Here is a 56,618-nt window from a genome sequence, read left to right on the forward strand (position 1 = left end):
CCGGGAACCCCTCCGGAGGCCGCAGGCCGTGCTCCACGAGCCGCTCGACGTCCGCCAGCAGGCGCCGCGCGGCGCCCGCCCGGTCGCGCCACCACCCGTGCTCGGCGCGCGCGCCGACGATGTTGGCGGCGTCCAGCACCACCACCGAGGGCGGCAGCGACGGCCTGATCACCGGCCAGGTCTCGGCGAACCCGGGGTGCAGCGTCTCACCGCCCACCTCGTCGGCGGGCAGCCACCGCATGTCGGTGCTCTCGTCGTTGGCCGGGACGGCGGGCAGCAGCGCGTCCGCCTCGGCGATCACCGTCTGGAACGCCCAGCCGCCGTGGTCGTCGATGTGGACGCCGAGGACGCGCAGGCTCTCGCCGCTCAGCGCGGCCTCCTCCAGGGCCTCGCGCAGGGCGCCGGTGACGGCGTCCTCATGGCTGTCGAGCGCGCCTCCGGGCAGCCCCCACGTGCCGCCGTGATGGCTCCACCACGAGCGCTTCTGCATCAGGACGTGCGGCGTGCCCCCGGCGTCGAAATGGACGGCCAGCAGCCCTGAGGCGCCGTGCAGCCCCCAGTGCCGGTGGCCGCGCTCGCACAGCGCCCAGCCGTCGCCGTCCTTCGCCGCCATGTCTCCATCCTGCCTTACGGCGCCATGCCCGAATCGCACCGTTCGTCGGCCTTCGGACCGCTAGCATCCAACGGCGATGGACGGTTCACTCTCTCCGGTCCGACTGCCCTACGACACCTTCCGTCTCGCGGGGCGCCTCTTCCTGCCCCTGGCCTTCTACTACACCCTGGGCCGGCTCGTCCACCAAGGCGTGCTGCTGGCCGCCGTGCGCGTCGCCGAGCCCACGGGATGGCGGGCCTACCTGGCCTTCGGCGTGCTGAGCCTCGGCGTCCTGGTGACGCTGACGGCCTACATCGCGATGCTGAACATCGCCGGTCGCGCGCTCGGCGCGCGGCCGGTGCAGGCCCGCACGGCCGACGAGCGCGAACGCGACCTGGTCGACGCGATCGCCCACACCCTCCTGCCCTTCCTGATCTTCTACAGCGCGTGGGGCCTGTTCACCGACGACCTCAGCGCCTTCCAGCGGCTGCTGAACGAGCTCCACCCGACGATCGACCTCAGCTACATCGGCCTGTTGAACGACCTGTTCAACGTCAACGTCCTGATCATGGTCATCACCGCCGTGATCTTCGCGGTCAAGGTGGCGTTCGAGCGCCTCTACGGCGCTACGGGAAGGCGCGTCTTCGGCGTGGCCAACAGCACGTTCGAATGCATGTGGATGTACTTCGGCATCATCTCGCTGGGCAACTGGACCGGCGACGGCGTCGACTGGCTGACCGGCCGGGTCGTCTGGGCGGACTTCACGGGCCTGTTCCAACGCGTCCCCTTGCTGCAGACGCTCCGGCAGCTCGGCGAGTACGCGGCCCCGTACCTGCCCGAGTTCAAGGACGGCCTGGTCCAGCCGCTGGTCTGGCTCGCCATGGCGGCCGTCGTCTACAGCTCCTCGATCACCGAGGAGGCCAAGGTCATCGAGGGCACCCGGGTCGAGCCGCACGTCTCACGGCTCTGGCAGCGGCTGCCGACCCCTGTCCAGGCCGTTGCGGAGTTCTTCTCCCGAGGAATCCGCGACAAGTACGTCCCGCTGGTGAACGGCTTTCGATTCGTCCTCAGCGGCGGGGTGCTGTTCTACCTGACGTTCTGCCTGATCTACGTGGCGCTCGAAGCGCTCGCGGCGGTGGGCTTCATCGGCGTGACCAGGCTCATCGGGGCGCACGAGATCCTGTGGTGGCAGATGTGGGAGGGCGCGGCCGTCTTCCCGGTCGACCTGCTCCACGAGGTGCTGCGCATCTGCCTGCTCGCCGTCGCCTTCGACCTGGCGCTGCGCCGTTCGGCTGCCCGCTCGGTGGTCCGTTCGGCCGTCCCCGCGGCCGGGCCTGACGCGCCGCCCGCGCCTACGGGAGCAGCCGTACCGTTCCCGGCTCCGGGGCCACCCGCACCTCGACCCGCAGGGTCCTGAACGCGTCGGCGGGCACGACGTACACCGTCTGGACGGTCAGTTCCCGACCGACGGGCAGGGGGGCGAGCTTGAAGTCGGCGTCCATGTTGAAGCACGAGGGCGACAGCCCCGACTTGGGCGCCAGGTCGCCGCGGATCGACGGCCCCCACGTGCGCCCCGCCGCGTCGGTGACCCTGATCTTGCAGGTGCCGCCCATCGCACCGAACCACTTGCTCGCCTGCTCGGTCAGCGGTCTGAGACCGACGACGACGATCGCGACCTTCGTGCGAGGCGGCAGCGGCCGGGCCGTGGGGTCCTGCGGCCGGCCCTCGGTGATGCTCTTCAGACGCCACTCGATGCCGTTGAACCGGGCCGCCTGCCCGTGCGCGGCGACCGCCTCCCGCCCGCCCTTGCCGGCGAGGGTCTCGTACCGCTCCCGCCAGGGCAGCACCTGCGCGGCGAGCGCGGCGGGGACCAGAGCCAGCAGGCCGAGGCCATACCAGAGGTCGCGTTTCCAGTTCACGGCTCGTCCCGCCTCACAGATCGCGCACCGGCCCGACGGTCAGGGACGCCGGCGCCTGCTCGATGAGCGCTTTGGTGTACGGGCCCGACAGCCGCAGGTCGACGGCGGCCGCGGGACCGAGGTGGTCCAGGCTCTTGACGCTGTGGACGGTGACCTCCAGGGCCGCGCCGGCCAGTCTGCCGGGGGGCACCTCGAACAGGATGGGCCCGTAGGAGGGCATGCCCGGGGCGAGGGCGGTCTTGTCGAGCGTGCCCGACACCGAACTGGCCAGGTACTCCGCGCCGTCGGCCGTGCGCAGTCGTGCGCCCTGCACCGTCACCTCCTCGGTGGTGGCGGCGACGGTGGCCCAGACGACCACCCAGACGCCCGCGGTGCTCTTCGGCTGCCCGAGCAGGCCGTAGGCGTCCTCCAGGCGCACCGACCGGGCGAGCTGGACGCGGTCCACGCGGAGCTGGAAGGCGGCGGTGTTCACCTGCTCGCCCATCTCGCCCACCGACGCGATCGGCGCGTACTTCGCGTCGGCGTCCGGAGTGGCGCGGCGCACCGCCACGATGCCCGCGAGCAGCAGCGCCGCGGTGAGCACTCCGGTGATCGCGCGCCTCACCTGGACACCTCGAGGTCGTAGATCGCCAGCGTCCCGCCGGGAAGCCAGTCGGACAGCTCCGAGGTGAACCACGGCCCGTAGTCCTCGTCCCGGAAGGCGGCGGTGAGGCTCGTCGGGTCGGGTGTCCCCGCCGGGACGGTGTAGACGAACTTCACGCGCTCGACCAGGCCGGGCTGGAGCTGGGTGCGGTCGAAGCCGGCGTCGCGGATGACGAAGCCGGCCGTCTTGTCCTTGAACCGGTCGAGCACCACGCTGCCCGGGGAGATCTTCAGGTAGGTGACGGCGGACAGGTCGTCGACGGTCGCGGTCTGGTCGCTGACGTTCTCGACCTCGAGCTCGATCGCCAGGAAGCGGCCGTCCTTGGGGTCGCCCAAGCCCGGCGCGGGGTCCTTGGTCACGTACGCCACCTTGTACGGCTTCACCGCGAAACGGTGGCCCGCGCTGGTCTCACCGAGTCGGCGGTGCGGGATCTCCGGCTTGGCCTCCTGCAGGCCGCCCGCCGGCCAGGACAGCGCGAGCACCGTGGCCAGCGCGAACACAACGGCGGTGAGGGCGATCCACGGCCGCAGCGGTCCCCGGCGTGACTCCGTCGGTCCGGGGTCGGGCACCGGAGTCGTCACGGCCAGCGATCTTATCCGGCAAAACCCGGCGAGGGCCGCGAATGTCACGATTCCTCCGCCGTTGCCGTTCTTCGCGCGAAGATCGGCCCGCGTGACGGCCCGCGTGACGGCCCGCGTGACGGCCTGCGTGGCGGTCCGCGGCCTCGGCGGGGATCAGCCGCCGCCCTTGCTGAAGTGCTGATAGTCCTTGGCGCCGTTGAAGTAGCCGCCCCACTGCCAGCCGTGCTGCTCGAACAGCCGCACCACGCGGTCGTCCGGGTTGATGACACCCGGCCTGCGCAGCGGCCGGTCGGCGAACCGCCGCGCGTTGTCGTGCGCGACCGAGCCGTCGGGTTCGACCCATGGGTTCTCCCGGGGGTCGAGGTCGATGGCGTTGCCGTACGAGTGCTTGGACCAGCTGCTCGCCCCGGTCGTCCTGCGGCAGTTGAAGGCCGAGGTGTTGTCGGCCTCGATGGAGTCGAAGTCGCTGCCCTTGTAGACGTCGACGGGCTCCATGCGGGCGATCGGGTAGCGCCACCGGTAGAGCTGCCCGAAGATCGCCACCACGTCGTCGGTGACCGAGCGGTTCACGATCAGCTCGCCGGTGTGGGCCTTGTCGTCGAAGCCCCAGTACGTCATCGTCACCTTCCGCAGGCCGCTCGGGGAGACCGGGCAGCCTGGCCGCCAGGAATGGCGGAGCTGGGCCGCCGTGACGGCCGTGACCTTCGCCGCGAAGCGCGGCGGCCCGGTGGGCGAGGGCGAGGGCGACGGCGTGGCGGACGGCGGCGCGGGGCTGGCCGACGGGCCGGCCGTAGGACTCTCCGGGGAGGCCGACGGCGGCGCGGCCACGGACGGAGGCGCGGGCTCGGCGACGACGCCGGAACCGGAGCCGCCGCACGCGGTCAGGGTGGCGGATGCGCACGCCAGGACCGCGAGGCCCAGGTGGCGGTGCGTGGCTGTGTGGCGCATACGCCAGAGTAAGGCCATCCTGACGCCGCTCGTGACGCAATTGTGATGTCCGGGGTCCGGACCCGCCGGGCGAGGCCCTGTCGGAGGTGTGCCGCGCGTTTTACCCGGAAGTGCTCGCGCACATGTTCGAGGAGGCGCTACAGTCTTCGGCATCGGATCGAACACGGGTTCGGTCCGGCAGGGTCCACGCGAAGGGTGGTGTGAGGTGGCGTTGCTCTCGCCCCCCGTCCGGCAGGCGTCCGGGCGGCCCTCCGCCTCCCGTCGATCGGCGACACGCCGTAGCGCTTTCTACGGAAATCTAGGACGGCCTCTATATCCGGTCATAAAGTCCGAGAGCGTGGACCCCGTGCGCAATCCCTACGCCCCCGGTGCGGGGCAGCGCCCTCCGGAGCTCGCCGGGCGTGATCGTGAGCTGCAACAGTTCGAGGTCGTGCTCGAGCGGGTGGCCCGTGGCCGTCCCGAGCGCAGCATGGTCCTCACCGGGCTGCGCGGCGTCGGCAAGACCGTGCTGCTCAACACCTTCAAGTCCATGGCCATGCAGCGGCTCTGGGGCACCGGCAAGATCGAGGCCCGTCCCGAGCAGTCCATCCGCCGTCCGGTCGCCGCCGCGCTGCACATGGCGATCCGCGAGCTGGCCCCCCGCCACCGCGCCCCCGAGCGCATCGAGGAGTTCCTCGGCGTGCTCAAGGCGTTCGCCATGCGCGATCCCGGCGCGGCGAAGGGCACCTCGCACTGGTCGCCCGCCATCGACGTCCCGGCCGGCCGCGGCCGGGCCGACTCGGGCGATCTCGAGATCGACCTCACCGAGCTGTTCGTCGACGCCGCCTCCGTCGCCACCGACCTCGGTGTCGGGGTCGCCCTGTTCATCGACGAGATGCAGGACGTCCAGCCGGCCGACATCTCGGCCCTGTGCGCCGCCTGTCATGAGCTGTCGCAGAGCGGCGGGCCGCTGATCGTCGTCGGCGCCGGCCTGCCCCACCTGCCGGGCGTCCTCAGCGCCAGCAAGAGCTACTCCGAGCGCCTGTTCCGCTACGCGCGCATCGACCGGCTCGACCGCGATGCCGCCGACCTGGCACTCATCGCCCCCGCCGCGCGTGAGGAGGTCGAGTTCACCCCCGAGGCGCTCGACGCCCTCTACGAGGCCGCCGACGGCTACCCGTACTTCGTCCAGGCCTACGGCAAGGTCGCCTGGGATCTCGCCCCGCGCAGCCCCATCACCGCCGACGACATCAGGGTGGCCGCCCCCGAGGCCGAGGAGGAGCTCGCGGTGGGCTTCTTCGGCAGCCGCTACGAGCGCGCCACCCCCGCCGAACGCGACTACATGCACGCGATGGCCTCGGTCGGCGACGAGCCCGTGCCGACGGCCGACGTCGCCGAGCTGCTCGGGCGCAAGCCGTCGAGCCTCTCGCCGGCCCGTGACAGCCTCATCAAGAAAGGACTCATCTTCAGCGCCGAGCGCGGCCTCATCGCCTTCACCGTGCCGCACTTCGGCAGGTTCCTCCGGGCGCAGCCGCTGTAGGCCGCGCCCGCACCCCGAGACAGGGCGCAGCGTCCCTGCGCCCCCATTGACCTCTCTACGGCTTTCTAGAGGGGAAGCTAGAGAGCCGTAGAGAGTTGAATTCGCGGTGTGCGGCCGCGTGGTGGCCGGTCGGCGTGGCCGGTCACCACGCGCCGCCGTGCGTCTCACATCGGGGCATCGACAAGCATTCAGGGCTGTTTTACCGTGACCATGGAACGCGGTGATGATCCGGAGTCGACTACGCGACCGCACGGGGTGATGGGCCGTATGAAGCGCATGATCGGCGTGAGAGGCGGCCTCCGCGCGGCCGCCGTCGTCGTCCTCCTCGGCTCGCTGGTGGGGCCGGCCGGCTCCACCGCGGCGCGGGCCGCCACGACGTTCAAGGTTCTGCAGGTCAACCTCTGCAACAGCGGGTACGCGGGCTGCTACGAGGGCGGCGCCGCCGTGCCCGAGGCCCAGTCGCTCATCGGCCGGGTGAGGCCGGACGTCCTCACCGCCAACGAGATCTGCGAGGGCGACGTCGCCCCGCTCCGTTCCGCCATGGGCAACGGCGACTACGAGTTCCGGCAGGTGCAGGACGAGCGCGTCGCCGCCGCCATCCAGTGCACCGGCGGCCGCGGCGCGTACGGGGTGGCCGTCTTCAGCGTCCCCCGCTACGGCAAGACCGCGAGCGCCGGCGGGTGGTACTCCACCCAGGACTCCGGCAGCGAACGACGTGCGTGGGGGTGCGGCCGGTTCGGCGGGTTCTGGGCGTGCACCACCCACCTGTCGGCCGCCGACGAGCCGGTCGCGCTGCAGCAGTGCAAGCAGTTGATGAACGAGTACATCCCGCAGTCGCACGCCCAATACGGCGCCCTGCCCACCGTCGTGGGCGGCGACCTGAACCTCGAGTACGACAAGTCCGACCCGGAGAACGCCCAGAACTGCGTGCCGGCCGGCTACTTCCGCAAGGGCGACGGCGACGTCCAGCACGTCATCGCGTCCACCTCGTTCGCCTTCGTCCGCACCGACAAGTACGGCATGTCGCACACCGACCACGCCGCCTTCATGGTCACCCTCACCGCCCCCTGGTGAACGGGCGGCGTTTCTCCAGCCCGTTCTCCGGCACGTCCAGGTCGGTTCGCGGCCCCCGTCCGCCGGTTCGCCCGTCCGCCGGTTCGGCCGGTTCACCCGTTCGCCGGTTCGCCGGTTCGTCTCCGGTCGTCTAGGGCTTTCTAGCCTCCGACCGATACACCGCTAGATTCTCGGAGAAGGTCCGCCCCGGCCGGGTTCTCCGCGCCCACGACGGCGACTCGCACCGGCGGCCGGCGCCCGCTGAGGTACACCGCGAAGACCACCTCGGCCCGCGCCCCGACGGCCGTGCGCCCGGGGTAGACGAAGAAGCGCCAGCACAGCTCGCGCCAGGAGTCCGACGGCTCGTCGGTCACCAGCAGCGGCGCGTACGAGCGCCACTCGGCGCTCGCCCGCAGGCGCGCGACGGCCCGCGCCGCCGGGACGGCACGCTGCTCGCAGGGCGCGCGGTGCCTGAGCCGGGCGATCGCCTCGCCCCACTCGGGCGACAGGGCCACCAGCAGCGCCAGGCCGGCTCCGAGCGCCGACGTCAGGTTCCAGGAGGCTCGCATCAGCAGGTCCGCGCCCGACACCGGGACCAGCGCGACCAGCACCGCCATCGCGGCAAGGACGGCGGCGCGGCCGATCGAGCGCAGCCCCACCGGGGAGCTGCTCGCCTCGCCGAAACAGCCGCAGCCTACGTCCGGGCGCCGTCGGCGCAGCTCCCACAGGACATAGGTGGACACCGAGAAGAAGGTGACCGTCCCCCAGCGGGGCAGAGGATGGCGGGTGAAGATCAGCCCCGCGGCCAGCAGGATCTCAACGGCGGCACAGAAGATCATGAACTGCCCGCGCCACCGCTCGGGCACCAGCACACCGGGCCCGAGGCGGGACAGCCCGCCCGGATCGGCGTCACTCCCGGCGGTCGCGAGCTTCGCCCCGCCGCCGAGCACCAGGAGCAGCGCGAGCAGCGCGAGCGCGGCGGCGGCGATTGTCACGGTGTCCACGGTCACCCCAATCCGACCCGGGCGTTGAAGCATCCGTTGGTGAGCTCCCCCCCGAGCTCGACGTACGACAGTGGCGACAGCTCGGCGATGCGGCCCCGCGGTGAGGTGCCGCACTCCACGCACCGGTCGCAGAACCGCCCGGCCATGCATCCGCAGGCGACGATCGGCAGCACCGACGAGCGGCTCTCGCACACGTTCCCGACGTACAGCATGGAGCCGAGCGCGAGGTAGGGAAGGCCGGTGCAGGACACGCCCGCGTCCTCGCACTCGGAATCGGCACGTTCCAGCATCGGGTACGCCACCCCGGCCTCGCCGTCGTCGAAGGCGTCCGACCAGGCGGCCGCCCCGGAGATCTTCGACTGGACCGCCCGGTAGGCGTGCGGGGGCTCCGGCACGGAGGCGGCGCGGTAGGTGGGCTGCGAGGTCGCCGGCAGCCGCGCGTGGGTCACCCCGTCGCGCCGCGTGCCGATCGCGTCGAACAGGTATCCCGGTTCGAGCTGGGGATGGCGCACCCGGATGCGTCCCGACGCGCCGTAGGGGACGACGATCACCCGCCGGCCCCGGTGCGGGCCGCCGTCGAGCTCGATGGTCAGGTCCCTGCCGTCCTTGCCCAGGGTGCGGACGATGCCGGTGACGCGGGTGATGTCGCCCCACAGGCGCTCGGCCACCCGGCCGGACTGGCGGGCGCGGATCATCACGCGGGTGCCGGCGGGCAGATCCACGGGGTTCACGGGGCTGCCGTGCCAGGCGGTCGCCCAAGGCGCGATGACCAGCCGCTCCTCCACGCCGTCCGGGTTCTCCAGAATCACCAGGTGGGGGCTGATGTCGATGATCTGACCCGCGACGCCGGTGAGCGGGGCGGGCTCCTCGGCCTCGGCCCTCACGGGGACGGTGGTCCTGCCGAGTGCGGCCGACGCCAGCGCATGGCGACGCTCAACTCCCATCGGCCCCTCCCCGGTCGCCGCCGCGAGTCTCCTCGTCGTCCCCTAGGGTCACACAGATCGTCGCCGCCGCCGCTCATTTCGGGACGAGGATTTTTCCTCCGCGACGACCTGCGTAGCAAATTTCCCACTCCGGGAGGAACTCGTCGACGCCCCAGCATGCCATGACCCTGTGGTGATCTTTGCCGTCGCCGGGACGAAACCTGGATGACGGATCAGCCGTATCAGGGCGTCCGGCTGCGATTCTGACGTCGAGATCGTTTCATCATGGCCTTCGTCACGGCACCGGTGATCGCATGAGCGGTAAAGACGAGGAGTTCCGCGAGTACGTGGCTGCCCGCGGTCCGGCACTGTTGCGCATGGCCTACCAGCTCACCGGCCAGCCCGCGGACGCCGAGGACCTCCTCCAGGCGGCCCTGACCAAGACCTACCTGGCGTGGGAGCGGATCAACGACCGGGCCTCGCTGGACGGGTACGTCCGCCGGGCGATGGTCAACATCAACATCTCCTGGTGGCGGCGCAGGAGGCTGGAGGAGTACCCCTCGGAGGAACTGCCGGAGACGCCGTCCAGGGACGGGCCGACGCCCGGGGAGATCCACGAACTGCTGGAAGAGGCGATCAACCGGCTCCCGGTCCGGCAGCGCACGGCGATCGTGCTGCGCTACTACGAGGACATGACCGAGCCGGAGATCGCCAGAGTTCTCGGCATCAGCATCGGCACGGTGAAGAGCACGGTGTCCCGCGCGATGGCGAAACTGCGCGGTGACCTCGTCGTCGTCGAGCCCTGCCGCCCTGACGCCCGGCCGCACGTGTCCATGGGGCGCGAGCCCGTCTGAACCAGTCGCCCTCCGCGGCGGGTGGAGGTGAACGAGTCGCCCCCTCGGAGGGAGGAGGCGAACAAGTGGCTCTGTGGCGCGGGCCGGCGTGAACGAGCGCTTGTCTGAGACGCGGGAGCGGACGAGACTCGGAGCCGGACGACAATCACGAACCGGCGCCCAGGCCGGGGCTCGCCAGCGGAGGTCCGTCAGATGCGCAGCACCATGCCCGACCATCCGCTCACCATCAGCTCTATCATGCGGCACGGCACCGGACTGTTCGCCGACCACGAGGTCGTGACGTACACCGGCGACGGCTACCGCCGCATGTCCTACGGGGAACTGGCCCGGGAGGCGGCGCGGCTGGCGGGCGCGCTGCGCGCCCTCGGCGTGGACGGCGACCAGCGGGTCGCGACCTTCGGCTGGAACAGCGCCGAGCATCTGACCGCCTATCTCGCCGTGCCCAGCATGGGGGCGGTCCTGCACACCTTGAACATCCGCCTGTTCCCCGAGCAGATCGCCTACATCGCCGGGCACGCCGAGGACGACGTCGTCATCGTGGACGCCTCGCTCGTCCCGCTGCTCGCCCCGATCCTGCCCGAGATGAAGACGGTGCGGCACGTGATCGTCATCGGGGCCGCCGACCCCGCGCCGCTCGCCTCCGCGGGCAAGCAGGTGCACGACTACCGCACGCTCCTCGACCAGGCCCCGGACGCGTTCGACTGGCCCGACCTGGACGAGCGCGCCGCCGCGGCCATGTGCTACACCAGCGGCACGACGGGCAACCCCAAGGGGGTCGCCTACAGCCACCGCTCGGCCTACCTGCACTCCATGAGCGTGTGCACGGCCAACGCCATGGGCCTGTCCAGCCGCGACCGGGTGCTGCCGATCGTGCCGATGTTCCACGCCAACGCCTGGGGACTCCCGTACGCCGCGCTGATGGCCGGGGCCTCGCTCGTCATGCCCGACCGCTTCCTGCAGGCGGAGCACCTGGCGAGGATCATCGCCGAGGAACGGCCGACGGTCTCGGGCGCCGTCCCCACGATCTGGGGCGACCTGCTGCGCCACGCCCGCCGGCACGGGGCGGACCTGTCGTCCCTGCGCCTGGTGCCGTGCGGCGGATCGGCGGTGCCGGAGTCGCTGATGCGCGCGCTGTCCGACGAGTTCGGGGTCCAGGTCGTGCAGGCGTGGGGCATGACCGAGACCTCGCCGCTGGCGACGGTCGCCCACGGGGACTCCTGGGACCTGCGGGCGACGCAGGGGCGGCTGCTGGCCGGCGTCGAGGCCCGCATCGTCGGCGCGGGCGACGCCGTGCTGGCCTCCGACGGGCTCGCGGTGGGCGAGTTGGAGGTGCGCGGGCCGTGGGTCACCGCGTCCTACCACCTGGAGGAGGATCCTTCGCGGTTCCACGACGGCTGGCTGCGCACGGGCGACGTGGGCCGACTGGACGCGCGCGGCTACGTCACGCTGACCGACCGCGCCAAAGACGTCATCAAGTCCGGCGGGGAGTGGATCTCGTCGGTCGAGCTGGAGAACGCCCTCATGGGGCATCCCGCCGTGGTGGAGGCGGCGGTCATCGGGGTGCCGGACGAACGCTGGGGCGAGCGTCCGCTGGCATGTGTCGTGCTCGACGGAACGACCGGAGTGGCGGAGCTCCGGGAGTTCCTGTCGGGGAAGGTGGCGCGCTGGCAGGTGCCCGAACGCTGGGCGTTCATCGACGCGGTGCCCAAGACGAGCGTCGGCAAGTTCGCCAAGCGCAGCCTGCGCGAGATGCACGCCCGCGGGGAGCTCACGATTGTTGAGAGCTGAGATCCGAAAGGTCCATCGCGCCGGCGGTGGCACAGGGCCGTACGACGTCGCGGATGATGCGCAGGCTGGCCAGGAAGTCCTCCAGTCGCTCAGGGGGCAGCAGGCCGGTGAACCATGTCTCGATGTCCTCGATGTGCTGGGGGAGCACGGCCTCGAGGCGGGCGGCGCCGGCGTCGGTCAGCGTCGCGTAGGAGGCCCGGCGGTCGGTGGCGCAGGCCACCCGCTCGACCAGGTCCTCGCGCTCCAGACGGTCCACGACGCGGGTCACCCCACTGGTGGACAGCGACGTCTGGGCCGCGAGGTCGCTCATGCGGAGCCTGCGGCCGGGGGACCGGTACAGGCGGATCAGTGTCTCAAAGTCGATCTCGGACAATCCTGAGGCGGTGAATGCGGCGTTCATCTTCGCGGTAAGGCCCAAGTAGACCTCGGCCATCAGGCCCATCGCCGTGAGCCTGGGGTCATCAGCTGGTGTCACGCTCATACTCTAGACGACGTTAGTTGACGGGCGGAATATTCCTCAGGTAGACATCTGTTGGAGCAAGCATCAAGCCCAGCGATCCACTAGTCCACGGGAGATGGAACATGAGCACTCGCACCTGGGAAGGCATCGCCATCCCGACCCCCGGCGTCTTCGACCTGGACGTCGCCCACACCCGCGTGGGATTCGTCACCAAGCACATGATGGTCAGCAAGGTCCGCGGCCGCTTCGGCGACTTCGCCGGCACCGTCACCATCGCCGAGAACCCGATGGAGTCCTCGGCCGAGCTCACCATCAAGACCGCCAGCATCGACACCGGCAGCGACGACCGCGACAACCACCTGCGCAGCGACGACTTCCTCGCGGTGGACAAGTTCCCCGAGCTGACCTTCCGCAGCACCCGCGTCGTCAGCCACTCCGGCGACGAGCTCGTCGTCGTCGGCGACCTCACCATCCGTGACGTCACCAAGGAGGTCACGCTGAAGGTCGAGTACGGCGGCGCCGGCACCAACCCCTGGGGCCAGGAGCTGTTCGGCTTCGAGATCGAGACCGAGATCGAGCGCGAGGAGTTCGGCCTCACCTGGAACGTCGCCCTGGAGACCGGCGGCGTCCTGGTCGGCAAGAAGATCAAGATCGAGATCGAGGGCGAGGCCCAGCGCCGCGCCTGACCGCCGGTGTCGCGACACCCTGTGTCCACAGCCTGTGGACAGAGTGTGTGGGAAACCTTCTTCTCCCCATGGACCCCCAGGGCCGGCCCACTCCCCGGCCCTGGCCATCGGTCCTCCACCCCCCATCCAACACCGCGAACCCCGGCACACGGCCGGCCTCAACACCGGCACACGGCCGTCCTCGGCACCCGGCACACGGACACCCCGCAACCCGGGCGCGCGGCCGTCTTCCGCCCCGGCATCCGGACATCCCGCGGCCCGGGCATGAAGGCCGACGAACCGCTCTTGCGCGACATGTTCGGTTGCCACGCCGAATCCACTTTGCCGCTTAGCATCAAGGCCGGTACTCTGTGCTGAGCCAGTCAGGCCCTCAACAGGCCGGTCGGGCACCAGGAGGCTTCGCCTAGTCAGGTCTATGGCGCCGCACTGCTAATGCGGTTTGGGTCTACAGCCCATCCGGGGTTCAAATCCCCGAGCCTCCGCACTTCAGAGGCCCTCTCCCGATTGTCGGGCGGGGGCCTTTCTGCTGCCCGAACAGTCAGGGGCGCGGTTCTGACAGATGGCACAGACCTCGATCGGTCAGCCACCACGGCGGTCGTCGACGGTCACGACCAGGCCAGGCCGGCCGTCCGCCAAGCGGCGCAGGTCGCCGGCGAGTGGGGGCAGGTGCAGGTCGGGCAGAAAGTGCACGGTCGTCCCTGTGGCACCATCGCCGGCGACGGTCTCCAGGCCGGAGACAGGGACGCCCTGCTCGTACCGCTGGATCCAAGATCCACTCAGGCGGCGGTTGGTGTGGACGAGCCACTCGCTGAGCGCGGCGACGACGGACATGCCACGGCGCGGATGCCCGTCGGGAAGCGTCTCCGCGCCGGGGTCGTCGAAAAAACGCAGGTCCTTGGACGCCATCACGGGCTTCTTCACCGGCCGCCCGTGTTCGTCGAAGCGGGTGTCGGTGCCTCTCCCCTCGTCGGCCACGGAGACCGAGCCGTCGGGGTGGAGGGTGACGGTGCAGCGTCCGGCGCCCGTGCTCGCCGCCTCGTCGGCCGCGTAGGCGAGGACCTCGAGGATCAGGTGCCGGACGCCGCCGGGGGCGAACTCGGCCGGGTCCCTTCGGATACCGGCGAGGTGACCGAGATCGACGTCGGCCGCCCAGTCATGGGTGGTGTTACGCCAAGAGGATCGGGATGTGCCCACCACAGCACCCTGGTCACGGCTCAGGCAGGGGTGATGCGGTCCACGCGGCCATCCGCGACGGCGGGCCCGACCGGGTTCCTCAGACGGCCGGCGAACCCACCCAGGAGCAGGGACAGGCCTCAGACGTCGAGCTAGCCGCGAACCATGCACTTCTGACGCGGAGTTGCAGTCCAGGGAGCTCAGAGCCGTCCACAGGAGTGTGGTGTTGAGCTCGCCGGTATCGACGGCGCCGGGGGTCTAGCTGTATTGACCACGAGCGTTGTTGACGATTGGGGCTTGATCAATAGGAAGACCTCCGGTGTGGTGGAGGTGTCTAGGCTCCACACCACAGACGGAGGTCTTCGTGTCCCACCGTAATGCCCGGCTGACCGTGCATGGCAGGCGTCTGCTCGTCCAGCGTGTTCTCGCCGGCCGTCCGGTCGCTCATGTGGCGGCTGAGATGGGCATCTCCCGGCCCACCGCCTACAAGTGGGTCCGCCGATGGCGCGAGCACGGCGAGACAGGCCTGCACGACCGGCCCAGCCGTCCGCACACCACCCCCCACCGCACCCCACCCGCCATCGAAGCCCAGGTATGCCTGCTGCGCACCCAGCGCAAGCTCGGCCCGGCCCGCATCGGCTCCATCCTGGGCCTGGCCCCCTCCACCGTGCACCGGATCCTGACCCGCCACCATCTGCACCGCCTGGCCCACCTGGACCGCCCTACCGGCCGACTCATCCGCCGCTACGAGCGCGACCGCCCCGGCGAGCTGGTGCACGTGGACGTCAAAAAACTGGGCCGCATCCCCGACGGCGGCGGCTGGCGCGTCCACGGCCGCGACCAGCGCAGCCACCACCACCGCCACACGATCGGCTTCGACTACATCCACTCCGCCGTCGACGACCACACCCGCCTGGCCTACAGCGAGATCCACCCCGACGAGAAGGCCACCACCTGCGCCGCCTTCCTGCGCCGCGCCGCCGCCTTCTTCCACACCTGCGGCATCCTGGCCATCCAACGCGTCCTTACCGACAACGCCCTGGCCTACCGGCACAGCACCGCTTGGCGCCAAGCCCTGGCCGAGCTGGGCGCGACCGGCAAACGCACCCGCCCCTACCGCCCGCAGACCAACGGCAAGGTGGGAGCGCTTCAACCGCACCCTGCTCGATGAATGGGCCTACGCCCGCCCCTACACCAGCAACGACGAACGCACCACAGCTCTGCAAGACTTCCTGCACACCTACAACCACCACCGCTGCCACACCGCACTCAAAGGCCAGCCCCCGATCACCCGCGTCAACAACCCTGCGGGTCAATACATCTAGCGGCGTACCTTGTACCTCAGGTGGAGGACCCGGTCGCTCTGGATCACCACGTCGGGGTCCTCCAGCAGGTGCTGCTTGTCGATGCCGCCGAAGAAGCGTTTGCCCGACCCGAACACCACCGGCACCACGTCCATCGCCACTTCGTCCACGAGGCCGGCCGCGAGGATCTGGCCGCCCACATCGCCGGCGTTCACGGCGACGATGCGGTCCCCGGCGAGTTCCTGGGCCTTGTCGATCGCAGCCGTCACGTCATTTACGAAGTGGTACGACGCCTCGGGGTGCCAGCCCTCGGGCTTGGGACGGTGGGACACCACGACCACGTGCTCGCCGGCGGGCGGCCGGCCCTCCCAGCCATTCACCAGGTCGAAAAGGGTACGGCCCATCACGATCGTGCCCATCGCGTCCCACACCGACCGGACGTACTCCGCCGATGCGCGTGGGACCTTGATGCGGCTTCCGGATCCGGAATGGTCGTAGTGCTGGTCGCCACCCCCGGTGATCGGGGTGTCCCCGTTGAAGTACCAATCGTGGAGCGGCCCGACCTCGTCGTTCTCGTCGGCGATGAAGCCGTCGACCGACGCCACGTTGTGCATGATCACTGTGCCCACTGGTTCTCCTTGGGTCGCCTTGCGCGTTCGCCTCCGATCGTGTCGTCTCCGGGTACGAGCGAGCTTGTAAAAAATCAATCAACGGGCATCGGACCGCTGTCCGGCGGGAATCCCGGCTCGGCGGGGAATCGACGCCGCAGGGCCAGGTATTCCGTCGGAGTGTGGCCGGTGAAGTCCTTGAACTCCCTGATGAAATGGGCCTGGTCGAAGTAGCCCGCCGTCTGGGCGAGCTCCGACCAGTCGACCGGACGCAGCGCGTCCACGGACACGATCAGCCGTGCGAAGCGGTAGATCCGCGCCACCCGCTTGGGGGTGACCCCGACATGGGACCTGAACTGCGTGGCCAGATGATTGCCGCTCACCCCGGCGGAATCCGCCAGCACACTGACCGGGACCACGCCGTGGGAGGACTCCAGACGTCCACCCGTGTGCTGGACCAGGTCGAGACCGCGCGATGGTCCCTCGGCGAGCCGCGATCGCAGTTCCTCCTCCAGTGCGCGCAACGTCTCGGTGGCGAATGCGAGGTCACCGACCTGATTGCGGATCCGGTCCACGGACCGCTGCCAGACGGCGTCGACCGGCACCCATCGGTTCCGCAGTTCGTCCGCCGGCATGTCCACGAACGGCGAGATCCCCCACGGCTTGAAGTGCACGCCGACGAGTCTCACCCGTTCGGGGTATTCGAAAAGGAAACGCCTGGTCCATACACCCATGAACCACCCATCGGCGAACACCGCCGGCAGTACCGCAGGGTCGGAATCCCACAGGCGGGTGGGTCCGCCCAGGTTGATGAACAGGTGTGCCGATGGCATCGGCGGGACGTTCATCAGGCGGTGACGTGGCACTCCGGTCAGGCAGTAGATGTCGTCGATGAACCGGTCGAGCGGCGGTGCGGGCACCCGGCCGACGTACTCCATGGGCTCAGTCTGGCCGAAGAGGGCCCGGGCTAGGGTGACCGGCCATGAGAGTCCTCATCGTCGGTGGCAGCGGATTCCTCGGCGGCGAACTCGTCCGGCAGAGTTCGAGCGCCGGATACGAGGTGACCGCGACCTATTCGAGCCGGTCCGGAGAGACCGCGGGTGTCGAGTGGCTGCCGCTCGACGTGCGCCGACGAGAGGACGTCGACGCGCTGGTCCGATCGGTTCGCCCGGAGGTCGTCATCAATGCCGCGTACCGGCAGACAGACTGGGCGACCACGGCGACCGGATCCGCGAACGTGGGCCTCGCCGCCTCTGCGACAGGCGGGCGCCTGGTCCACGTGTCCAGCGACGCGGTGTTCTCCGGGGCCGCGATTCGCTATGACGAGACGTGCGTTCCTGACCCGATCACCCCGTATGGTGCGGCCAAGGCCGCTGCCGAGACCGCCGTGAGCGCGATCGCGCCGACCGCGGTGCTGGCCCGGACGTCCCTGATCATCGGTGACGGTGGTTCTCCGCATGAGGCGCTGGTGCGTTCACTGGCCACCGGCCAGGTGAAAGGAATGCTGTTCACCGACGTCGTCCGATGTCCCGTGCATGTCGTCGATCTCGCCGCGGCGCTCCTCGAACTCGCCGCGTCCGAGTACCACGGCGTCCACCATGTCGCCGGGACCGACGCGATGACCCGGTACGAGCTGGGGCTGCTCATCGCCCGACGAGACGGACTCGACGCGGACCGGTTGCCCGCAGGCCGGCGAGCGGACACCGGCCTGTCCGGCCCGGCCGACGTGCGCCTGGAATGCGACATGACCCAGCGACGAATTCGAACCGTACTGCGCGGTGCGCGGTGCTTTCTGTCCTGAGGCCGAATGGTGATCGCGGCTTTCTCCGGGAAAGCCGCCCGCATGCGAGTCCGAGCCGCTACACGCGCCCCTCGTCGACCCACTCGATGGATTCCGCGAACCCGAGGTATGACGGGTGCCGGTCCGCGCCGGTTCAGGACTTCGGGCAGACGATGTCGTGGTCATTCTCACACCAGGTTTCCGCCGTGTCCGCATTGGGTGCCGACCAGGTGTAACCGGTCTCGGCCGCCCTGGTCGTGCGGAAAGAACGGCCGAGATCGTCGATGCGGGTGGTGCCCGTCCTGTCCTGGCTCGACCAGTCGAGTTCGATATGCCACTCATACAGGTTCCGCGTGGTCGTGGCCTTGACGCGGAACGCCTCGGGGCTCTCGGCCGAGACGCGGTAAGGGAACTTGGCCGCAGGCGTTCCTTCTGAGGCCACCTGCTCGAGCACAGGAGTGGCCGCGTCCAGGTTCACCGCCAACTCCCGCACTTCGAGCGGTCCGCCGCAGCCGGCCCCCATCCAGTACGTGTGACCCGGGGCGGGGGGAAGGCGCCGATCCACGACGACGCGGATACGGCGCAGGACCACGGCGGAACTCGTGAATCCCTGCACGTAGACGTCCACGGTCGAGGTCTCGCCGTCGGCGGCCTTGAGGTCGCGTGCCCAGCCGTACAGCATGCCCCAGCTTTGCGGGCGAGGGCCGACCTCCTTGAGGTCGTGGTCGATGACGTACTTGTGGCAGTAGTCCGCGTCCTCGGGGTTGAGGTCGACCGTCCAGCCGAAGGGGTCTCTCGGCTGGGTGACGTAACGTACGCCCGAGTTCACTCCGTCGACCAGCAACGTGGACGCGGCCCCGGTGACGGTGGCGGCCAGCAGAGCCAAGATGGCTTTCCAGCTCGGCCGCCAACGGTTCGGGCGGATCTCGCCGCCGCTTTCCGGAGAGGGCTGGGGCGGATTTTCCGGCGGGGAAGGCGTGGAGGCGGGGTTCACGGCGGCTCCTGCCAGTACTACAGGGCCCGAAAGGCCCTCGCATGAGATTCGGGGACCATCGGAAAAGCTCGTCCGGCCCGGTGATCCGATGGTATCCAGCCGGTGACGGTATGCGCCCGAGTTAAGGGTTTATGTCGGCTCTTATCGATGTTTAGGGCGTTAGGAAAATGGCGGATGAAGATCGTGCCGCCGCAATGTGGAGGGTGGAGATCATCATGTGAGGATCCGGAGACGAAGACCGGGGATCGCGGATTCCGAATACCCGGCCACGAAATCTGAACGCTGGATGCATGGACGACGGATGTTCGGGTCCGACGGGCGGACGTCGGGTGGTGAGCCCCAATGCGTGGACGCCGGATGTGGGAAAGGACAGCAGTGGGGACATCGGATGCGGAAAGAACCGACAGCGGGGACGGCGACGTCGGACATCGGCTGTGGAGGTGTCGCCGGGCGGTGTCGGTGACTCGGCGCTTCGACGTGGCAGGCGGATCCGGTCGCCGGCGGCATCGCGCGGTTCTCATGGAATTCCCAGACACGGCAGGACAACCATGTGCCTCGGCCCTGCGTCCAACCTGAACGGGGATTAGCGACCGCAAGGACCACGCTAAGGACAACGCTGTCGACGAACGGGACGCATCGAGCGCCGGTCAAGGACGTAAGGCACCACCATGAACTCCTCTGTAGAGCTCATCAAGGCCCAACTCGACCTCACCGAACAAGCCGCACTGGACGCCCTGACGGACCTGCGAGAACACAGGGCGCGAGGGGTCATCCCCCTGCGAGAACGCGCACAGGCCGAGCAAGCACGGGCCCAGCTCCGTGCCGTCGAAGCCTGCCGGAAAGCGCTGACGCACTATGAGTCGACGGCCGCGGCCGACCCCGAGGCCATAGAGACCATCGTCCAACTGGCCATCGCCCGCATCCTGGCGGCACAGCAGGTAGAACTCGAAAGCCTGCGAGAACCGCCAGAGTGACCGACGGGCAAGGCGGCCGTTCGGGCGTCGCGGAGAATGACGCGACCCGCGACCCGCGACCCGCGACGCACTCGAGCGCGGAGCCGGCCCGTTGTCGTCTCCGCTTGAGCCGAGGGCCACGCCCCTGTGAAGCCGGGCGGCGTGGCCGGTCAGTCCACCGGGAGGCCGTCCTCCAGGTAACAGGCGCCGGCGCCCAGCCGACGCAGGGAACCGGTCACCCGCCGCGCCAGGGACGACGGCAGCAGGTCATCGAACTGCTCGGATGCGGCGAACATGAAGCCGTCGAGTTCGTCGGCGGGAAGGCGGATGTCCGCCGCCTGAGCCGCAGTGATCACACCGCCGTCGAAGAGGAACATCAGGCCGCCGTCCCACGGAGGGCGCGGCGGAACCCAGTCGACGCTGAGCATCGCTCCGAGCGACGCGGCGATGCCCAGCTCCTCTTTGATCTCCCGTGCGCAGGCGGCCCGGGGAGACTCGTCCAACTCGATCATGCCGCCCGGGAGGTCCCACCCTGGCTTGTACGTCGGACGCACCACCAGGACGCGGCCGGCGTCGTCGCGGATGAGCGCACCGGCGGCGGCGCGCACGCGTGGCAGGCCGGCGATGAAGGCGAGATCTGGATCGTCCACCTGGCCACCGTACGAGCTGAAGTTGGAGGTGGCGACCCAGGCTCGCCGCTGGTGGAGTCGTGCGCCGGTTCCCGCGGCCATGGCGTCTGCCGACGTTGAGACGTAGACGGCACCTCTGTAGTCCTGCCGGTCATGGGAGATCCGGTTGGTCCTCCATGCCCGGTAGAAGCGAGGTGGTCGGCGTTGCGGCCTGGGCCGCGACCGGGTCGAGTGCGCGATCGTGTTCGCCATAGGCTGGCCGTTCATGGATGGCTTGGTCGCGACCCTCGGCACCGCCTGCGCTGTTTTCGCGGGCACGAACGTCGATGACATCATCATCCTGACCGTGCTGTTCCTGTCCGCCCGCGTTGGCCGCGAGCCCCGCGCACGGCAGATCGTCGCCGGGCAGTACGCGGGCATCGCCGTGCTGGTCGCCGTCTCCGCGATCGCCGCCCTCGGCCTCACCGTCATCCCCGACCGCTGGGTCGGCCTGCTGGGTCTGGTACCGCTCGCCCTCGGCATCCGCGGTCTGATCTCCGCCCTTCGCACCCGCCATCGCGACCGGAACGGTGGACGGGGTGCCGGGCGTGAGGGTGGGCAGGAGGACGGGACGGCGGTGGCCGTGACCGGGGGGGCCTTCTCGGTGGCGGGCGTCACGATCGCCAACGGCGCGGACAACCTCTCGGTGTACACGCCGATGTTCCGCACCATCGGCCTGACGGCGAGTCTGGTCACCATCGCCGCGTTCGCCGTCCTGATCGCCGTGTGGTGCGCGGCCGGGTACTGGCTCGGCTCCCACAAGAAGATCATCGCGTTCGTGGAGCGGTTCGGACATTGGCTGGTGCCGCTCGTCTTCGTCGCGATCGGCGCGGTGATCGTGCTGGAATCCGGCGTCGCCGGCCGCCTGGTCGACCTCCTGTGAGCAAGACGACCACTGGTCGTCGCCTCGGTGCGCGACCGGCGACCACGGTGGTCGTCGCCTCGGTGTCCGGTCGGCCGAAAGTACGGCCGTGGCGATGGTGAACCGGGCTTTCGGCTCATGTCCGCGCGCGCGGGGGACCGCAGGATGACACCATGCCCCCTGAAGATCCCCCACCCTCGGCGTCCCACGTCGGCGCGGGGCCCGCGTGGCCCCGCGCCGGTCGTCCGTCCGCGGCGCCCATCGACGGTCGAACGTCTGCCACGTCCGGTGCCGATCATCCTCCCGTGACGCTCGGCGCCGGTCGTGCCCCCTCGACGCTCGGCGCCGGTCGTGCCGCCGCGACGGTTCCCACGCGTCGTCCGCGGATCGTCGCGTTGGACGTGGTGCGCGGGTTCGCACTGTGCGGGATCCTGCTGGCGAACGTCCAGCCGATCGCCAACGTGGACGACGCGATGCGGCGTTCGTCCGCCGCCCTGGAGAGCCCGTGGATGGGAATGCTGGTCGAGCAGCGCTTCTTTCCCATCTTCTCCCTGCTGTTCGGCGTCGGATTCTCGCTGCTGTTGCGATCGGCCCATGACCGGACCGCCAATCCGCGGGTGGTCCTGCTGCGCCGGCTGCTGGTGCTGTCCGGCCTCGGCCTGGCGCACATGCTGCTGTGGCGAGGCGACATCCTCACCGTCTACGCCGTCGTGGGCCTGCTGGTGCTGCTGCCCTCGACCTGGCTGCCGCGCTGGGCGGTGGCCGTCCTCGCCGCCGTGCTCGCCGCGGTGGCACTGACCCTCTACGGCGGCGGGACCATGCTCGTCCCCGCGCTGTTCCTGCTGGGTTCCGCGCTGACCCGGTACGGGGTGGTCGACCGGATCGAGCGGTCGGCGCGTGGTCCGGCCGTGCTCGGCCTGGTCCTCGCGGCGGGGGCGGCGCCCGCCCTGTGGTGGCAGGGGCGTCCGCGAGCGGGCGACTCCCATGGCCTGAGCCCCGCCCTCGCGCTGGCCGTACCCGGACTGCTGCTGGCGGGGGTGTACGTGTGCGTCCTGCTGCTTCTGCTCAGGACGCCGCTCCGGCCGGCGCTGCGGGCCGTGTTCGAGCCGCTGGGCCGGATGGCGCTGACCAACTACCTGACCGCGACGGTCCTGGTGCTGTTCGCCGTCCGTGTCCTCGGAGTGCCGGCCGGCTCGTCGTGGACGGCGGTGTTCGCGCTCGCGGGCGCCATCCTCGCCGTCCAGTGGTCGTGGTCCACGCTGTGGCTGCGCCGGTACCGGCAAGGCCCGCTCGAATGGCTCTGGCGCTGGGCCACCTGGGCCCGCCGCCCACCCCTGCGCCGCGCCCCCTGAGCGCGGCGGCCGGTGGCCGTCCCGCGTCGGCGGTCACTTCGTGCCGGTGCCCGCTCCCGTTCGGCGGTCGGAAGGGAGCTTCGGCCTCACCGCCCATACTGGACGTGACAAGATCGTGAGGCGGTATGGGCTCGTGAAGGGAGCACAGGGATGAGCGGCATCAAAGACGACTTCCTGTCCGCGGCGCGCGCGGCCGTGGGACTGCTGCGTGAACCGGCCGTCGCCGGCGCCTGGAAGGAGCCGAGCGCACTGCCCGAGTTCGCCGTGAGCGGTCTCGCCGGCCACCTGGCCTACCAGATCTTCGTCGTCCGGCAGGTCCTCGCGGGGCCGGTCCCTTCGGAGGAGACCATCCCGCTCCTGGAGCACTACAAGCGGGCGCGGTGGGTCGGCGCGAGGGTTGACGACGAGTTCAACGTCGGCATCCGGCTCGGCGGCGAGGAGGTCGCGGCCGAAGGGCCGGCTGCCCTGGCCGATCGCGCCGCCTCAGCCGTCGAGGAGCTCGCCGAGGTCCTGCCGGGGACGGCGGATCGGACGGTCCGGATGCCGATCTGGGGGCCATGGTCGCTGACGCTCGACGACCTGCTGGTCACTCGCCTGATGGAGCTCGCCGTCCACTCGGACGACCTGGCGGTCAGCGTCGGGGTCCCGACTCCGGAACTTCCGGAGAGCGCCGTCGAGACGGTGGTCGGTCTGCTGTCCCGCCTCGCGGTGCGCCGCCACGGTGCGACGGCCGTCCTGCGCGCCCTGAGCAGAGCCGAGCGCGCGCAGGCCACCATCGCCGCGTTCTGAAGCCCCGGTCCCTCCTGACCGTCCTGGCTGCTGGACGGCCGGGAGGGGCCGGGGCCCCCTGCAGAGCGCGCCGAACGTCGTGGTCGCGGGATCTTCCCGTCCTCGACGCGCAGCATGTCGAGCTCGGACGGACGGACTCGGTGTCCCTGGTCGTGATCGCCGCGGCGATCATGCGAAAAGACCGTAGACGGCACACTTCGGCATGGAAGCCGCGAACGGCTACATGAGAGCATCTGTAACGGCCGGGAATCCGCCGCCTGGCCGTGACTTCCGGGTGCCCCCGCCCTGGAGAACAGGCAGATCCCATGGATACGCGCCCCCTCGACTCACCCCCGTTACCCCGCCGAGACGAAGCCGAACGATGCGCGACCGCCGAATCCGGCCGTCGCTGCGTCCTGCCCATCGACCATCTCGGTGACCACGTCTACCCGCCCCGGTCGCGGACGACCTGACTTCACCCCCACCTCGTCGGATCACGACCCGGCCGGCGCCGCCGCGTGCGTTCGTCCGTCTGAGCCGGCCCGCCCGTGGCGGTCACCGTCCGCGTGGGCGGGACGTGCTTGGATACGCGAGTGGGCACGGTCGAGATCGGTTCGGACGGGGCCGGCGCCGGATGGGCCCGCGGCAGGATGGCCGAGGCCCGGGTGGCGAGGCTGGCGACCGTCGGCGATGACGGCCGTCCGCATCTCGTGCCGGTCACCTTCGCCCTCGACGGCGATCGCCTCGTCACCGCCGTCGACCACAAGCCCAAGTCGGGCGCGCGGCTGCGGCGGCTGCGGAACATCCAGGTCAATCCGAACGTGTGCGTCCTCGTGGACCACTACCACGAAGACTGGACGACCCTGTGGTGGGTGCGGGCCGACGGCTTCGCGACGGTCGTGGAGAGGGGGGACGAGCGTCTACCCGCACTGCTCGCCCCGCTTGTCGCGAAATACCCGCAATATCGTGGTCGCGTGCCGGAGGGGCCGGTGATCCTGGTGGAGGTGACGCGCTACTCGGGCTGGTCGGCTCTGGCCGTGCCCGAGAAGGCGGAATAAGATTCGGGCATGCGGATCTTCGCCGGAGTCGCCGAGCTGAAAGCCGCCGTCGGTGAGCACCTGGGGTACACCGAATGGCGCGAGGTCACTCAGGAACAGGTCAACCTGTTCGCGGACGCGACAGACGACCACCAATGGATCCACGTCGACGAAGAACGGGCCAAGGACGGGCCGTTCGGCGGGACGATCGCCCACGGGTACCTCAGCCTGGCCCTGCTCCCGTCCTTCATGACGCAGATGTTCCGCGTCGACGGGTTGAAGATGGGCATCAACTACGGGCTGAACAAGGTCCGCTTCCCGGCGCCGGTGCCCGTCGGCAGCCGCATCCGCGCCGGAGCCGAGTTGGTGGACGTCAAGGGCACCCCCTCCGGCACGCTTTCCAACCTCCGCATCACGATCGAGGTCGAAGGCCAACGCCGCCCGGCCTGCGTCGCCGAGTCCCTCTCCCTCTACATCACCGACTGACCTCGCAGCGTGGGCTGCTCACCTCACGGGCCCGGGCACAGGATCGCCGCCTGCACGCGGCCGCGAAGCCCGAGCTCGCCGAGATTGCCGAGTATCCGGCTCCGTGCTCGACCTGCGCTCCGGCGGTACGGCCGACTGGACGCACGGGCTCGCCTCATCGCCGACCGAGTGTGGCAGCTGGCACCTATCGGAACGGAAGTTCCGCGTGGACCCGCCAGCCGCCCTGGTACGGCCCGGCCGACACCCAGCCGCCGATCTTCTCGGCGCGGCGGCGCATGGTCGCCAGTCCTTCGTGCGGTCCCCGGGAGGCGGGCGTCTTGCCGTTCATAGGGCTGTCCACGGTCACCGTCAGCAGCCCCGGCCCGTACCCCAGCACCACGGTCGCGTTCGGCGTCCCGTGTTTGACGGTGTTCGTCAGAGCCTCCTGGATGATCCGCATGCCGGCGAGGTCGACGGGATCGGGGAGCATCTGCGGCGAGCCGGCCACGTGGAGGCGTATCGTCAGGCCGCTCTTCCGGCTCGATTGCACCAGGTCGGCCAGGCTGGGGCGCGGATAGTCGTACTGGGTGCGGAGCAGGCTCCGGGTCAGCTCGGTGACGTGTTCCGTGTGCGCCTGCGCCACCACCGCCTTGTGGCGCCGTCGCCTGAGCAGCGCCGCGACGACGACCACGGCTCCGAGGCAGGTCAGCGCGATGGCCACGGCGACCTGCGCCGAGAGACCGCCTGTCCCGAACATCCCTGGCTGATGGTTCATGCCTTCAATCCGCAGGTCCTGACCCTCAGAGCCACCTCATGTGATCGAGGTGGTTCATTGCCGCCCCCGGATCGCGCCACGCCCACGAACGCGAAACTTTGCAGATGTATTGTCCGGTTTGGCGGCCCCGCCCGCTCTCGATCACCGATGTCTCCGGCCTGCCGGGTGATGCCTATGCTGATGACGTGAACGCGAGATTCCGGGAGGAGACCTTCCGCCTGCACACCGAGTACATCCCGCTGTGCGACCTGTTGAAGATCTGCGACATCGCCGAGACCGGCGGGGTGGCGGGGCTGCTCATCGTCGATGGCGAGATCATGGTCGACGGTGAGGTGGAGCTGCGCAAACGCGCCAAGATCCGCTCCGGCCAGGTGGTCAGCGGCGACGGCTTCGAAATCCACGTGATCACCGCCCCCTGACCCGCCCGGTTACCCCGCCCAACTCCCACCCTCTCCGCAACCACCGCGCCCACCCGGTTGCCCTCCCAGCAGCCACTCCCACCGGACGCGAACTCGCCCCCGATATCGGTTCGGCGCACCCCCGAAGACCCGCTATGCTTGTCGAGGCAAGCAGGCGGCCGTAGCTCAATGGATAGAGCATCTGACTACGGATCAGAAGGTTGGGGGTTCGAGTCCTCCCGGCCGCGCAAAGCAAAAGCCCAGGTCATCCACTGGATGACCTGGGCTTTTTCGTGTCTCGATCAGTGATCGGCGTCCGGCTGTGATCCGGTGCGTCCGACCCGTCTTTCCAATGCCTTCCCGTGTGCTGGGGCGTAGGACTTCGCTGATCCGGCGCATGGAGATCTCGTCTTGACCCACGAGGCACTTGGCGTAGGTCGGCAGGAGGACCTCCACGCTGCTGCCCGCCCCAGGCGGCCACCTGCTTCGCCGGCACCCTACTTTCAGGCGGGTCGACGTGTCTCCTCAGCCGCGGTGCGAGATCTCCCTAGTGCCGTGACCGCATACCGGGCGGCGCACAGTTCGGCGAGGCGTTCCAGGGTGCTCGCCATCTGCGTCTGCCACCAGGCGCGCCCGCTTTCCACTTCCGCGCGTTTGTCCTCCGGCATGCGCGAACCGTCGAAGGTCTCGGTCACGACCGTCGCCCGGCTCCGTCCGGGAGCAGATCGAAGATCCAGCGGTGGCCCCACGCGGCCCCGGGCGCGGTGGCGTCCGGGTGCCCGCGACCGGGCCTCGGCTCCCAGCCGAGGCGACGGTCCGGCTCGTACTCGACGACGTGGTTGTTCATCTCATAGTCGCCGTATCGCTCGTAATGCATCCGCATCACGAAGACGTCCCCGACGCCCGAGACCACGGCGTCGGAGACGCCACCGCGCAGCATCCCCGAGCCGTCGAGGTCCGGGTGCCGTCCGGGGTCGGCCAGGATCCGGAAGATCTCCTCCGCCGGGGCCCCGATGCGCCGGGACACCACCACCACGGGCTCGCCTGTCGTACTCGTCATCCGCGTGCCTCCGTTAACCGCAGAGCATGAACCCGACTCCGGCCCGGACGCTACACCGGGGGTACGACAACGCTTCGCCGAGGACGTTCCACATGCCCTCGGTCGGCGATCAAGGCCTGACCCAGCTACCGGGCGAACCTATGCGGTCACAGCACTAGCAAGAGAAGTCGTCATAGTACCGAATCGCCCCACCTCGTACAGATTGTCGTAGCTATGGGCTACACCTGCCACAGCACGACATGTTATGTGTGAGATAAGATCAAGGAGTTCTGCTGAGTAAGCAATGAGATGTCCGACGTTTTCAATTGACTTCTTGCCTTGATGTCTCCTGTCAAATGCAAGGACTCCATTGTCCAGGTCGGCATGGTTCACTACGCTGAGCGGCCCGCTGTGGATTTCGTGATTGCCGTCAAGATGCCGGCCCCGAAGGGCGCGTGCCCCTGCGATGCGCTCCAGGTCCGTGAAGCGAATGGGCTGGCTTTCCCGTAGGTCTCCCTGGAAAGCGGGACGAGGCCACCCGCGTCGCTCGCGAATCTCTCTACCCCAAAGAGTTATCACCTCCTATTCGATCTTCTCCGCCTCGATGTAGTCCTCATCAGTCGTGCGGGAACCACAGCAGTTTTCGTGCGCCCTCCAATCTCTAAGCCATTCAAATACGCCCGAGTCGTTGAATCGTGCGGCCAGAATCCCCGTGTCGTCAATCGCAGCTTCGCAGAATACTCGAGCAGCTGAAGTAAGGTGAGGCGATGGACAGGAGCGACCTTTACCCGGAAGCTCCGCATTTAAGTGCAGGGCTCTATACGGAATATGGAGAAAGGGCGCTCTTCTCGCGCGTGTGCGTGGCGTTGATCGCCGCGGGAGCCGAGCCGACCGGCGTGATAGGGGTGGCCCCCCGCGCGCGGGGGTTCAAGATGGTCAGTGATCTCGGAGCCGACTACCAAGAGCTCGGCCTGAAGCCGGACCGCCTGCTGGCCATCGCCTCCGACGCCAATCCCGGACAACGCGCCATCCGAATGGGCTTCCGGCGCAAGCCGTCGGGTCTCATCGTGGTCGGCTACGATTTCGCGGACCGCGATGACGATCACGCCGTTTCCCTGCTTACAGCGGCGAGATCACTCGGAGTTCCGCAGGAGTTGCAGTCCGGCGCCGAGCTGCGCAGGGCGCGCAAACGCGGGTGTGACTTCGTCGACCTCGTGCGCCGCATCATCGTGGATGCCGACCCGTTGTACGGAGAAATCGGTGTCGAAATCTCCACGCCTACGCCGCACACGCTGATGAAGGACACCGAAACGTTGTTACCCGGCGATCTGTTCGTCTCGGATCGGCTTCTCGCCGACGCGCCCGCCCTGCGGAGCGGTCTTCTCGCCTGCTTTTCCGAGGGTGCCGTCTCTTCTTGGGAGAACGGACTTCACCTGTCGTGCTGGGGAATGCTGAATGACAGAGGAGTCACCATCCCGGAGAGCATGGGGGTGCCCCGCAAGGCGGCGCGGCTGCTGGGCCGGGCGCTGGCACATCGTCGATGACGGCACGAAAGGGCAGCGGGTGAGAGAGACAAGGGTGTGGTGGCGTCGAGTTCCTCCACGGGGTGCGGTGGCGGGTGGCGGACGGCTCGACCGGCCGTCCGCCACTGATCTTCCGCGGGCCAAGGTAGGCTGCCGCACGCCTCGTCACGGGATGACCATGGCTGCGTTGACAGCAGCAGTGATAGCAACATCCCCGCACGGGAGCGTCTTTCGACAGTTGGTCACAACCCTCTGACCATGGTCTGCGGTACGCCAGCAACGTGGTTGTTCCGCCTGAAAAGCGGGACGTACGCGATCACTCGGAAAGGTGTTGGCTTGAACCCTCCTGGTTTGGGAGGGTGCGGGCATGGCGGAGGCGGTCGATGTGCGGGATGTGGCTGGACTGGTCGAGGTGGCGAAGCGGGGTGAGCGGATCAAGTACTTGATGTTCTGGGGGCATCGACCTCCGCGTTCCGGTGGGGCCGGGGCCGGGTGTCTGTCGCAGTGGTGGCCGGCGGAGTTCGTTGTGGACGGCGTGGTCTACCGCACGGCGGAGCACTTCATGATGGCGGCGAAGGCGCGGTTGTTCGGTGACGAAGAGTCCGTCGCGGCGATCGTGGCGGCCGGCCATCCGAAGCAGGCCAAGGATCTCGGGCGATCAGTGCGGGGTTTCGACGAGGAAAGGTGGGCGGCGGCCCGCTTCGACCTGGTGGTGCGCGGCAATCTCGCCAAGTTCGAGCAGCATGCCGACTTGCGGGAGTTCCTGCTGGGCACTGGTGAGCGGGTGCTGGTGGAGGCGAGTCCCGTCGATCGTGTATGGGGGATCGGATTGGCGGCCGACGACGAGGAAGCCGAGAATCCGGAGTCGTGGCACGGACTGAACCTGCTGGGGTTCGCTCTGATGGAGGTAAGGCAGGTTCTTCGGCGCTCGCCTCCGGTCATGGCATGATCGCGTGCCGGGGCGCGCCAGGGGCGGTCGGAGTCGGCGCTGCTGGGCTCGTTGCCGGTGTGGCCGAGGGGTTGCGATGGCGGCTTGGCGTTGCGCAGGTGATCGTGTCGGCTCACCCGCCGCAGCTGGAGTAGCTCCTGCTGCTGACGTAGTCGTGGATCAGCCAGCCCTTCTCGGTCTTGCGCAGTGTCAAGGTTCCCAGCCTGTTGGGGGTCTCCGATGGCTTCGTGCCCGCGGAGAGAGTCCATCCTTCGCCGCAATATCCACTGACCTCGGCCTTGGCGCCTTCTGTCTTGAGGCCGGAGGGAACCATCTTCCGATAGGCGTCCGCATCGGTGATCCTGCCGTGGAACAGGTTGACGGCCTGCTCACAGGTGCTCATCTCATTCTCGCGCGCGAACAACTCCTGCGCGGCCGGCGACATCAGATCGCAAGCGTCCTCACCCTTGTCGTCGGCGATGAACGCGGTGAGTCTCGTTAATGTCTCCTGCGGTGTGTCCGCGCCTTCGGGCTCACCGCTGCCGCAGGCCGCGACGGTCAGGGAGGACAGCAGAAGGGCAAGTGACAGAGGGTGCGGACGCATGTTGTTCCCATTCGATGGTCAAGCAGTGCGGTCGCGCCGACTTTACCTATTTCTGCGAGGGTCATCTGTCTTTTTCTGCGACCTCTCTGGTCGAGGAAGTCTTGTTGATGTCAATAAGTAGGCGATTGGCGTTGGAAGTTACGTCGATGCCGCACCGTCCGAATCGGTTTCGTGTGAGTCGAACTGCTCCGCCTGACCGGGACGACCACTGACGGCCGCACCGGCCGTGTCGTCACGTGAAGCGAGCCGCGGTGGCGGCCCGGCTTCACTTGGTGTGTTGTTTCCGAGTGAGCCGTCGGCGGGCGCGCGGATGGCTCACCGCCTGGCGGGCCGGTGAGCCACCCGGCGCGGCGGGTCAGCCCCGCCAGATCTTGACTGTCAGCACATTGTCGTTCATCAGGTCGCCGACGTACGGCGTCGGCAGTGCGTCCGTGTGATCCGGATGCTTCGTCGCATGTTCTCTCCCCGTTCGGGCTGGGTGATCCGCCCCAGACGTCGTCCTTCACACCGGCCGGCACGGCCGGCGCGACACCGATGGTGGCGGGTGGATGGCCTGTGGCGCGGATTCCCGGACGATCCCGGACGCTCGCACTTGGCGGGCGCCGAGGCGCGCACTACCGTTGCGAAGATCGGACGCCGCGGGGGGCGGCGGAGGTCATGAGGAGAGTGGGTGCGCACATCCGCCGCCGCAGACGGTGTCCCGTTACCGGATCCGGGCGAGGCACGGTCACTGGACGAACTGATCGAAAAGGTCCAGAGGCTGAAGATCTGGGCCGGCAACCCGTCGTACAACGTGATCAAGGACCGTATCAACGCCGCCTGGCTCGCGGCGGGCCGGCCCTCCGGTGAGCTGGCACGCAGGAGCACCATCGCGGACTGCTTCCGGCCCGGACGCCGGCGGGTGAACGACGATTTGCTGATCGCGGTGGTGCAGGCGCTGCACGACGATGCCGGCTATCTCACGCAGTGGCGTCAGGTGCTCCGCGTCATCCACGGAGAGACGCAGGCCGCGCGTCAGGTACGGGTCCAGGGCACCTTGCCCAGGAGCGTTTCCGGTTTCATCGGGCGTTCTTCCGAGATCGACCGGCTTCGACGGTCACTACGACAGGGCGGCGACGCCGGCGCGACTCCGGTCGTCTCGGCGATCCAGGGCATGGCCGGCGTCGGGAAGACGCAGCTCGCACTCCAAGTGGGCCGGGTGCTGGCCGCCGACGAGCCGTTCGACCACGTGTTGTTCGTGGATCTGCGGGGCTTCCACCCCGACCCGGCTCAGCCACCGGCCGAGCCGGATGCGGTTCTGGACGGGTTTCTCCGGCTCCTCGGCATGCCGGCCACGCTCATCCCACCCCGCCTCGCGGACCGCGCGGCCGCCTACCGCAGACGGCTGGCCGGCACCCGGACTCTCGTCGTACTGGACAACGCCGCCACCGAGCAGCAGGTCGAGCCCCTGTTACCAGACGACCCCCGATGCGTCGCCCTGGTCACCAGCCGGCGCAGCCTGACGACCCTTCCGGGATCGACGCAGGTGACGCTGGACGTGTTCGCGCCCGGCGAGGCACAGGACTACCTCCTCTCGGCCGTGCCGGGCGTCGCCATGGGGGACGATCCCGCCGCCCTGGAGAGGGTGGCGCGTCGCTGCGGGCACCTGCCGCTGGCGCTGGCCCTGCTGGCGGGGCACATGCGGGCCAAGACCGACTGGACGGTCACCGACCACGCGGACCGGCTCGAAGCGCGCCACCGCCACAACCGGCTGGACACCGGCGTCGAAATGGCGCTCCGGCTGTCCTACCAGGGGCTGTCGCCCGACCGCCAACGGCTGCTGCGCCTCCTCGCCGTCCACCCTGGCCAGGACTTCGACGCGTACGCCGCCGCGGCGTTGACCGACCACGATGTGCGGACCACCGGCCGGCGGCTGCACGAGTTATGCGGCGATCATCTTCTGCAGCAGAGTGTCCCGGGCCGATTCTTCTTCCACGACCTGGTTCGTGCGTACGCCGCCGATCGTGCCGACGAGGAGGATCGCCCGGCCGCCCGCCGCGCCGCTCTCACCCGCCTTCTCGACTACCACCTGTTCACGGCATCGGCCGCGATGGACCTGCTGATCCCGGCCGAACAGCACAGCCGGCCACGCGTACCCCCGTCTGTCATGTCCATTCCGCCTCTGGAAGATCTCGCGGCCGCCCGCGGATGGCTCGACGACGAACGGTCGAATCTGATCGCCGCGGCGGGTCATGCCGCCGCACATGGCTGGCCGTCCCACGCCACCCGCATCGCCACCACCCTGTTCCGCTACCTCGACGCCGGAAGCCACTATGCCGACTCCGTCGCCGCTCACACCCACGCGCGCGATGCCGCCCACAGCAGCGGCGACCGTGCCGCCGAGGTCCATGCGCTGACCTACCTCGGCATCGGCTGTCTCCGTCAGGGCCGGCACCCCCAGGCGGCGGAACATCTTCGGCGGTCTCTCGACCTGGCCCGGGAGATCGACGACCCTGCCGGGGAGGCTCGCGCGCTCGGCAACCTCGGCGTGGTGGCCGAGCGGTCCGGCCGCTACCGGGAGGCCATCGACTTCCACCAGCAGGCTCGCAGCCTGTTCGACAAGATCGGCAACCGGGTCGGTGAGATCCGGGCGCTCGGCAACCTCGGCGTGGTCGCTGAGCGGCTCGGGCACTATGAACGATCCCTCGAGTACCAGCGGTGGGCCCTCACTCTGGCTCGCGAACTGGGCGATCGGATCGGTGAGGTGAGCGCGCTGGACGAGCTCGGCTACGTGCACCAGCGGCTCGGCCGGTACCAGCAGGCCCTCGACCATCACCGGCAGGCGTTGACCGTGGCCCGGGACATCGCGACCCGCTCCGGCGAGGCGGCGGCGCTGAACAACCTGGGCGCGGTGTACCGAAGGCAGGGCCATCTCGACGAGTCGGTGGACCATCTCCACCGTTCCCTTGCCCTCTGGCACGAGATCGGCAACCCCATGGGCGAGATCGACGTCCGCAACGACCTGGGGGAGACACATCTGGCCGGTGGCCGGCCTGAACAGGCCCGCCACCAGTACATCCTCGCGCTCGACCTCGCCGGCCAGCTGGGCGACCGGTACCAGCAGGCCCGCGCCCACAACGGCCTCGCCCACGCCAGGAAGGCCGATGGCGACATCGATGAGGCCCGCCATCACTGGCGACAGGCACTGGCCCTCTACCAGGCGCTCGACGTCCCCGAGGCGGACGAGGTCGCCGCCCAGCTGAAAGGCCTGTCACGGACAGGCTGACGTTCCTCCACGGATCAGAAGGTCAGCAATTCGAGCCCTGTCGGCCGCGCCGGCCGGAAGGCCCGTCACCAGGGAAACCCGGGGCGGGCCTTCTCCTTTGTCCGGACGGCGTCCGAGCGTGGGACGTTGACTTTGTCGCAAGGTATGACGCATCATCTTGATACAAACCTTGCGACAAAGGAGGCGCTGTGACTCGTGAACCGTTATCCGACGCCGGCCCATCGGCCCGTTCGGCCGATCTGCGACTGGCGGGCGAGTGGCTGGCCCGGCACGACCTGGCCGGCGCCCGTCCGACCCCGCTGCTCGCCAGCCGCCTGGCGGCGCGGCGGCGCGCCCGTATCGCCGGTAGCGTCATGCTGGCCGTGCTGATCATCGGTAGCGCGCTCGCCGCGACCTATGGCGGGTTCACCGGTGGCGGCTTCCCGTCGCGTGGCCCGCTGCCGCTGGTGGCCCTGTCCGCGCTGGTGGCCGGGCTGCTGGTGGCACAGTCGCTGCTCGACTGGTGGGTGCGGCGCGTCGACCAGCGGGCGGGCGCGACGCTGTCACGCAGGGCCGCCCATCTGATCCAGCCCGGCTGGCGGGCCGTGCTCGGCCGGCCGTACGCCGTCTTCGTGGTCGCCACGTTCGCCGGTGCGATGGTGCTGACCGGGAGCGCCCTGGCCGTTCCCGACCCCGCCGTGCGGCGACTGGCCGTCGTCCTGTTGATCGGCATGCTCGGCGTGACGGCCATCCTCGCCGTGCAACTGCGCCACCTGCTCCGGCGCCCGGTCGTGGCGGAGGACGAGGAGTCGCTGACCGCCGACGTCATCATGCGCGTCGAGGACGCCCGCGAGCTCTCCACGCCGAGCGCGCAGTGGGCGCTGCCCATGGTGCTGCTGTTCGGCACCGCGCCCGGGTGGTGGAGCGCCGCCGCGGTGGTTTACCTGCTCCTGGGCGTGGCCACGTGCGCCGCCCTGCGCGCCAGGACGCCGTCGAGCGCGACGGTGGCCCGGCGGGCCATGAGCGTCCGATGATCGTCATCGACGCGGCCTCGCCGGTGCCGCCGTTCGAACAACTGCGGGCCCAGCTCGCCCGGCAGATCCAGGACCGCACGCTGGCCGTGGGCGCCCGGCTGCCGACCATCCGTCACCTCGCGGCCGACCTCGGCCTGGCCGTCAACACGGTCGGCCGGGCCTACCGTGAGCTGGAGGAGGCCGGGCTGATTGAGACGCGCGGGCGAGCGGGCTCGTTCGTGTCGGCCGCCGGCGAGGAGGGCCGCGAGCGGGCCCGCCGGGCCGCCGCCGACTACGCGGCCGTGATCGCCAGCGTCGGCCTCGACACGAGCGAGGCGATCCGCATCGTCCAGGCGGCCTTGACGTCCGGAGCGGCGGCGCCGGCCTCGTCATGACCGTTCTTCACGCCGCGGTCAACCCGTGAGGGTCTTGCCGACCAGGGCGCGCAGGCGGCGGGCCTGTTCTGAGTCGCCGATCGTGTCGAGCTTGAGTTGTGCGGCGAAGGGCTTGAAGGACCATGAAGGAAGGATCAGCGCCGCGTGGTACAGCGCCGTGAGGATCTTGGGGTCCGCCGGGATGGGGTCCTTCTGCAGCCAGGGGAACAGCTCGCGGGCGAGATAGCGCTGGGTCTCGATGGTGACGCCGCCGGTCGACTCGGCGAAGAAGGCGATGAGCAGAGGCACCATGTGCGGCTTGGGCCGCACGTTCTGGATGCCGAACGCGCAGTACGAGGCGACGATGTTGTTCCGATACCGCGTGATGAGGGAGCCCTCGGTGTCCTTGATGAGGGACAGGGCGGTGAGGTGCTCCTTCACCGAGTCGAGCTTCAGCGGGTCGAGGCCGACCGGCGTCGTGCTCGGCGCCTTCGCGCCGGGGAGCGTGCTGGTCGCCAGGTGGCCGAACGCGTAGAAGTACTCGACCATCGACTCCTTGGACTCGTGGCCGGTGTTGATGCGCGCGTACGGTCCCGGGATGCCGCCGACGTAGGACGTCCGCAGGAACGAGAAGCTGTCGCGCCGGTCGATCATGGCAAGGGTCTCGAACAGCTTGTCCACTCTGCCGGTGGGCGCTCCGCGCAGGAGCAGGGGGATGCCTTCCACGTACGAGGACCCGAGCTTGCGGTTCTTGGGGTCGATCGGCCAGCAGAACTCGTCCACGAACTTGGCGTTACCGGCGGCGTGGTGTACCAGCGCCAGCTCGTCGCGATGACCGTGCCTGAGCATGTGGATCACGAGCTGCGCCTCGTCGTTCCCGGTGAGGTCGAGGTCGAGATCCTGCAGCAGCGCCTCGGCCCGGGCGAACGCCGATGCGAGGTTGCCCTTCATCGACAGCATCGTCAGGTCACCGGCGGCCACCTTGCCGGTGCCGAAGGAGGCGTACTTCTGGAAGCTCTTGCACAGGAAGACCTCGAGCCTGCCGTCGGCGATGTCCTCCTTCAGGCCGCCGAGCACGACGTCGAGCTGGCTCCTGCCCCCGGTCGAGGAGGGCGTGAGCTGGATGGTGGTGTCGAGGATCAGCGCGTACGGCGCCGCGCCCTTCGTGTGCGTCAGCAGGCTCTTGCGCACCGTGGCCACGAGCTCATCCGGCGACGGCGGGTCGAAGGGCGTGCTCGGGTTCAGCGTCGCGACCAGGACCTGCGGGTGCGGCGTCGTCGTCTCGCCCTTCCTGAGCCGCGCGAGCAGCTCCCCGGTCTCGTAGTAGTCGATCTTCTCGGTGGAACGCGAGACCTCGTCGTGGTGGCGCGACGACAGGGCGATCCATAGCGCCGTCCCGAGCGCTTCCATGCCGCTGGTCATGAGGTGGCTGTCCAGCTCGATCCGCTTGCCGGCCAGCGGCGCGATGCTCGGCGCGCGTTCGAGCATCACCTGCAGCATGGTCTCCCGGTAGTCGGTCCAGGTGTAGTTGCCGGCGGCGGCGACCAGGATGCCGATCTCGTCCATCATGAGGTCGACCGCGCGCATCGCCGTGGACGGGTTGTGCTGGTGCGCCACGACGATGTCGAGGAGCCGGCCCAGCGAGCGCAGGGCGTTGGCGGTCAGCGTGTCGAAGATCTGCGGGCCGAGCTCGTCGGCGAGGCCGAGCACGAGGTGTTCGACCATGGCGCACACCGGCGCCAGAGGTTCGCTCTTCTGGCTCGCGATCTCCTGCAGGCGGCAGAACGGGCTGTCGGTGATGAGCGCGACGAAGTCGGCCCGCGTGTCGACGGTGAAGTCGGTGACGGGCTTCTCGTTGTCCCTGTCCATGAGCTCGTAGAGCTGGTACGCCGACGGAGTCGCGCCGAGCTCCTGGAGGATCGACTTCCAGTCGATGTCCAAGCTCGCGAACTGGGCGGTGCCGCTCAGCACGCTGATGCCCGTCGTGCCGACCAGCGGGGTGATCGTGAGCCCGGCCAGCACCTTCGGGTCCACCATCATGGCCAGCTTCTTCAGCACGCGCGGGCTGTTGACGAGGATGTCGTCCGGCCCCGGCATGGTGGTCGTCTTCAGCTTGACCAGGAACTTCTGCAGGGTGTCGAGGAAGTTCGTCCGCCAGTAGGTGGCGGCGAGCTCGTTCTGGGTCGACAGGCCGCCCTCGCCGGCGCGCTGGGTCCTGGCCGCGCGGAAGCCGATCTGCTCGACGATGTGCTCCTGCGTCGTGTCCCTCACCGTCGAGGCGAGCTCGGTGCGGCGCTCCTCCGAGTAGGTCACCGGCTTGCCGCCGATGGTGGTGACCAGTTCCAGCGCCTTGCGCAGGTGCCCCATCGTCGAGGCGTCGGACTCGTCGGCGATGCGCTCCTCCAGCGCGATCAGGTCGACGGTGACCTTGCCCGCCGCGGCGAGGTCGAGCCCTTCCAGCACCAGCCGGTTACGCCCTCCGGGGGTCTTCTCGGGTAGCTCGTTGACCTTCTTCGGCAGCTGGAGGTCGAGGTAGTGCAGCACATCCTTGTCCTGTGGCACCTCCTCCTTGGGCGTCTCCACCGTCGAGTGGGCCAGACGGGTGGCGGCGGTCGCCTTGACGAAGCCGCGCGCGATGTCGCCGCGAAGCTGGGAGGCGATGAGCCGGGACAGCTTGCTGCGCTCGCGCGCCGAACGCTCGGCCAGCGTCTTGGCGATGAGCTTCATGGAGGCGTCCGCTTGGGAGGGGTTCATCTCCTCCTGCAGCACCTTGGCGACGGCCTTGGCCGTGGTCTCGTCGGGCTTGGCGGCGAAGACCTGCCAGCCCTTGGGTAACGCCGCACCAGCCGAAGACTCGCTGGACATGACGGACATGTTTGCTCCCCCCGTCCCATGCTGGGACGAACCGATGATGGTGACGGCACCCCCCCGGATGCTCGACCCCTGATGCTCGACGCTGCGCAGACCAGAGTCAATGCGCTCATCGGAACTTTTTGGAACGCGACAATGGCCGTCGAGCAGGGCAATGGTCCCCACCTGGGGGAGGGCGTCCGAGCCCGTCCGGGGCACGGCGGATCGCGGGCCGATTCGGCCTTTCGCGCTGGTCACAGGAGCGGTGAAGAGGCAGGCCGTATCTGCGCCCGTCGATGCACCGACGGGACCGGGCCGTTCCCGGCTCGCTGCTGGGAACGGCCCGGTGGACGGGGACTCAGCCCCAGAGGGAGGCGTTGCCGAAGTTGGCGGGTTCGGTCTCGCCCGCCGCGCCGACGGTGTCGGTGGTCGTGATGGTGATGGTGGCGTCGGGCAGGCCGGACGACTTCGCCGTGATGGTCGTGGTGCCGGCGTAGAAGGAGCGGAACTCGATCGCCATCTTGCCGTTGAAGGCCGAGACGTTCGGGGTGAAGGTGTAGGACTTGCCGCCGGGCAGGATGCCCGGGCCGCTGGTGACGGTCAGCGTGACGTTGCGGGTGTCGTTGACCCAGGCGCCCGACGCGTTCCGCATCGTCACCACGAGCTGGGTGTCGGTGGTGCCGTCATCGGTGATGGTGGTGGCGGAGTTCCTGCCGGCCTCCAGGGTCATCCGGGTCGCCGTTCCGCTGGTGGACTGTTCGCGGGCGACCTGCGTGGGGTCGGCGATAGTGGTGCTGCTCGACCACCTCGACTTGTTGGCCCGGTACCAGTACCACTGGTCCTTGGGCAGCCGGTAGTAGTCGATCATGCCCATCCGGGCGTAGGCGGGGCTGAAGATCGTGCCGTGGTCGAAGCCCGCCCAGATCGCCAGTCCGGCGCTGCCGGTCGTGAGCCTGAACCTGGTGCCGTCGGAGGGGTCCTTGACGTCGCCGTACGTCGGGTCGTACGTGCCGGGCCGGTCGGAGGTGTAGGAGCCGTACTCCGAGACGACGTTCGGCATCCAGGTGTTGGTGATCTTCCCGCCGTCGCCGTTGTACCCGGCGACGTCACTGACCGAGAGCTGGTCGAGCGAGTTGCGTTGCACGCCGCCCATCCCCGCCTTGCGCGTCGGGTCGAGCTGGTGGGAGTAGTCGCGCATCTTGCTCACCAGCGCCTTGGCGTTGCCCAGGGTGGATGAGGAGGTGAAGAACACCTCGTTGCCCATGGACCAGTTGATGATCGAGGGGTGGTTGCGGTTGACGCGGATCATGTCGCGGAGACCGTCCATGGCGCTCTGCTCGAAGGCCGCCTGGTTGGCCGTCTTCTGCGGATAGCCGTCCGCCTGGTAGTCGTTGACGGTGCCGGTCGGCGTGGGCTCCTTGCCGGCGGTGGCGGTCGCCCAGAAGGTGGCCTCCGACCAGAACATGACGCCGAGCCTGTCGGTGGCGTCCGCGAAGGACGGGTCGTGGGGATAATGCGAGCCCCGGATGAAGTTCATGCCGGCCTCACGGATTTGGCGGACGTCACGGTCGAATCCGGAGTTCGGGACGGCGTTGGCCCAGCCGCCGTGGTCCTGGTGCACGTCCGCGCCGACGAGCAGCGTCTTGGCGCCGTTGAGGTAGAAGCCGTCCACCTTCCACTGCGCGCTGCGGAAACCGAACGTGGTGTCGTAGGCGTCGACCACGGAGCCGTCATTGACCACGCCGTCCGGGGTGCGGTCGACCACCAGTGAGGTGGTCACGGTGTAGAGCGCGGGGTTGTTCGGCGCCCAGAGATCGAGACCCTGGAGCATGGCGGAGGTGTTGGAGAGGGATCCGCTCAGCGCGTCGAGCGTCGTCGTGGCCGCGGCGCCGAGCGTCCTGGCGGGGGAGTCGAAGCTCGCCAGCACGGTGCTCGACCCCTGCTTGCGCACTTCCTGGCGTGCGTAGACGTCGACCGCGGCGGAGCCGTCGTTGCGAACCTCGGTCTGCGCCCTCACGTTGGAACGGCGGGCGGCGAGGTTCGCGCGCAGGTCGGTGTCGCCGGGGTACTGCGACAGGTCGATGTTCCTGTAGTACGCGGCGTTGCCGGTGTCCCACGTCGGGTTGGTGAGCGCCGGGGTGGTGACGAAGGTGCCGTACCAGGTGACGTGGACGTTGTCGGTGACGTTCAGGGAGACGTCGCGGTAGAGGCCGCCGCTGAACTGGTGGTCTCCCGTCCGGGGGGCGAGGTCGGCCTGCCAGCGGTTGTCCACGCGGATCGATATCTCGTTGTCACCGGTACGGAGAGAGGCGGTGATGTCGAAGGCGAACCCCGTGTAGCCGCCCCGATGCGTGCCTATCTTGGTGCCGTTGACCCACACGTCGGTGACCGAGAACGCGCCTTCGGATTGCAGTTCGACCCGCTTCCCGCTCCAGGACGAGGGAACGGTGAAGTGCTTGCGGTACCAGCCCGCGCCCGTATAGAAGCTCGCCCCGCCGGCGGAGCCGCCCACGTTGTAGGGGGCGACGAAGTCGTGCGGCAACGCCACGGGGACCCATCGGGAGTCGTCGAAGTCCGGGTCCTGGGCGCCGGTCACGTCCGAACGGATGAACTTCCACCCCCGGTTGAAGTTGACCTTCTGCCGTGCACTCGTGCCGGGCGGCGGGCTGGTCGACGGCGAGGGTGACGGGGTCGGGGTCGGCGTGGGGGTCGGTGTCGGTGTCGGGGTCGGCGTGGGAGTCGGGCTGGGGCCGCCTCCGGCGGTGCTCCACTTCTGGTTGGCCTGGCCACCGCAGGTCCACAGGATGACCGCGGTCCCGTTGGCCGTGCCGTTGCCGTTCACGTCCAGGCACAGACCCGACTGCACGCCGGTGACCGACCCGTCGGCGTTCTGCCGCCACTTCTGGTTGTTCTGCCCGTTGCAGGACCAGATGACGACCTTCGTGCCCGGCGAGGTTCCTCCGGCGTTGGCGTCCACGCACCGTGTGCCGTTGTAGGTCCGCAGCTCACCGGCCGAGGTGAACTCGAACGCCTGGTTGGCCTGCCCGTTGCAGTCCCAGATCTGCAGGGCGGTGCCCGCCGCGTCGGTGTTTCCCGCCACGTCCAGACAGCGGCCCGAGGAGGCGCTGACCAACGGCGACGCCGCAGCCGACGCCGGCGCCGCCCATGCCAGCGCCGCCACCGGCACCGTCACCAGCACGGCCGCCATCACTGCGAGCAATGCCTTCCTGCGGGAGTGAGGGGGGGAATGCAACGATCCTCCTGGGGGGTGGGAGCTTGACCGCGGCGGCCAAGCGGCGGCGTGCCTGCGAAGTCTGTGCGCGTCAGCAGCCAGGAGTCCGGGGGTCGCCCCGGCCCCGAGTGGCCGGGTCCGGCTACCGAAACTTTCGATGTCAAGGTAGTTAGCTTTCCTGGCCGGAAGCTATGTGGCACAGCCATCTCCGTCAATACATCCGATCGATGTACCTCTACAGGTCCTGTCATCGCCGCAGCAGAGATATCGAGATCGCCGGATCGGTCAGCAGGTGGCGGTCGGATTGAGCGTGCTACCGGCACCACCGGGACGATGAAGACCTCCGACGTACAACGAGAAACTTTCAGCCGGCGGAGCGGCCGGAGGGCCGCAGAAGGCGTGCCCTCGAATCACTCGTCAGGCGGCGCGTACACCTGTACGGAGCCTGTTCGGACAGGCTGACAACACGATTCCCTCGCGGACGGCGTGAGTGATCCACGACGGTGGACTCCTCCGCAGGAACCACCCCCTCACCGTCCGAACCAGGAGAATCGATGAAGCTGCCTTCACGCGCCGCCGCGCTCGTGGCGCCCTCCCTGATCGCCTGCCTGACCGCGGCGTCCGGGATGCCGGCGGCGCGGGCGGCCGACGCCAGGGCCCTTCCGAGCGTGGACATGGAAGCCACGGTCAAGGCGGCTCAGATCGACCCGCGGCGATCCGACGACGCGCTGACCCCAGGAGCCAAGGCGAGCGTGCTGCTCGTCGAGCGGGCGCTGCGCGACCGGCACCTGCTCGACGCGAAGTGGGTGGACGGGTACTTCGGCAGCACGACGATCGCCGCCTTCGCGAAGTACCAGAAGTCGCTCGGCTTCACCGGCTTGGCGGCCAACGGCCTGCCGGGCAAGGCGTCCCTCACCAGGCTCGGAGCCGGTCGATTCACCCTCACCCGCACCATCGGCCCGGGCGCTCGGGTGTCCGTCGGCGGCGGCGTCATCGACACGCGCACGCGGAGCATGCTGGCCGAGGCGAAGCGGCTGCTCGGCCGCGACCTGGTGCTGCTGCAGGGCTCGTACAACCGTGGCGGCGACCCCACCTCCGCGGGCACCCACGACGGCGGCGGCGTCGTGGACATCTCGGTCAAGGGGATGACTCCCGCCACGCGCACCGCGGTCGTCCGCGCGTTGCGGGGTGTCGGCTTCGCGGCATGGGTGCGCAGCCCCGATCAGGCCGAATGGCCCTGGCACGTCCACGCCGCCGCCATCAACGACACCGACCTCTCCAGCCAGGCCCAGCACCAGATCGGTGACTACTACCTCGGACTGAACGGGCTCGCCGGCCGCGGCCCGGACGACGGTCCGAGGGTGACCATCCGCACCTGGGAGGAGTACCGGCGCCGCTGACCATCCGAAACCAGGTCGCACCGACATGACCAGGTCGCGGCGGGCACCGCGGACACCGCCCCCACCCCAGGACCACCACGACACCGGACAGCACGGACATAAGGAGAACACCATGGGAACGCTCAACAAGATCCTCGCCGCTGCGGCCGCCGTGACGGCGCTCGGTGGGACGGCGCTCGCCACCGCCTCGCCCGCTTCGGCGGCGACCCGCAACGGCGTGTGCGAGAGCGGCGAGTTCTGCTACTACTTCAACAGCGGCAACCAGGGGTCGGTCTCCGACTTCGCCGGATCGGTCGGCGACTACGGCACCAAGCAGCCCTCCTGCTTCGACTTCAAGGGGCCCGGCGCCGGCAAGGGCAAGTGCGTCAAGAACGCGGCCGCCTCGGTCTGGAACCGCAGCGCCAAGACCGTCCGGGTCTACTTCAACAGCAACTACGGCGGCAGCGTCTACCAGGACTTCGCGCCCGGCGCCAAGGGCAACCTCAAGGCCGGCCTGAAGAACCAGAACGCCTCCCACCAGTTCGGCCCGTCGTCGTCGGCGCGCGTCAACATGTCGTACGCGCTGTACAAGACCGGCGGCGGCGGCATCAGCTGCGGCTTCGACGGGTACGTGCACACCTCGGGCCGGCATGAGGGCATCGACATCCGCCGCAGCGTGGGCTCCGACGTCCACGCCCTGGTCGCCGGTCAGCTCATCTACCTGGCGCGCGGGCGCAACGGCGGCTCGGGGCTGTCCACGATCGCCGTCTACAACGCCTCGCTGAACAAGACCATCATCTACCTGCACTCCGCTCCGCTGGCCTCCCTGCGCGTGGGGCAGCAGATCGCGCGCGGCCAGGTCATCGCGGACGAGGCGTGGCACGGTGTGTCGTCCAGCGGGGCCGCGCACACCCACGTCGAGATGCGCCCCGGACGGCAGAAGCTCGCCGCCAAGAGCGTCGGCGACCCGACCCTGAGCAACCCGAACCCGAACTCGTTCTGGGTCTCCCAGGGCTACAACGTCCGCTAGCGCACGGCGGCCTGTGGCGAACCGCCACTCCATCGGATGCCGGAACCGGGTTCCCCGCCGTGTGACGCACGGCGGGGAACGGGCGTCAGCCCACGATGACCTGGAAGTTGAGCGGCCGGCCTCCGGGGAAGGCGACCCGTCCCGCACCGTCCATCATCTTGAACCGCACGTAACACAAGCCGGGGTTCCTCGGCGTGGTGACGTCGGTCGGGATGTCGACGGTCTCTCCGGGCGGCGTGTCCCTGATCGGGACGTCGGAGATGGTCTGGCATTGATCGGGTCGCTGCGGGAGATCGAGGCGATGCAGCGAATATCCCTTCCACGGCACGGCGCCGGCGTTCTTGAGCCGCCACACCTTGGTCATGGTGCGGCCGGGGCGGACGCGCGTGCAGTCGGGAAGCGTGATGTCTCCGAGGAACGCCGCCGAGTCACCCTTGTTCGCCGGCGGGGCCCACGGCGGGCTGGTCGGGCGCACCGGGCAGTCGGCCGCCGACAGCGCGGCCCTCGATGGGCCGCCGGACGAGGTCGGGCCGTGCCCGTCGGCCCCGGGACCGCGATCGACGACGGCCATGATGAGGACCGCCATTCCCGCACCGGCGGCCACGGTCGCGAGCACGGCCACGACCGGGCGGCTCGGCCGGAATCGCCCTCGGCCCCCAGGTGCGGGGAGGACGGGCCGCGCGTCGCCCGCGGCCGGGGGGCCGGGCACAGGCGCCGAGGTCTCACCGGCCGACCGTGGCGCTGGTGATCCGGTGATGACGGCCACGACGCGGCCTTCTGCGGCGCCCGCGGTGGAGGCCCCGAGCTCACCGGACGGACGAGCCGCCGAAGACGGACCGGCCGTCGAAGACGGATCAGCCGCTGAAGAGAAACCGGCCGCCAGGGCGTCCGGGTGGACCGAAGGGCCTGCGGCCCCGGCGGATCTGACCGCCAGGTTCGCCCTCTCCCAGCGTTCGCGGTACGCGGCGGGGTCGGCGTCGCAGGCCTTGACGAACTCGACGGTGGTCTCCCAGCTGGGGAGCCGGTTGGCCTTCGTGGCTTCGTGCAATGTCGTGTGCGAGATCGCCCTCGACCGGCCGGACATCTCCCGGAAAGGTGGGTTGCCGACGGATTTGCGAAGTTCTCGCAGTGCCGCCGCGAACTCCTCGATCGCCTCCGCTCGTGCACGCATGTCGTCCACCGGGGCAAGCTAACACAGCGCCCCCGGTGTTCACTGGCGCTCTGACCCACAAGGGCGGGCGAAGTAAGGCGGGCGCGGATGCCGGCGTGAGCGGGACGGCTCCCGGCCCGGCCGGGTGTGCGCCCGAGCCCGGCGCGGCGAGTCGCCGGACATCCGGCCATGCCCGGAAGGGATGCTCCGGCGATCGGGCGGATACTGGTGGCGTGTTGAGCAGTCACCGCCTGCGGGTGCTCAGGGAGGTCTTCAGGACGGGGAGCATCGCGGGAGCCGCGCGGACGTTGCGGCTCTCGCCGTCCGCCGTCTCGCACCAGCTGTCCCGGCTGGAGGAGGAGGCCGGGGTGGGGCTGGTCGAGCGGGGGGCGCAGAGCCTGCGGCTCACCGCGGCCGGGCGGCGGCTGGCCACCAGGGCGCAGGAGGTGCTCGACCTCATCGAGGCCGCGGAGAAGGACCTGCTGGCCCAGGCCAGAGCCGACGCCGGTCAGCTCCGCATCGGCTTCTTCGCCTCGTCGGGCTACCGGCTGCTGCCGCTGGCGCTGTCGGCGTTCGTGGCCCGCCACCCCGCCGTCGACCTCGACCTGGTGGAGGGACAGCCGCACGAGTTGATGCCCGACCTGGAACGCGGCGCCCTCGACGTCCTGGTGGTGTTCGAGCACGCCCTGGATCCGTGGCCGCCTCCCGAGGGCGTGGAGATCGCCCCGCTGCTGGAGGAGCCGCAGTTCCTCGTGCTGCCCCTCGGGCATCCCGCGGGCCGGGCCGCCAGGGTACGGCTCGCGGACCTCGCCGACGAGCCGTGGATCACCACCTACGGCACCGACGCGCCCATCTCGGTGCTGGAACGGGCCGGTGCGCTGGAGGGGTTCAGCCCGCGGATCCGCTGCCGCAGCGACCACTACGAGGTGACCCTCGGCCTCGTCAGGGCCGGGCTCGGCGTCGCCCTGGTGCCGAGCCTCGGCGCCCACGGGGCCGCCGGCGTGCAGGTGTGCCAGGTGGAGGGGCTCCGGCTGCACCGGAAGATCGGCGCCGCCGTACGGCCGACCAACCCGAACCCGGCCCTGCGGTCGTTCCTCGACTACCTCCGCGACGCCGCCGGCCGCCTGCGCAGCACCACGGCCTGAGGCCCTCCGTTCCCGCTGCGGCCGTGCCCGCTGCCTCCCTGGCTGCCGGCGCCGTGTCCGCTTCCGCTGTGTCCGCTTCCGCCGGGCGCGGCGCCGCCGGGGAGTCCGCTACCCGCCGGGAACAGGCCCGGGCGGTGCGGCCGGGGCGGCTCCGACGAGGCGGCCGATGCCGATGCCGGCCTCGCGGACGCGGGTGACCAGCTCGTGGTCGCTTCCCGGCGGCCCGGACGCGAGGACGGCGTAGCCGATGCGCCGGTCGCCGACCATCACGCCGACGTCGGCGCGCACGCCGTCGTCGGTGCCGGTCTTGTTGGCCACCCACACGGTGCCGGGCGGCGCCGTCGTCGGCGGCCGGCGGTCCTCGGAATCGTGCGGCAGGAGGGCGGGCACCAGGGAGCGGTCGGTGTTGTGCGCCAGCCAGCCCAGCATCAGCCGGGTCCACTCCTCCCGCCCGTCGAGCGAGGCGGCGAACCGGGCCAGTTCACCGGCCGTGCCGACGGCGAAGGCGGGCGGGTCGGTGGGCAGGCGCGGCTCGCGGATGCGGTCCAGGACGCGGGTACGCCGCAGGCCCAGCGCCCGCGACTCCTCGGCGACCCGGTCGAGGCCGACACGGCGCAGCAGCGCGTTGGTGGCGATGTTGTCGCTCACCGCGGCGGTCAGCACGGCCAGGTCGGCGACCGGCCACCGGCGTCCCGACAGGGCTCGCAGCAGCCCCGACCCGCCCACGCGATCCTCCTCGCGCAGCTCGACCGGCTCGGCGGGGTCCAGCGTGCCCGCGCAGATGGCTCGCGCCACCGTCGCCAGCAAAGGCAGCTTGCCGACGCTGGCGAGCGGCAGTTCGGCGTCCTCGCCGACCGCGATCTCACCGGGCACCGCGACCGCGATCATCATGGCGTCAGCACCGTTCCCGGCCGCGCGGCCGTCTCCTCGCCCTGCCGCACGACGATGTGCCCCGCCACCACCACGGTGTGCACGCCCTCCGGCGGCAGCAGCGGCTCGGCGAAGGTCGCGCCGTCGCGCACCGTGGCCGGGTCGAACACCACCAGATCGGCGTGCGCCCCGTCCGCGATCACCCCGCGTCCGGCCAGCCCGAACCGCTTCGCCGCCATGCCCGTCATCTTCCGCACCGCCGTCGCCAGGTCGAGCAGCCCGAGCTCCCTGGTGTAGCGGCCGAGCACGCGGGGGAAGGTGCCCGCCCAGCGGGGATGGGGGCGCCCGCCCGGCTTCGGCACGCCGTCCGAGCCGATCATCGCGTACGGCGCGGCCAGTACCCGGCGCACGTCGTCCTCCACCATCGAGTGACTGATGATCATGACCTCGCCGCGCTCGGCCAGCAGCAGGTCGGCGGCCACGTCGAAGGGGTCGCGGCCGTGCGTGGCGGCCAGCTCGGCGACCGTGCGGCCCTCGGTGTGCGGATGACGGGGGGCGCGGGCGATGGCGACGCGGTCCCAGCCGCCGTTGCCCACGGTGTTCTCCCAGCCCGGCACGCCCTCGGCGATCGCGGCCCGCATCCGGTCGCGCTGCCCGGGGGCCGCCAGCCGCGCGGTCAGCGCGGCGGTGCCGCCGTCGGACGCCCAGGGCGGCAGCATCGCCGACAGATGGGTGCTGGCCGCCGTGTAGGGGTAGACGTCGCAGGTCACGTCGAGGCCCTCGGCGCGCAAGCCGGCCAGCCTGGGCAGGGTTCGCTCGGTGCGGCCCCAGGCGTACTTGCCCGCGGTCTTGTGGTGCGAGACGTGCAGCGCCGCGCCGCTCCGGCGGGCGATCTCCACGGCCTCCTCCAGGGCCTCCTCCACCCGCGACATCTCGTCGCGCAGGTGGGTGACGTACGGCTTGCCGTGCCGGGCCGCGACGGCGGCCAGCGCCACCACCTCGCCGGTGTCGGCGTAGGTGCCCGGCGTGTAGATCAGCCCGGTGGACAGGCCCGCGGCCCCCTGAGCGAGCGACCGGTCGAGCAGCGAGCACATCGCCGCCAGCTCGCCCGGGGTCGCGGGACGGTCCACGGGCCCCAGCACCCCGGCGCGCAGAGTGCCGTGGCCCACCAGCGAGGCGATGTGGTTGGCGCGCGGCACGGCGGCGTGCGCCGCGGCGAACCCGGCGAAGTCCTCCCAGAAGCCGACGTCGCCGCCGAACCCGACGGACGCCTCGGCCCGCAGCTCCGGCAGCCGTCCGGGCAGCGCCGGGAACAGCCCGGAGCCGCAGTTGCCGCAGATCTCGGCCGTCACCCCGGCCAGCACCGGGGCCCGGACCATTTCCCGGTCGCCGCCGAGCAGCGCGATGCCGTCGGAGTGGGTGTGCACGTCGATGAACCCGGGGGCGACGGCCAGCCCGGCCGCGTCCAGGGTCTGGCGGGCGTCCGCGCCCGACCCGGCGGGCAGCACGGCCAGCCGCCCCCCGGCCACGCCCACGTCGGCGGACCGCGGCGGGGCGCCGGTGCCGTCGACCAGCAGCCCGCCCCGGACCAGCAGGTCGAGCTTCACAGCACCCGTCCGAGGAACGCGCGGAAGCGCTCGTTGCGGGGCTGCGCGAGGACCTCACGCGGGTCGCCCCGCTCGACGATCACGCCGTCGTCCATGAAGACCAGGTGGTCGCCCACCTCGCGGGCGAAGCCCATCTCGTGCGTCACCACCATCATGGTCATCCCGCTGGCCGCCAGGTCGCGCATCACCGCCAGCACCTCCTGCACCAGCTCGGGGTCGAGCGCGCTGGTCGGCTCGTCGAACAGCATCACCTTGGGGTGCATGGCCAGGCTGCGGGCGATCGCCACCCGCTGCTGCTGGCCGCCGGAGAGCTGCGCCGGGTAGTGGCCGGCCCGGTCGGTCATGCCCACCCGGTCGAGGAGCTCCTCGGCCTGCCGCCGGGCTTCCCGCCGGGGGACGCGGCCGACGACCAGCGGCCCCTCCATGACGTTCTCCAGCGCCGTGCGGTGCGGGAAGAGGTGGAAGCGCTGGAAGACCATGCCGATGTCCTGGCGCTGCCGGTTCAGCCGCGCCGGGGGAAGGTGGCGCAGCCTGTCGTCGCGCTCCTCGAACCCGATCAGCTCGCCGTCCACGCGGATCCGGCCGGCGTCGATCGTCTCCAGCCGGTTGACACAGCGCAGCAGGGTGGACTTGCCCGACCCCGACGGCCCGACCACGCAGACCACGCCGCCCTCGGGCACGTCGAGGCTCACGCCCTTCAGCACCTCCAGCGCGCCGAAGCGCTTGCGCACCGAGCGGATCTCCACCATGGGACGGTCCACTAGACCCCACCTCCGGCGAACGGCCGCAGGTTGCGGCGCATCCTGGCGGGCAGCGTGTCGTGGCCGCGCTCGAACCGCCGCTCGATGAAGTGCTGCCCGACGCTGGCGATCGTGGTGAGCACCACGTACCAGATCGACGCGACCACCAGCAGCGCGATGACCTCGAAGTTGCCCAGGTAGATCCGCTGCGCGACGGTCAGCAGTTCGGCTCCGGCGATGACCGACACCATCGACGTCGTCTTCAACATGGAGATGAACTGGTTGCCGGTCGGTGGCACGATCACCCGCATCGCCTGGGGCAGCACCACCCTGCGCAGCACCTGGCCGTGCGACATGCCGAGAGCCTCGGCCGCCTCCCGCTGGCCCGCGTCGACCGAGCGGATGCCCGCCCTGACGATCTCCGCCATGTAGGCGCCCTCGTTGATCGCGAGCCCGAGCAGCGCCGCGGTGAACGGCGTGACCAGCTCGTTCGCCTGCCACTCGACCAGTTTCGGGCCGCCGAACGGCACCCCGATCGCGATGGTGGGGAAGACCAGGCCGATGTTGAACCAGAAGATCAGCTGGACCAGCAGCGGCGTGCCGCGGAAGAACCACGTGTACAGCGCGGCGGACCCGCGCAGCACCGGGTTGCCCGACTGCTGCGTCACCGCGGTGAGCACGCCGAGGGCCAGTCCGATCACCATCGACAGCACGGTGAGCTGGATGGTGACCCACAGCCCGCCGAGGATCCTGCCGTCGCCGAGGAAGGCGACGATCACGTCCCAGTGCAGGTTCGGGTTGACGATGATCGTGTAGGCGAGCCAGACCAGGAACAGCCCGGCCGCCGCCGCGGCCAGCCAGCGTCCGGGGCGCGGTGGCCGTACCGCGTCCACGGGCAGCTCGGTCACTTCCACGGCTTGGTGTTCACCATCGCCTCGGGCACGGCGTTGGCGGCCACGCCGTAGGTGTCCAGGACCTTCTTGTAGCCGCCGTCGGCGATCAGCTCCCGCATGGCCCCGGCCACCGCGTCACGCAGGCCGGTGTCGCGCCGGTCGACGGCGATGCCCCAAGGCCCGGCGTCGTACTGGCCGGGCAGCACCTCGTACTTGCCGGTCTCGCCGGCGTACATGGCGGCCACCGGGGAGTCGACGATGGTGGCGACCGCGCGGCCGGAGTCGATGCTGAGCAGGCCGGTGGGGGCGTCCTCGCTCTGCATGATCGTCATCTTCTTGCCGCACTTCTCGTTCTGCTTCTCGCCGATGGCCAGGTTGGAGCTGCCCTTGGCGAGCACGACGGTACGGCCGCACAGGTCGGCGAGGTCCTTGACGCCCTCCGGGTTGCCCTTCTTCACCATGACGGCCCCGCCCGCGTTGAAGTAGTCGACGAAGTCGACGGCGGCCCGGCGTTCCTCGGTGTCGCTCATCGAGGAGAGCACGAGGTCCCACCGGTCGCTCTGGAGGCCAGGGATGAGCCCGTCGAAGGCCGCGTTGGTGATGGTCCACTTCAGCCCGAGCTTCTCGGCGATGGCCGCGCCGAGGTCGGGATCCACGCCGGTGAGCTGCTGGGTGCCCTTCTTGTACATCTCCATCGGCGGGTAGCCCTCGGCGGTCGCCAGCCGGAGCACGCCCCGCTCGCGAAGGTCGGCCGGCACGAGGTCCTTGGCGGTCGTGCCCTTGGCCGTCGCGGCGCCCTGGGACGCGCTCGTCCCCGAAGAGGAGCGGCCGCACCCGCCCGCGAGCGCCGTGACGACGAGCACGGCTGCGGCGACCGCGTAAAGGCGCTTTGTCATGCAAACTCCCAGTTCGCGCAGTGGTTGTGCATATGGTGGCGACGGGAGGGGAGAATCCCAAGACTCGTGAATGCTTGTGACCCTCAGCGTCGAAAACTTCGATGCTGAGGTCGGCCACGCTCACGAGACGTGGGGCGACATGCGCTCTGCTGGGGCCCGCGTGGGACTCGCGGGGGCAAGGTGGACCAGTTCGGTTCCTAGGCCGCGTACACGGGGGCGAGGTCGACGAATATGCGGTAGTCCGAGATCAGGCCGTCGTCGCCGGTGCGCCAGATCGACACGGCCACGACGCTGACGTCCTTGCCGTCGAGCCGGCGGTAGGTGACCTCGGTCTCGGCGATGATGTCGGCGCCCGCCTGCCAGTTCCTGACGACCCGATGCCGCAGGCCGTCGATGGTGGAGAAGAAGGCCCGCAGACCGGCGAGGATGGCCTCGCGTCCCGCCAGCGGCTCGGCGTTGCCGAACACCAGCGTGGCATCCTCGGCCAGGAGTTGGGTGAACCTCTCAGGGTCGAATGAATCGACCCGCTCGAACACGTGTCGCACCACTTCGTCCGTCATGCCCGTCCTTTCGCGCGCGACCGGGATCACTGAGGGGGACGATACGGAGTGGACATCGGCGGGCAACTATCGCGAGGGTGGGGATCCCGTGGCCGTGAGGATTTCGGACGGCGCGGAAGGTGAAGCGGGCGGGGGCCCGCTGGTGTGCCGGTTCTGCGATCAACCGGTGTGCCGGTGTGCCGGTTCTGCGACGAGCCGGTGTGCCGGTGTGCCGGTTCTGCGATGAGGAGGACGCGTGACGGACGCGCGAGTGCTGGTGATCGGTCTGGACCCCGCGAAGCTTGAGGGCTGGGACCCCGAGCCCATCCAGACGGGGATAGCACGCGGCCGGGCCCGCTTCGTCGATCACGGCATCGAGGCCGACTGGTGCCTGGTGGCACCCGACGAGAACCCCGAAGGAGCGATCGAGGAGGCGCTGATCCGCGGAGCCTACGCCTGCGTGGTGATCGGGGGCGGCATCCGCAAGGACGAGTCGATGCTCGGCCTCTTCGAGAAGGTGGTGAACCTGGTCCGGCGGCACGCGCCCGACGCGGCCATCGCCTTCAACAGCACTCCCGAGGACTGCCTGGAGGCGGCCCTGCGATGGCTGGAGTAGTCCGGTAGGGCGGATTCCGTGAAGGGCCCGCCCGGATTCGCCCGCCTGGCCGTCCGGACCTCCCGTTGATCCGCTCGCGGGCATGCTTCCGCGGTGAGACTCGTCCGATCCGCTCGCAAGGGTACGCGCGGACACGCTCCCGGGGTGGGACTCGTCCGTAAGCTGGGGGTGTGTCCCCCGTACTGGTCCTGCTCGACGGCGTCCGCTGGCAGGGTGCCCGCGTGGTCGGCGATCGCGCGCGGACCCTGCTGGCCGTGCTCGCCATGCACGGGCGTGCGGGGGTCGTCGACGAGCGCCTGGTCGAGGAGTTGTGGCCGGACGAGCCGCCGGCCAACCCCACCAAGGCGCTTCAGGTGGTCGTCTCGCGCACCAGGGCGGCGACCCGCGCCGACGTCGTGGTGCGGATGCCGCGTGGTTACCGGCTCGGGCTGCCCGCCGATCAGGTGGACGCGCTGCTGCTGGGCGCGCTGGTGGAGCAGGCACGGGCCGCGCTGGGCGTGGACGACGTGGCGCTCGCGCGGCGCCGCGCCGAAGAGGCCATGGACTTGGTGACCGGCGGGGACTCGGTGACCGGCGGCGCGGCGCGCGGATCGGACGGCGGCCCGGCCCGCGGTCCGATCCCCGAATCGGCCGGCGGGCCGGCCGGCGTCTCAGGCGGCGGCTTGAGCGGTGTCTTGGGCGGCGGCCTGACCGGCGGCTTGGGCGGCGGATCGACCGGTGTCGTGGGCGGTCCCGACGGCGGTACGGGCGCGCTCGACGAGCTGAGAGGCATGGCCGCGGGGTGGGTGGCCGAGGCGCGACGGGTCGCGGCGATCGCCTGGGGCCGCGGCGGCGCCCACGAGACCGCGCTGCCGCTGCTGGAGGAGGCCGCGGCCGAACGGCCGCACGATGAGCAGGTGCTCGCCTGCCTGCTGCGCAGCGAGGCCGCCGTCCGAGGGGTCGCCGCCGCCTTGGAGCGTTATGAGCGCTATCGAGCGGGTCTGGCCGCGCGGCTCGGCACCGAACCAGGGCCCGAGCTCGCCCGCGTGTACGCCGGACTCCTCCTCGCCGATCGGCCGGTGCGCGAGGGCATCCTGTTCGACGGTTCCTCGCTGCTCGGCCGCGAGGCCGACATCCGCGCGGTGCACGCCCTGCTGGCCTCCACCCGGGTGGTCTCCATCGTCGGTCCCGGCGGGCTGGGGAAGACGCGGCTGGCCCATGTCGTCGGCAGGAACGCCGCCCAGCCCGTCGCCCACTTCGTCGAGCTGGTCGGCGTCTCCTCGCCGGAGGGCGTGGTGGGCGAGGTGGGGTCGGCGCTCGGGGTCCGCGACTCGGTCAGCGGGCGCCATGCCCTGACCGCCAGGCAGCGCTCCGATGTCCGCGCCCGGATCGCCCAGCACCTCGACCAGGCTCCGGCGCTGCTGATCCTGGACAACTGCGAGCACGTGATCGAGGCCGTCGCCGACCTGGTGGCCTTCCTTACCGTGACGACCCGCGACCTGCGGGTGCTGGTCACCTCCCGCGCCCCCCTGTCGATCCCCGCCGAACGCGTCTACCTGCTCGGCGAGCTGCCCACGGGTGACGCGGTGGAGCTGTTCCGCCAGCGCGCCACGGCCGCCCGCCCGGGTGTGCGGATCGACGAGGGAGTGGTCGAGCAGATCGTCGCCCGTCTGGACGGCCTGCCGCTCGCCATCGAGCTGGCCGCGGCCAGGGTGCGGGCGATGTCGGTGGAGGAGGTCGCCCGGCGCCTGGCCGACCGGTTCGCCCTGCTGCGCGGCGGCAACCGTACGGCCCCCGACCGGCACCAGACGCTGCTGGCCGTCATCGACTGGTCGTGGAACCTGCTGGAGGAGCCCGAACGGCGGGCGTTGCGGTGGCTGTCGCTGTTCGGCGACGGTTTCACGCTGGCCGCGGCCGAGCGCGTACTCGGCCAGGACGCCCTGCGCGTCGTGGACGCGCTGACCGAGCAGTCGATGCTGAGCGTCCGCGAGACGGCGTACGGCCTGCGCTACCGGATGCTGGAGACCGTCAGGGAGTTCGGCCGGTTGCGGCTGGGGGAGGCCGGCGAGGAGGCGCCCGCCCGGGCGGCGCAGCGGGCCTGGGCGACGGCGTACGCCCTGGACCACGCCTTCGAGCTGTTCGGGCCGGCGCAGTTCACGGCGGTCGACGCGTTGCGCGCGGAAGAGAGCAACCTCGCCGACATGCTCCGGCAGGCTCTCGGCGAGTCCGATCCGGTCACGACGGTCCAGTTGCTGGCCAGTGCCGGCGCGCTCTGGTCGATCCGTGGCGAGCACTTCCGGCTCCTGGTCCACTGGGGAGCGATCACCGAGGTGGTCGACGGCTGGGCGGTGCCGCCGCACCTCGTCGAGGTGACCAGGGCGGCCATGCTGGTCACGCTCATGAACGTCGTCATCATGGGCGACCGCCGGGGCGATCCGCTGCGCGCTCTGCTGCGCAGGCTGCCCGTCGGTGAGGAGAGCGATCGCCGGGTGGCGGCGATGGCCACGGTGCTGCTCGCGTGCGACGCGGCCGACGGCGTCGAGGTGCGCCGCCGGCTGGAGGAGCTGTGCCTGAGCACCGACCCCGACGTCGTCCTGGCGGCGACGCACATGAGCGTCCACGTGCTGGAGAACGCGGGTGAGGTGACCGGGGCGATCGAGGCCGCCGAGCGGACCCTGGCGATGCTCTCCGAGCAGGACGGGCCGTGGTTCAGCGCGATCATGCACGCGGAGCTGGCCCATCTGGTCATGCAGCGCGGCGACCGCAGGCGCGCGGTCGCGCACGCGCGCACCGCCATCCCGGTGCTGAGCCGGCTTGGCGCCACCGACGACGAGACCCAGCTACGCGCGGTGCTCCTGGTCTCCGCGCTCGCCGACGACGACCTGGGCGCCGCGCAGGCCGAGCTCGCCGAGATCGTCGGGATCAACGACGGCGAGGTGGTGCTCGGCGGGAAGTCCATCGTCTCGTTGTACGCGGCCGAGCTCGCCCTCGCCCGTGGCGAGACGGCCGCCGCGCTCGCGGAGTACCGCCTGGCCGTCCGGCGGGCACGCGACATGCGGCTGCCCGGGTTGCCGCCCGCCGAGTTGACGCCGTGGACGACCGTCGCGGTGTCGGTCGCCCTGACGGCGTACGCCTACCACGCCCCGCCGGAGGAGGCCGGGTACGGCGAGGAGTTGTTCTCCGCCCTCCGGGGTCACGACGTGCTGGTCGAGCAGAGCCCCGTCCTTGACTATCCGATGTGCGGCCTGATGCTGTTCGCGCTCGGCACCTGGGGGGTGCTGCGGAACGCCCTGGCCCCCGACGACGCGATCAGGCTCCTGGTGCTGGCCGAGCGGTTCTCGTACATCAGCAGCATGCCCGGTCTGACCTTCGAGCGCATCGAGCCGCACGCCGAGCGGGCCGCGCCGGGGATGATCGCCGCCGTGCGGGCCGAGTACGGCGATCGGCGCGGCTCCGACCTGCTCGACGAGGCGCGGCGCCTCCTCGAGCGGGTCTCCGGCCGGGACCGGCGAGGGTCACATGTGCCGTTTGTAGCTGCGCACCGACAGCGGCGCGAAGATCGCGATGACGATCACGCACGCCAGGAGCGTCCAGGCCACCTCTCCGCTGACCAGGGCGTCGTTGGCGAGGTCGCGGGCGGCCGTGACCAGGTGTGAGACCGGGTTGATCCGGACGAACGCGGCCAGCCAGCCGGGCAGGGTCTCGACGGGGACGAACGCGTTGGACAGGAACGTCAGCGGGAACAGGATCATCATGGAGATGCCCTGCACGGCCTGGGCGCTGCGGGCGATCGTGCCGACGAAGGTGAAGACCCACGCCAGCGACCACCCCGTGAAGATCGCCAACAGGATCGCGGCGAGCAGGCCGCCCGCCCCGCCGCCCGGACGGTAGCCCATCACCAGGCCCATGCCGAAGGTCAGGGTGGCCGCGATCGTGTAGCGCAGCAGGTCGGCCACCATCGGGCCGGCCAGCGGCGCGATGCGGGCGATCGGCAGCGACTTGAACCGGTCGAAAACGCCCTTCTCCATGTCCTCGCGGAGCTGCGTCCCGGTGGCCATGCACGTCGTCAGCACCGTCTGGGCGAGGATGCCGGGGATCATCAGGGGGAGGTAACTCTGCACGTCGCCGGCGATGGCGCCGCCGAAGATGAAGGCGAACATCGCGGTGAACAAGATGGGCTGCAGCGCCACGTCGAAGAACTGCTCCGGGTTGCGGCGCATCTTCTTCAGCGCCCGCCACGCCATCATCATGGTCTGGCCGAGCGTCTCGCGCATGGAGACGCGCCGCCGGGCGGCCGCCACGCGGTCGGCGGCCCTGACCGCCTCGGGGGCGGGTGCGGTCATGGTGCTCATCGGTCCTCCTGCGTGCCGGTCCCGCGGTCCCCGTCGGTCTCGTGGCCGGTGAGGGCGAGGAACACCTCGTCAAGGCTGGGCTTGGCCACGCTCACCGAGGAGATCGACACTCCGGCGGTGCGCAGCGCGATCAGTACGTCCGCGGCCAGGTCGGCCTGGTCGAGGGCGACGTTGAGGCGGCCCTGTTCCGGGCTGACGATCGGGTCGGTGCCGAGGACGCGCCGCACGACCTCCACGGCGGCGGGCACCTCGCCCGGCTCGGCGAGCATGAGCTGGAGGGCGGAGTTGCCGACCGCGGTCTTCAGCTCGTCGGGAGTTCCCTCGGCGACCTTGCGGCCGTGGTCGATGACGGCGACGCGATCGGCGAGCTGGTCGGCCTCGTCCAGATACTGGGTGGTCAGCAGCACCGTGCAGCCGCCGGCGACCAGACCGCGGATGGTGTCCCACATCTGGCCCCGCGTGCGCGGGTCGAGACCGGTGGTCGGCTCGTCCAGGAAGATCAGCGGTG

Annotated in this window: 51 protein-coding genes, 2 tRNA genes and 2 pseudogenes (2 of these 55 cut by a window edge); 27 read left to right on the forward strand and 28 right to left on the reverse strand. The window is 70.2% G+C overall.

The window, feature by feature from the left end; genetic code table 11:
- On the reverse strand, nt 1–613 hold the 5' portion of the coding sequence (locus tag ABZU32_RS22215; protein WP_354924686.1) for an NUDIX hydrolase. Its footprint begins 347 nt before the window's first position; the window shows 613 of its 960 coding nt (coding positions 1–613); it begins with the start codon at nt 611–613; the stop codon falls past the left edge of the window.
- Nucleotides 614–689: 76 nt separating this feature from the next.
- Between ABZU32_RS22215 and ABZU32_RS22220 the strand changes: the two genes are divergently transcribed.
- Entirely contained in the window at nt 690–2,009 is a 1,320-nt protein-coding gene (locus tag ABZU32_RS22220; RefSeq protein ID WP_354924688.1) for a hypothetical protein, read from the forward strand.
- On the opposite strand, the gene ABZU32_RS22225 is transcribed toward ABZU32_RS22220, so the two are convergent.
- The 4 genes from ABZU32_RS22225 to ABZU32_RS22240 all read right to left on the reverse strand — a co-directional run bounded on the left by ABZU32_RS22225 (nt 1,945) and on the right by ABZU32_RS22240 (nt 4,683).
- Nucleotides 1,945–2,511 carry a hypothetical protein gene (locus ABZU32_RS22225; protein WP_354924690.1) on the reverse strand — a complete coding sequence of 189 codons (567 nt, stop codon included), beginning with the start codon at nt 2,509–2,511 and terminating at the stop codon, nt 1,945–1,947. The genes ABZU32_RS22220 and ABZU32_RS22225 overlap by 65 nt on opposite strands.
- A gap of 13 nt (nt 2,512–2,524) precedes the next feature.
- Nucleotides 2,525–3,115: a hypothetical protein gene (locus tag ABZU32_RS22230; RefSeq protein ID WP_354924692.1), complete on the reverse strand. Its 591-nt coding sequence runs from the start codon at nt 3,113–3,115 to the stop codon at nt 2,525–2,527.
- Nucleotides 3,112–3,735 (reverse strand): hypothetical protein, encoded by a 624-nt coding sequence (locus ABZU32_RS22235; RefSeq protein WP_354844097.1) that lies wholly within the window; start codon nt 3,733–3,735, stop codon nt 3,112–3,114. The genes ABZU32_RS22230 and ABZU32_RS22235 overlap by 4 nt, the downstream gene beginning before the upstream one ends.
- Before the next feature lie 153 nt (nt 3,736–3,888).
- Nucleotides 3,889–4,683, reverse strand: coding sequence for a M15 family metallopeptidase (locus tag ABZU32_RS22240; RefSeq protein ID WP_354924694.1), 795 nt, complete (start codon nt 4,681–4,683; stop codon nt 3,889–3,891).
- Nucleotides 4,684–5,020: 337 nt separating this feature from the next.
- On the opposite strand from ABZU32_RS22240, the gene ABZU32_RS22245 reads away from it, so the two are divergent.
- Nucleotides 5,021–6,202: an ATP-binding protein gene (locus ABZU32_RS22245; protein ID WP_354844101.1), complete on the forward strand. Its 1,182-nt coding sequence runs from the start codon at nt 5,021–5,023 to the stop codon at nt 6,200–6,202.
- Nucleotides 6,203–6,478: 276 nt separating this feature from the next.
- Complete coding sequence (locus ABZU32_RS22250) at nt 6,479–7,276, forward strand: hypothetical protein (RefSeq protein ID WP_354924696.1); 798 nt, start codon at nt 6,479–6,481, stop codon at nt 7,274–7,276.
- Nucleotides 7,277–7,416: 140 nt separating this feature from the next.
- Here the strand turns inward: ABZU32_RS22250 and ABZU32_RS22255 are convergent, their stop codons facing one another.
- Both ABZU32_RS22255 and ABZU32_RS22260 read right to left on the reverse strand, forming a co-directional pair.
- The gene (locus ABZU32_RS22255) at nt 7,417–8,259 is read right to left on the reverse strand and encodes a MauE/DoxX family redox-associated membrane protein (RefSeq protein ID WP_354924698.1); all 843 of its coding nucleotides are present in this window, start codon (nt 8,257–8,259) and stop codon (nt 7,417–7,419) included.
- Between the two features lie 2 nt (nt 8,260–8,261).
- Nucleotides 8,262–9,203, reverse strand: coding sequence for a hypothetical protein (locus tag ABZU32_RS22260; protein WP_354924700.1), 942 nt, complete (start codon nt 9,201–9,203; stop codon nt 8,262–8,264).
- Between the two features lie 293 nt (nt 9,204–9,496).
- Between ABZU32_RS22260 and ABZU32_RS22265 the strand changes: the two genes are divergently transcribed.
- Nucleotides 9,497–10,036, forward strand: coding sequence for a SigE family RNA polymerase sigma factor (locus tag ABZU32_RS22265; RefSeq protein ID WP_354844113.1), 540 nt, complete (start codon nt 9,497–9,499; stop codon nt 10,034–10,036).
- A 192-nt stretch (nt 10,037–10,228) separates the two neighbouring features.
- On the forward strand, nt 10,229–11,824 hold the full coding sequence (locus ABZU32_RS22270; RefSeq protein ID WP_354924702.1) for a long-chain fatty acid--CoA ligase: 1,596 nt from the start codon (nt 10,229–10,231) through the stop codon (nt 11,822–11,824).
- On the opposite strand, the gene ABZU32_RS22275 is transcribed toward ABZU32_RS22270, so the two are convergent.
- Entirely contained in the window at nt 11,805–12,305 is a 501-nt protein-coding gene (locus ABZU32_RS22275; protein ID WP_354924704.1) for a MarR family transcriptional regulator, read from the reverse strand. The genes ABZU32_RS22270 and ABZU32_RS22275 overlap by 20 nt on opposite strands.
- A 101-nt stretch (nt 12,306–12,406) precedes the next feature.
- Between ABZU32_RS22275 and ABZU32_RS22280 the strand changes: the two genes are divergently transcribed.
- A complete protein-coding gene (locus ABZU32_RS22280; protein WP_354844122.1) occupies nt 12,407–12,970 on the forward strand; it encodes a YceI family protein in 564 nt (187 codons plus the stop codon).
- A 392-nt stretch (nt 12,971–13,362) separates the two neighbouring features.
- Nucleotides 13,363–13,452, forward strand: a tRNA-Ser gene (locus ABZU32_RS22285).
- 97 nt (nt 13,453–13,549) lie between these two features.
- Here ABZU32_RS22285 and ABZU32_RS22290 read toward each other — a convergent pair.
- Entirely contained in the window at nt 13,550–14,164 is a 615-nt protein-coding gene (locus ABZU32_RS22290) for a hypothetical protein (RefSeq protein WP_354924706.1), read from the reverse strand.
- A 343-nt stretch (nt 14,165–14,507) separates the two neighbouring features.
- On the opposite strand from ABZU32_RS22290, the pseudogene ABZU32_RS22295 reads away from it, so the two are divergent.
- Nucleotides 14,508–15,468: pseudogene (locus ABZU32_RS22295) on the forward strand (IS481 family transposase).
- Here the strand turns inward: ABZU32_RS22295 and ABZU32_RS22300 are convergent.
- Both ABZU32_RS22300 and ABZU32_RS22305 read right to left on the reverse strand, forming a co-directional pair.
- Nucleotides 15,465–16,076, reverse strand: a complete 612-nt coding sequence (locus ABZU32_RS22300) for a dihydrofolate reductase family protein (protein WP_354924707.1) — start codon at nt 16,074–16,076, stop codon at nt 15,465–15,467. The pseudogene ABZU32_RS22295 and the gene ABZU32_RS22300 overlap by 4 nt on opposite strands.
- Before the next feature lie 74 nt (nt 16,077–16,150).
- Nucleotides 16,151–16,993, reverse strand: coding sequence for a helix-turn-helix domain-containing protein (locus ABZU32_RS22305; RefSeq protein ID WP_354924708.1), 843 nt, complete (start codon nt 16,991–16,993; stop codon nt 16,151–16,153).
- 44 nt (nt 16,994–17,037) lie between these two features.
- Between ABZU32_RS22305 and ABZU32_RS22310 the strand changes: the two genes are divergently transcribed.
- Nucleotides 17,038–17,856, forward strand: coding sequence for a sugar nucleotide-binding protein (locus ABZU32_RS22310; protein ID WP_354924710.1), 819 nt, complete (start codon nt 17,038–17,040; stop codon nt 17,854–17,856).
- 133 nt (nt 17,857–17,989) lie between these two features.
- Here ABZU32_RS22310 and ABZU32_RS22315 read toward each other — a convergent pair whose 3' ends face one another.
- Nucleotides 17,990–18,829, reverse strand: coding sequence for a hypothetical protein (locus ABZU32_RS22315; RefSeq protein WP_354924712.1), 840 nt, complete (start codon nt 18,827–18,829; stop codon nt 17,990–17,992).
- 668 nt (nt 18,830–19,497) lie between these two features.
- On the opposite strand from ABZU32_RS22315, the gene ABZU32_RS22320 reads away from it, so the two are divergent.
- Nucleotides 19,498–19,803, forward strand: coding sequence for a hypothetical protein (locus ABZU32_RS22320; protein WP_354844139.1), 306 nt, complete (start codon nt 19,498–19,500; stop codon nt 19,801–19,803).
- Between the two features lie 149 nt (nt 19,804–19,952).
- On the opposite strand, the gene ABZU32_RS22325 is transcribed toward ABZU32_RS22320, so the two are convergent.
- Nucleotides 19,953–20,432: an NUDIX hydrolase gene (locus ABZU32_RS22325; RefSeq protein WP_354924714.1), complete on the reverse strand. Its 480-nt coding sequence runs from the start codon at nt 20,430–20,432 to the stop codon at nt 19,953–19,955.
- 244 nt (nt 20,433–20,676) lie between these two features.
- Between ABZU32_RS22325 and ABZU32_RS22330 the strand changes: the two genes are divergently transcribed.
- The 5 genes from ABZU32_RS22330 (at nt 20,677) to ABZU32_RS22350 (ending at nt 24,955) form a co-directional block, all read left to right on the forward strand.
- Complete coding sequence (locus ABZU32_RS22330) at nt 20,677–21,333, forward strand: cadmium resistance transporter (RefSeq protein WP_354924715.1); 657 nt, start codon at nt 20,677–20,679, stop codon at nt 21,331–21,333.
- Nucleotides 21,334–21,617: 284 nt separating this feature from the next.
- Nucleotides 21,618–22,664 (forward strand): DUF418 domain-containing protein, encoded by a 1,047-nt coding sequence (locus ABZU32_RS22335; protein WP_354924717.1) that lies wholly within the window; start codon nt 21,618–21,620, stop codon nt 22,662–22,664.
- A 150-nt stretch (nt 22,665–22,814) separates the two neighbouring features.
- Nucleotides 22,815–23,453, forward strand: a complete 639-nt coding sequence (locus tag ABZU32_RS22340; protein WP_354924719.1) for a maleylpyruvate isomerase N-terminal domain-containing protein — start codon at nt 22,815–22,817, stop codon at nt 23,451–23,453.
- 629 nt (nt 23,454–24,082) lie between these two features.
- Nucleotides 24,083–24,490: a TIGR03668 family PPOX class F420-dependent oxidoreductase gene (locus tag ABZU32_RS22345; protein ID WP_354844623.1), complete on the forward strand. Its 408-nt coding sequence runs from the start codon at nt 24,083–24,085 to the stop codon at nt 24,488–24,490.
- A 9-nt stretch (nt 24,491–24,499) separates the two neighbouring features.
- On the forward strand, nt 24,500–24,955 hold the full coding sequence (locus ABZU32_RS22350) for a MaoC family dehydratase (protein WP_354844150.1): 456 nt from the start codon (nt 24,500–24,502) through the stop codon (nt 24,953–24,955).
- A 184-nt stretch (nt 24,956–25,139) separates the two neighbouring features.
- Here ABZU32_RS22350 and ABZU32_RS22355 read toward each other — a convergent pair whose 3' ends face one another.
- Nucleotides 25,140–25,709: a hypothetical protein gene (locus tag ABZU32_RS22355; protein WP_354924720.1), complete on the reverse strand. Its 570-nt coding sequence runs from the start codon at nt 25,707–25,709 to the stop codon at nt 25,140–25,142.
- 185 nt (nt 25,710–25,894) lie between these two features.
- Between ABZU32_RS22355 and ABZU32_RS22360 the strand changes: the two genes are divergently transcribed.
- Entirely contained in the window at nt 25,895–26,128 is a 234-nt protein-coding gene (locus ABZU32_RS22360; protein WP_354844155.1) for an RNA-binding S4 domain-containing protein, read from the forward strand.
- 154 nt (nt 26,129–26,282) lie between these two features.
- Nucleotides 26,283–26,355: transfer RNA gene (locus ABZU32_RS22365), tRNA-Arg, on the forward strand.
- A gap of 255 nt (nt 26,356–26,610) precedes the next feature.
- Here ABZU32_RS22365 and ABZU32_RS22370 read toward each other — a convergent pair.
- On the reverse strand, nt 26,611–26,802 hold the full coding sequence (locus ABZU32_RS22370; RefSeq protein ID WP_354924722.1) for a hypothetical protein: 192 nt from the start codon (nt 26,800–26,802) through the stop codon (nt 26,611–26,613).
- Nucleotides 26,799–27,167 (reverse strand): hypothetical protein, encoded by a 369-nt coding sequence (locus tag ABZU32_RS22375; protein ID WP_354924724.1) that lies wholly within the window; start codon nt 27,165–27,167, stop codon nt 26,799–26,801. The genes ABZU32_RS22370 and ABZU32_RS22375 overlap by 4 nt, the downstream gene beginning before the upstream one ends.
- Before the next feature lie 746 nt (nt 27,168–27,913).
- Here ABZU32_RS22375 and ABZU32_RS22380 point away from each other — a divergent pair.
- On the forward strand, nt 27,914–28,690 hold the full coding sequence (locus ABZU32_RS22380) for a hypothetical protein (protein ID WP_354924726.1): 777 nt from the start codon (nt 27,914–27,916) through the stop codon (nt 28,688–28,690).
- A 346-nt stretch (nt 28,691–29,036) separates the two neighbouring features.
- Complete coding sequence (locus ABZU32_RS22385) at nt 29,037–29,618, forward strand: NADAR family protein (protein WP_354924728.1); 582 nt, start codon at nt 29,037–29,039, stop codon at nt 29,616–29,618.
- A 112-nt stretch (nt 29,619–29,730) separates the two neighbouring features.
- Here ABZU32_RS22385 and ABZU32_RS22390 read toward each other — a convergent pair whose 3' ends face one another.
- The gene (locus tag ABZU32_RS22390) at nt 29,731–30,201 is read right to left on the reverse strand and encodes a hypothetical protein (RefSeq protein ID WP_354924730.1); all 471 of its coding nucleotides are present in this window, start codon (nt 30,199–30,201) and stop codon (nt 29,731–29,733) included.
- A gap of 670 nt (nt 30,202–30,871) precedes the next feature.
- Between ABZU32_RS22390 and ABZU32_RS22395 the strand changes: the two genes are divergently transcribed.
- The 3 genes from ABZU32_RS22395 to ABZU32_RS22405 all read left to right on the forward strand — a co-directional run bounded on the left by ABZU32_RS22395 (nt 30,872) and on the right by ABZU32_RS22405 (nt 34,853).
- On the forward strand, nt 30,872–33,466 hold the full coding sequence (locus ABZU32_RS22395) for a tetratricopeptide repeat protein (protein ID WP_354924732.1): 2,595 nt from the start codon (nt 30,872–30,874) through the stop codon (nt 33,464–33,466).
- Nucleotides 33,467–33,654: 188 nt separating this feature from the next.
- Nucleotides 33,655–34,479 carry a hypothetical protein gene (locus ABZU32_RS22400; protein ID WP_354924734.1) on the forward strand — a complete coding sequence of 275 codons (825 nt, stop codon included), beginning with the start codon at nt 33,655–33,657 and terminating at the stop codon, nt 34,477–34,479.
- Complete coding sequence (locus ABZU32_RS22405; protein ID WP_354844178.1) at nt 34,476–34,853, forward strand: GntR family transcriptional regulator; 378 nt, start codon at nt 34,476–34,478, stop codon at nt 34,851–34,853. The genes ABZU32_RS22400 and ABZU32_RS22405 overlap by 4 nt, the downstream gene beginning before the upstream one ends.
- A gap of 18 nt (nt 34,854–34,871) precedes the next feature.
- On the opposite strand, the gene ABZU32_RS22410 is transcribed toward ABZU32_RS22405, so the two are convergent.
- Entirely contained in the window at nt 34,872–37,697 is a 2,826-nt protein-coding gene (locus ABZU32_RS22410; RefSeq protein WP_354924736.1) for a hypothetical protein, read from the reverse strand.
- A gap of 343 nt (nt 37,698–38,040) precedes the next feature.
- Nucleotides 38,041–40,893: a ricin-type beta-trefoil lectin domain protein gene (locus ABZU32_RS22415; protein ID WP_354924786.1), complete on the reverse strand. Its 2,853-nt coding sequence runs from the start codon at nt 40,891–40,893 to the stop codon at nt 38,041–38,043.
- Between the two features lie 575 nt (nt 40,894–41,468).
- Here ABZU32_RS22415 and ABZU32_RS22420 point away from each other — a divergent pair.
- Complete coding sequence (locus ABZU32_RS22420) at nt 41,469–42,314, forward strand: peptidoglycan-binding protein (protein WP_354924738.1); 846 nt, start codon at nt 41,469–41,471, stop codon at nt 42,312–42,314.
- Nucleotides 42,315–42,426: 112 nt separating this feature from the next.
- The gene (locus ABZU32_RS22425) at nt 42,427–43,323 is read left to right on the forward strand and encodes a peptidase inhibitor family I36 protein (protein WP_354844189.1); all 897 of its coding nucleotides are present in this window, start codon (nt 42,427–42,429) and stop codon (nt 43,321–43,323) included.
- Nucleotides 43,324–43,408: 85 nt separating this feature from the next.
- Here ABZU32_RS22425 and ABZU32_RS22430 read toward each other — a convergent pair whose 3' ends face one another.
- On the reverse strand, nt 43,409–43,945 hold the full coding sequence (locus ABZU32_RS22430) for an NBR1-Ig-like domain-containing protein (RefSeq protein WP_354924740.1): 537 nt from the start codon (nt 43,943–43,945) through the stop codon (nt 43,409–43,411).
- 761 nt (nt 43,946–44,706) lie between these two features.
- Between ABZU32_RS22430 and ABZU32_RS22435 the strand changes: the two genes are divergently transcribed.
- Nucleotides 44,707–45,618 (forward strand): LysR family transcriptional regulator, encoded by a 912-nt coding sequence (locus ABZU32_RS22435; protein WP_354844195.1) that lies wholly within the window; start codon nt 44,707–44,709, stop codon nt 45,616–45,618.
- 108 nt (nt 45,619–45,726) lie between these two features.
- Here the strand turns inward: ABZU32_RS22435 and ABZU32_RS22440 are convergent, their stop codons facing one another.
- The 6 genes from ABZU32_RS22440 to ABZU32_RS22465 all read right to left on the reverse strand — a co-directional run bounded on the left by ABZU32_RS22440 (nt 45,727) and on the right by ABZU32_RS22465 (nt 51,184).
- On the reverse strand, nt 45,727–46,509 hold the full coding sequence (locus ABZU32_RS22440; RefSeq protein WP_354924742.1) for a serine hydrolase: 783 nt from the start codon (nt 46,507–46,509) through the stop codon (nt 45,727–45,729).
- Nucleotides 46,506–48,095, reverse strand: coding sequence for a D-aminoacylase (locus ABZU32_RS22445; RefSeq protein ID WP_354924743.1), 1,590 nt, complete (start codon nt 48,093–48,095; stop codon nt 46,506–46,508). Before ABZU32_RS22445 ends, ABZU32_RS22440 begins: the two co-directional genes overlap by 4 nt.
- Nucleotides 48,092–48,844, reverse strand: a complete 753-nt coding sequence (locus tag ABZU32_RS22450) for an amino acid ABC transporter ATP-binding protein (protein ID WP_354844625.1) — start codon at nt 48,842–48,844, stop codon at nt 48,092–48,094. The genes ABZU32_RS22445 and ABZU32_RS22450 overlap by 4 nt, the downstream gene beginning before the upstream one ends.
- Nucleotides 48,845–48,855: 11 nt before the next feature.
- Nucleotides 48,856–49,749, reverse strand: coding sequence for an amino acid ABC transporter permease (locus ABZU32_RS22455; protein ID WP_354844204.1), 894 nt, complete (start codon nt 49,747–49,749; stop codon nt 48,856–48,858).
- Nucleotides 49,740–50,624 (reverse strand): ABC transporter substrate-binding protein, encoded by an 885-nt coding sequence (locus ABZU32_RS22460; RefSeq protein WP_354844207.1) that lies wholly within the window; start codon nt 50,622–50,624, stop codon nt 49,740–49,742. Before ABZU32_RS22460 ends, ABZU32_RS22455 begins: the two co-directional genes overlap by 10 nt.
- A gap of 197 nt (nt 50,625–50,821) precedes the next feature.
- The gene (locus ABZU32_RS22465) at nt 50,822–51,184 is read right to left on the reverse strand and encodes a nuclear transport factor 2 family protein (RefSeq protein WP_354924745.1); all 363 of its coding nucleotides are present in this window, start codon (nt 51,182–51,184) and stop codon (nt 50,822–50,824) included.
- Between the two features lie 235 nt (nt 51,185–51,419).
- Between ABZU32_RS22465 and ABZU32_RS22470 the strand changes: the two genes are divergently transcribed.
- Entirely contained in the window at nt 51,420–51,779 is a 360-nt protein-coding gene (locus ABZU32_RS22470) for a hypothetical protein (RefSeq protein ID WP_354924746.1), read from the forward strand.
- 770 nt (nt 51,780–52,549) lie between these two features.
- Nucleotides 52,550–53,584, forward strand: a pseudogene (locus ABZU32_RS22475) (BTAD domain-containing putative transcriptional regulator); the annotation flags it as partial.
- Nucleotides 53,585–55,273: 1,689 nt separating this feature from the next.
- Here ABZU32_RS22475 and ABZU32_RS22480 read toward each other — a convergent pair.
- Entirely contained in the window at nt 55,274–56,110 is an 837-nt protein-coding gene (locus ABZU32_RS22480; protein WP_354924748.1) for an ABC transporter permease, read from the reverse strand.
- Nucleotides 56,107–56,618 carry the final stretch of an ATP-binding cassette domain-containing protein gene (locus ABZU32_RS22485; protein WP_354924750.1) on the reverse strand. It continues 514 nt past the right edge of the window, so only the last 512 of its 1,026 coding nucleotides appear in the window; the start codon falls outside the window, past its right edge; the stop codon is at nt 56,107–56,109. Before ABZU32_RS22485 ends, ABZU32_RS22480 begins: the two co-directional genes overlap by 4 nt.

Origin of the sequence: Sphaerisporangium sp. NPDC005288 (genome assembly GCF_040607475.1) — a bacterium.
Taxonomy (GTDB): domain Bacteria; phylum Actinomycetota; class Actinomycetes; order Streptosporangiales; family Streptosporangiaceae; genus Sphaerisporangium; species Sphaerisporangium rhizosphaerae.

Coding starts and splice junctions, on each gene's coding strand:
- ABZU32_RS22220 (WP_354924688.1), top strand. CDS start 690: ATGGACGGTTCACTCTCTCCGGTCCGACTGCCCTACGACACCTTCCGT.
- ABZU32_RS22240 (WP_354924694.1), bottom strand. CDS start 4,683: ATGCGCCACACAGCCACGCACCGCCACCTGGGCCTCGCGGTCCTGGCG.
- ABZU32_RS22250 (WP_354924696.1), top strand. CDS start 6,479: ATGATCGGCGTGAGAGGCGGCCTCCGCGCGGCCGCCGTCGTCGTCCTC.
- ABZU32_RS22260 (WP_354924700.1), bottom strand. CDS start 9,203: ATGGGAGTTGAGCGTCGCCATGCGCTGGCGTCGGCCGCACTCGGCAGG.
- ABZU32_RS22265 (WP_354844113.1), top strand. CDS start 9,497: ATGAGCGGTAAAGACGAGGAGTTCCGCGAGTACGTGGCTGCCCGCGGT.
- ABZU32_RS22270 (WP_354924702.1), top strand. CDS start 10,229: ATGCGCAGCACCATGCCCGACCATCCGCTCACCATCAGCTCTATCATG.
- ABZU32_RS22275 (WP_354924704.1), bottom strand. CDS start 12,305: ATGAGCGTGACACCAGCTGATGACCCCAGGCTCACGGCGATGGGCCTG.
- ABZU32_RS22280 (WP_354844122.1), top strand. CDS start 12,407: ATGAGCACTCGCACCTGGGAAGGCATCGCCATCCCGACCCCCGGCGTC.
- ABZU32_RS22305 (WP_354924708.1), bottom strand. CDS start 16,993: ATGGAGTACGTCGGCCGGGTGCCCGCACCGCCGCTCGACCGGTTCATC.
- ABZU32_RS22310 (WP_354924710.1), top strand. CDS start 17,038: ATGAGAGTCCTCATCGTCGGTGGCAGCGGATTCCTCGGCGGCGAACTC.
- ABZU32_RS22320 (WP_354844139.1), top strand. CDS start 19,498: ATGAACTCCTCTGTAGAGCTCATCAAGGCCCAACTCGACCTCACCGAA.
- ABZU32_RS22330 (WP_354924715.1), top strand. CDS start 20,677: ATGGATGGCTTGGTCGCGACCCTCGGCACCGCCTGCGCTGTTTTCGCG.
- ABZU32_RS22340 (WP_354924719.1), top strand. CDS start 22,815: ATGAGCGGCATCAAAGACGACTTCCTGTCCGCGGCGCGCGCGGCCGTG.
- ABZU32_RS22345 (WP_354844623.1), top strand. CDS start 24,083: ATGGCCGAGGCCCGGGTGGCGAGGCTGGCGACCGTCGGCGATGACGGC.
- ABZU32_RS22350 (WP_354844150.1), top strand. CDS start 24,500: ATGCGGATCTTCGCCGGAGTCGCCGAGCTGAAAGCCGCCGTCGGTGAG.
- ABZU32_RS22355 (WP_354924720.1), bottom strand. CDS start 25,709: ATGAACCATCAGCCAGGGATGTTCGGGACAGGCGGTCTCTCGGCGCAG.
- ABZU32_RS22375 (WP_354924724.1), bottom strand. CDS start 27,167: ATGACGAGTACGACAGGCGAGCCCGTGGTGGTGGTGTCCCGGCGCATC.
- ABZU32_RS22380 (WP_354924726.1), top strand. CDS start 27,914: ATGGACAGGAGCGACCTTTACCCGGAAGCTCCGCATTTAAGTGCAGGG.
- ABZU32_RS22385 (WP_354924728.1), top strand. CDS start 29,037: ATGGCGGAGGCGGTCGATGTGCGGGATGTGGCTGGACTGGTCGAGGTG.
- ABZU32_RS22390 (WP_354924730.1), bottom strand. CDS start 30,201: ATGCGTCCGCACCCTCTGTCACTTGCCCTTCTGCTGTCCTCCCTGACC.
- ABZU32_RS22405 (WP_354844178.1), top strand. CDS start 34,476: ATGATCGTCATCGACGCGGCCTCGCCGGTGCCGCCGTTCGAACAACTG.
- ABZU32_RS22410 (WP_354924736.1), bottom strand. CDS start 37,697: ATGTCCAGCGAGTCTTCGGCTGGTGCGGCGTTACCCAAGGGCTGGCAG.
- ABZU32_RS22420 (WP_354924738.1), top strand. CDS start 41,469: ATGAAGCTGCCTTCACGCGCCGCCGCGCTCGTGGCGCCCTCCCTGATC.
- ABZU32_RS22425 (WP_354844189.1), top strand. CDS start 42,427: ATGGGAACGCTCAACAAGATCCTCGCCGCTGCGGCCGCCGTGACGGCG.
- ABZU32_RS22440 (WP_354924742.1), bottom strand. CDS start 46,509: ATGATGATCGCGGTCGCGGTGCCCGGTGAGATCGCGGTCGGCGAGGAC.
- ABZU32_RS22450 (WP_354844625.1), bottom strand. CDS start 48,844: ATGGTGGAGATCCGCTCGGTGCGCAAGCGCTTCGGCGCGCTGGAGGTG.
- ABZU32_RS22460 (WP_354844207.1), bottom strand. CDS start 50,624: ATGACAAAGCGCCTTTACGCGGTCGCCGCAGCCGTGCTCGTCGTCACG.
- ABZU32_RS22465 (WP_354924745.1), bottom strand. CDS start 51,184: ATGACGGACGAAGTGGTGCGACACGTGTTCGAGCGGGTCGATTCATTC.
- ABZU32_RS22480 (WP_354924748.1), bottom strand. CDS start 56,110: ATGAGCACCATGACCGCACCCGCCCCCGAGGCGGTCAGGGCCGCCGAC.